Raw genomic sequence first — 56637 nt, 5'->3', positions numbered from 1 at the left:
GGCGCGCGTTGCCGAATGAGGAGGTTGACCTGAGCGGTCCCGTTCCACCGTCGCAGCCACACGAAAGCTACGGAGGGCCCAATCCGGTCGGCCCCCCGACGCCGTCCGACCAGGCCGCCGAACGCGTTCCGCAGTGGCGGCCGCCGCCCCAGTTCGTGCCAGGGCCGCCGGGGCAGGGGGCTCCCGGACAGTTCGGCGCACCGACGCCGGGGTGGCCCGCTGCGCCGGCTCAGCCGCCGATGCAATTGCAGTACCAGCCGCCGCGGTCGCCGAAGAAGCCACTGATCATCGCGCTCGTGGTGGTCGTCGTGATCGCTGCCGTCGTCGGGGCGGTGATCTTTGCGCTGCGGTCCTCGCCGGAATCGCCAGAGGCCGCCGGCTCCGCCGCCGACGTGGTGACCGGCTACCTGCAGGCACTGGCGCGCGGCGACGCGGACAAGGCGCTGTCCTACGGCGCCGATCAGCCGGGCTCCAAGCAGTTCCTCACCGACGACATCCTCAAGAAGCAGCTCCAAAAGGCGCCGATCACCAACATCAGAATCCTCAGCGACTCGACGCAGGGCAGCGACACCCCGATCGGCATGGTGCACGTGGCCGCGACTTTCGGCGACACCGTCTCCGACGAGACGTTGTGGCTGGACCGCAAGGACGGCAGGTGGAAGCTGCGGCAAGTGGCCGTGAAGATCGACCTCAACCAGCCGCTTGTGTCGCTCGACCGCGCCGCATTGAAGACGCTCACGATTCTCGGCCAGCCGGTGACCAAATCCGGCGTGGCGTACGTGTTCCCCGGCTGGGTGGATTTCGGCACCACCAATCCCAACATCATCGTCAGCGGGCCGCCGCTTCTGCTGAACTCGATGACCGGCATCCTCGACACCGTCCTGACGAACTTCAAGTTCGACATCAGCGACGCCGGCCGCACCGCGACACTGCAAGCCGTCAAGAACGCTCTGGCATCGTGTGCGAAATCGAAATCCCTTGAGCCGCAAGGTTGTCCGCAAGAGGTCTTCGATCCGCGATTGGCCGACGGCACCGCACAGTGGAGCGAACCCGACAGCAGCCCGATCTCGGTGGGCTACTTCGACGCCGAGGAGATGACAGTCAGCTTCTCTGGCGACGTGCAGTTCGGCTTGACCGCGCAAACCCGATCGGGCGAGACAGTGACGACCACGGTCGATGCCGCTGTCTACGGCGACGCTGACCTCAGCCAGAACCCCCCCACTGTGAAGATGAGAACGCACTGAGCGCAACGGAGTGACATTCGTGACCTACCCAGGACCGCCGTGGGGCGGGCAGCCAGACGACGGTTCTCCCGGCCGATATGGCGGGCCGAATCCGGTCGGTGGCGCCACGCCGGCCGGCCCGCCACCACACCCGGGCCCTGTGCCCACCGGCGTACCGCCTCAAGGGTGGGGCTCGGCTCAACCGCCGATGCCGCCGGGTGCACAGGTTCCGCCGGGTGCACAGGTTCCGCCGGGTGCGCCGCTGCCGCCGGGTGGGCCGACGCCGCCGCACCCGCCGATTCCGCCGTTCGGTCAGCCCGCGCAACCATGGATGGGCGGTGCAATGCCGCCGCCTCCACGCAAACGCAGGGCACTGGGCGTCACGCTGTTCACCGCGGCGGTGGTGCTCGTCGTCGCGGTCGTGGTGGCCGCAATCGTGTTGACCACCGGGGGCAACAGCAAGTCGGGCGGCGGATCTGCCAAAGACGCCGTGCAGGCGTACATGGACGCCCTCGCCCACGGAGACGCCGACGCGGCACTGGCTCTGGGCAGATCCACCCCCGGGTCGAAGCAGTTCCTCACCGACGAGATCCTGAAGAAGCAGATCGAGAAGGCGCCGATCACCGACATCGTCGTCACCGGCGACGACAACAAGAACGAACTCGGCAGCGCCAAAGTCGAAGTCTCCGCGAGCTTCGGTGGTACCGATTCACGAACTGAACTGTGGGTCAAGCAGTTTCGCGACGAATGGAAGCTCGACACCGCTGCGATCAAGTTGACCATCAGCCCTCCCAGTGTCGAGAATGCAGCGCTGAAGACCGTCACGATCTTCGGCGTTCCCACCAACGGCGCCGACAACGTGTATGTGTTCCCGGGTGCGCTGGACATCAAGTCGTCGAATCCGTACATCGACATCAAGGCCGAACCGGTGTTCTTGGAAGCGCTGAGCGGCGGTGACGCCGGGACCGGGCTGAACACCAAGGTGACGTTGAATGGCCAAGGTCGCAAGGCCATCGCCGCTTCCGTCGAAGGTTGGCTGCGCAGCTGCTTCTCGGCCACCCCGGCCGCAGGTTGCGAGAACTACACCTATCCGGCCGGCGTGGATCCCCGCTCGGTGAGCTACAAGTCGGCCGAAGGCCTGGACAAGCTCAACATCTTCGTCAACGAGTACACGATGCAGGCGCAAGTGATGGGATCGACGCGGGCCATCCTCGCCGCCAACGGCCGCAACGGGCCAACCGAGCTCGAATCGAAGGATTTCATCAATGGAACCGTCGACCTCACCAAGAACCCGCTCGCCTTCACACCAGCCTGAAAGGTGTCCATGACCGCAACGCGCGTCCAGCCCAACCGTGACGAGATGGAGTTCGCGTACCGCATCATCGGCGCAGTTTCACAAGCCTTTTCGGCGAAGGTGGTCGGGCAGTCCGGCTTGCAGGAGTCACTGCTGATCGGCCTGCTGACCGGCGGCCACGTCCTCGTGGAAGGCGTGCCCGGGCTGGCCAAGACCACCGCGGCACGGGTGATGGCAAACGCGATTCACGGCACCTTCCGCCGCATCCAGTGCACACCGGACCTGTTGCCCAGCGACATCCTGGGCACTCAGGTCTACGACGCGACCACCAATTCGTTCACCACACAACTAGGCCCGGTGCACGCCAATATCGTGCTGCTCGACGAGATCAACCGGTCAAGCGCAAAAACGCAGAGCGCGATGCTGGAAGCCATGGAGGAGCGCCAAACCACCATCGCCGGTGAGGTGCACAAGATTCCCGAACCATTCCTCGTCGTCGCCACTCAGAACCCTGTCGACCAGGAAGGCACCTATCCGCTCTCCGAGGCGCAGTCGGACCGGTTCTTGCTCAAGCACCTGCTGGCCTACCCGTCGCCCCAGGAGGAAGCCGAAGTCGTGTTCCGCATCGACGCGGGGGTGTACGACGGCGACGGCTCTACCGCGCCGGTGATCAGCCTTGACCAAGTGCGCCAGCTGCAGCATGTTGTCCGCAGCATCCACATGGATCCCGTTCTGGTGCATTACGTTACGCAGCTCGTCGACGTCACCCGTAACCCGTCGCGCTACCTCAGCCCGCAACTGGCCAGGCTCATCGAATACGGCGCCAGCCCGCGCGCCACGATCGCGTTCGCCAAGGCGTCGCGTGCGGTCGCGCTGCTGTCCGGCCGCAACCACGTCGTGCCCGACGACATCAAAAAAGTCGCGCACCGCGTGTTGCGGCACCGGCTGATCCTCGGGTTCGAGGCCGGAGCCGAGGGTGTGACCCCGGACGTGATCGTCGACAACGTCCTGCGCGCCGTGCGGGTGCCCTAGCCCGAATGACCAAGCTGCTCAACCGCGCTCGAACCCATTTCGGCACGGACACCAAAGGCCTGCTGGAAGGCGGACACTACGCGCTGCTGCACACCCGCAGCCTGGAATTCGACGAGCTGCGCCCCTACGTCGCCGGCGACGACGTGCGTGACATCGACTGGAAGGCGTCGGCGCGGTCGCGCTCCGTGCTGGTCAAGCGGTTCGTCACCGAACGCCACCACAAGATGGTGCTGGTCGCGGACGCCGGACACAACATGTCGGCGCTCGCGCCCAGCGGTGAGGTCAAGCGCGATGTCGCCGCCAACGTGATGGGCGCTATCGGGCTGATCGGGATCAGCCGGCACGACGAGATCGGCATGGTGGTCGGGGACGCCCGCGGCTCGGCGCGAATTCCGAACCGGCGCGGCGAAACTCACGTGGAAAGCATGCTGGCGCGATTCGTCGGCCTCACCGCCTCGCCGTCGGCCGGCAGCGACGTCATCGAGCAATTGACCTACGTACGCAACAACTTTCGTAAGCGGCTGGTGCTGGTCGTGGTGTCGGACGAACCGGAGATCTCCGACCGGCTGGCGGCGGTTCTATCCGACCTCGCCAGTCGCCACGACGTCTATTGGGCACTGATCGCCGACATGCCGGCGGTCGGCACCCCCGCGGACGAGCACGACGGATACGACGTGGCCAGCGGCCGATACGTACTCAACGGTGCCACGCTGGGTCCGCGCGTGGTGCACGCCTACCATGCCGCCGAAGAAGCACGGATGGCTGCACTGGACGGTTTCCTGTCCGGGCATCGCATCCGGCACGCCAGGATCACCGGCAGCGGCGGCATCCGTCGCGGCGTCGTCACACTGACTGCGGGGAACCGCCGTGCCGACTGACCGCGATTTGCTGCGTTACATCGGCGCTCCGCTGCCGTACTCCCCGTGGTGGTGTGTCGCGGCAGGGTTGGTCGTCGCCGCAGTGCTGCTGTGGTGGTCGGTGATTTATGTCTGGACACTGCCGCCGGCTACGCTGCGGCAGCTTCCTGTCTTGCGTGCCATCCACGGCCGGGTGCTGCGCCGCAAGTTCGTCTCGGCCATCGGGCGCATCCGCGCCGATCACCGCGCCGGGCGTATCGCCACGCGGGAAGCCTGCGCAGCGATCAGCCGCACGCTGCGCAGCTTTCTATCCGCCGCAACGGGTGTTCGGGCCCAGTACCTGACGCTCGACGAGATCAGCGCCGGGCCGCTGGCGTCCGCTGCGCCGGTGATGGCGGTGCTGGTCGACGGCCAGTACGTCGCCGACGCGGCCGTCGACGTCGACGCGGTCGGGCGCTCGGCCGAGCAGGTGATCTCAGCGTGGACCTGAGGTGGTGGCCGCTGCTGGCCGTCGGCGTCGTCGTTCTGGCCGGATGCGTCGTGGCGGCTGCCATGAGCCCGATGACCAAGGTTCAGCGGTGGCTGCGACCGCTGGCCAACGTCGAACGCCTGACTCGGCTGCCGGCATACCGTCGCGTGTATCGCACGTACTTCCTGTCGGTACTCGTCACCGGCGTGCTGCTCGTCACGTTGTTTGCGGCCGCGCTGCTGGCGGCGTCGCGGCCACAGGGCTATTCGGCGACCGTGCGGGAATTCGACGCCCTTTTCCCTGAGGACATCATGCTGTGTGTCGGCCAACCCGTCACCGACCCGGCGACGGCTGATTTTCTGCAGTACTTCGCCCGTGCCTCAAAGGGATTCACCGACCAACGGCTGGGCGTGACGTCGCCGACACTGCGGGTGCTGCCGCTCACCCGTGACCACGACTTCGTGTCCCGCCGGCTCGACGAGTTCGCGAAACTGCCTGCGCTGCAAGCCGATTACCAGGCCCACCGGCCGATGTCGGATGCCGACGTGCAGGCGCTCGATGCCGGCATCACGCGATTCTCCAGAACAGTGACCTACGTCGACTACGCCCGCAGCGTCGAAGACGTTCTCGCCCTGTGCATGACGGGTTTCCCGCGGCCTGAGGACAAGGGCACTCACCGCCGCTCGATCGTCTACCTCGGATACAGCGCGTTCCACGGCTCCGACGAGCGCAGGCCGTCGCTGTACACCGCCGAGCAGGTCACCGAGATGGCCGCCCGACAAGGCGTCCAGGTCAACGCGATCGCACGCGCCGACGCGCCGAACCTGCCGTCAGGCGCCGACGACACCCTGAAGGGCATCACTGCGGGTACCGGCGGAAAGTTTTTCTCGTACAACCCTGTTGGCACGCAGGGTAGTGCCGGAACGGCGAACGGGTCGCCGCTGGCGGGATATCTCGACGAGATCCGCAGTCACCCGCCGGAGGCGGTCACTCCCGGCGGCAAGACGATCTCTGCGCGCAGCTGGGACGCACCGAACACGGTGCTGCTGATCACGGTGGTGTGCGGGGCGCTGCTGGCGACCTCGTTGGCGGTGTTGCGCCGATGACGTTCCTTCCCATCGTGCGCCCGGAGCTGCTGTTGGCGCTGACCGGTCTGGTGCTGGTGATCCGGATGGTCGCCCTGTACCGGGTGCTGGTGCGCACCGGACGCGGCGGGTACCGGCGTGTCGTATTGCGTTGGAGCGGGCTGACTTTGGCGCTTCTATTGGTGTTCATCGCGGCGTTCCGCCCGGGTCTGGAACCTGGCGAACGGGGCCCGCAGACGCGACAGAACGCCGTCGCCGATCCGGACGTCAACGTCTTCTTGGTGATCGACCGGTCGGTCGATTCGCGGGTCGAGGACTACGCGCCCGAGCAATCGAGGATGTCCGCGATCCGGGCCGACGCGCTCGCGCTGGCTGACGAGTTCCCGCGTGCGCGGTTCGCGGTCATCGGGTTCTCGGCCAAGGCTGCGCTGGAATGGCCGCTCTCCGACGATGTGTGGAGCCTGCGGTCCATGCTCAAAGGCCTCTCGCCCTACATCGTCGTTCCGCGCGACGCCGTCCACCGGGTCAATTCGGGCGCCGCCGCGCAAGAGCTCTCCAGTCAGCTCGAGCTGGCCCACAAGCTCTACCCGGGTTCGCACAACGTGGTGTTCTACTTCGGCGAAGGTGCCGGCGGCTCGGACGCGAGCCAGACCGCGTTCACTCCGCCCGACGGTGCAATCGCCGGTGGCGCAGTGCTCGGATACGGAACCGAGGCCGGCGGCCTCATCCCGGTGGGCATCGGCGCGAATGGAGCGCTCTACGCCGTCGACGAACAGACACGGCAGCCGGTGGTGTCGGCGATCGACGAGACGCGGCTCAAGACCGTCGCCACTCACCTCGGTGTGCCGTACTTCCACAGGTCGCCCCAGAACAACATCGCGATGGTGGTTCCGTCGTTGCCGCCGACCGCCGGCGATGCCTCAGCTCAGGTATCCCAGCGCATCCGGGTCATCGAACGCACCGAGCTCTACTGGGTATTCACCCTGCTGGCATGCGCGTTGCTTCTCGTCGAGGTCGTTGCCACTGTGCGCGAATTCCGCCGCAACCGGTTGAGTCACACCCTCTCAGCGAAAGTGACGCGATGATATTGCGCAGAGCCGACGGGTCGCCGCTGTCCCGCATCGGGCTGTGGTTTCAGTCGGGGCCGTCGCGGCGCAGGCTGCGTCGGCGTCTGTTCCTGTACTCCGCACCCGTGGTGGTCGTGATGCTCGCCGCAACGGGTGTGATGATCACCCTGGTGATCAAAAGCAACTCTGCGCGTAGCGATTTCGCGCAGCACAACCTCGACGCGTTGCGCTCGGACGTCTCCTTGTTGCAGACCTTCGCGATCATCGAACCCGCCAAAGCCGGCTTCGCCGACGGGGACCTCGAGCTTCTCGAGGGCCGGTTGACCGACGCGGAGAAGTCGTTCGCCCGCGCGCTGCCCCGCGTGACCGGGCAGCAGTCGTGCCCAATCCGTATCAACCTGGTGCTGGTGCGAGAAACGTTGGGGGACAGAGCCGTCGGGGACCGCGATACCAAAGCCGCAGTGGCTTGGTACGAACAGGCACGCGCGGTGGTTGCCGACGCTCCTGCGGGCTGCTTTCGCGACAGCACCGATCCCAACATCGAACGTCGCGCCGTCCTGACCGACACCCCGGACCGACTGGACCGCAAGATCGCCGCTTTGACGACGCCACCACCACCCGCCGCGCCGCCTCAGCCGCCGCAAGCGCTTCCGCCGCAGCCGCCACCTACGTCGCTGACTCCCACGTCTGCGCCGATTCCCGAACCACCGAGTGCACCAACGTCGCCGCCGACTTCGCCGCCCGCCGCGGCGCCCCAGCCGCCGCCTCCAACACCTGGATCGAACGGGCCGCCCGTGCCGGTGATCGGCCCCAGCGACTCGGCACCCGACCCGCAGGGGCCGAGCGCGCTCAACGGCGTCTCGCCGGATCGCTTACCGCTTGTCGACGGACAGTCGCCGGCCGCCAACAAACTCGAGCCGGGCAGCGGCGACCCACTCGACAAGCTACGGGTGCTGCTCGACGACGCCAACGCGTCCGGCGACAACAGCGAGTGACGGGCTAGCGCAGGATCGTCGCGACGATGCCGGCCAGATAACCCAGCCGGGCCACCTCCGACGGCCGGAAATCCGGACCGCCCGGACGGCCCAGCAGCACCGCGCAGTTCGGATCGCCCAGCGGCGCAGCTGCCAACGTGGTGTCCATGTCACGCCATACGCGCGGCACCCAGTCGGCGGTGCCGTCCAGCGCGGCCGGGTGGTCGAGCGGCAGCCACGGCGCCTCCTCGGCGACCGTCTCAGGAGAGCTCGGACTGCCGACGATCCGCTCGAAGCCGTGGTCGTGCAACCGCACCACCGTGCACCAGCCGACGCGCAGCACTCGCGGCGCCTCGTCGGCGAGGATCTGCAACTTGCTGCGCCGGTCCCGTCCCGCCGCGACGTGATCGATCAGCTCCAGTTCGCGGTGTGCCTCCAGCAGCCCAGTGTGCGGCCGGATGCTGTCCACGCGAACGCCGTTGAGCGCTTCTGCCGCGGTGATCAGCGTGTCGGGCATTGCGCCGGGCGGTAGGTCGACGACGAGGTCGTCGATGGCCAGGCCGGAGAGTCGCTCGACCACGTCGAGGGAGAGGATGTCGGCGCCCACCGAGCCGAGCGCCACAGCCAGGGAGCCGAGGCTGCCCGGTCGGTCGACCAGCGAAACTCGCAGCAGATAGGAAGGCACGGCCAACACTGTCGCACAGCAGCCTCGGCCAGGCAGGCCGGGTGAGGGGCGCCTGACTAGGCTGTCCGAACGTGGCTCAACAGATTTCTCGCGACGAGGTGGCCCGTCTGGCCAAACTGGCGCGCCTTGCGCTGACCGACACCGAGCTCGACAGCTTCGCCGGGCAGCTCGACGCGATCTTGGGCTACGTCAGCCAGGTGCAAAGCGTCGACGTCACCGACGTCAAACCCACCGGCAACCCGCTCAAGGACGTCAACGTCACTCGCCCCGACGTCGTCGAGCCGTGCCTCACTCAGGAGCAGGCGCTGGCCGAGGCGCCCGAGGCTGTCGACGGGCGGTTCGCGGTGCCGCGAATCCTGGGGGAGCCGCAGTGACCGAGCTGATTCGTCTGGATGCTGCGACGCTGGCCGAAAAGATCGCGAGCGGTGAGGTGTCGTCGGTCGAGGTGACGCAGGCCTGCCTCGACCAGATCGAGGCCACCGACGACCGCTACCACGCGTTTTTGCACGTTGCTGCCGACGCGGCGCTGGCCGCAGCCGCCCGCGTGGACGCCGCGGTGGCCGCAGGCGAGGCGCTGCCGTCGGCGCTGGCCGGAGTGCCGCTGGCGCTCAAGGACGTGTTCACCACCACCGACATGCCAACGACATGCGGCTCGAAGATCCTCGAGGGCTGGCGCTCGCCATACGACGCGACGGTCACGCAGCGGCTGCGTGCGGCGGGCATTCCGATCCTCGGCAAGACCAACATGGACGAATTCGCAATGGGCAGTTCGACCGAGAACTCCGCGTTCGGTCCCACACGCAACCCGTGGGACGTCCAACGCGTGCCGGGCGGCTCGGGCGGTGGCAGTGCCGCGGCGCTGGCGGCGTTCCAGGCGCCATTGGCGATCGGCACCGACACCGGTGGCTCCATCCGCCAGCCGGCGGCGCTGACCGCGACCGTCGGCGCCAAGCCCACCTACGGCACGGTGTCGCGCTACGGATTGGTGGCGTGCGCGTCGTCGCTGGATCAGGGCGGTCCGTGCGCGCGCACCGTGCTGGACACCGCGCTGCTGCACGCGGTGATCGCCGGGCATGACCACAAAGATTCGACGTCGGTAGAAGCCGAAGTGCCCGACGTCGTCGCCGCGGCGCGAGCAGGCGCGGCAGGCGATCTGACCGGCGTGCGCATCGGCGTGGTGAGCCAACTGCGTGGTGACGGCTACCAACCGGGCGTGCTGGAGTCGTTCAACGCGGCGGTCGAGCAGCTGACGAAGCTCGGCGCGGAGGTCAGCGAGGTGTCGTGCCCGCATTTCGAGCACGCGCTCGCGGCGTACTACCTGATCCTGCCGTCGGAGGTGTCGTCGAACCTCGCCCGCTTCGACGCCATGCGCTACGGCTTGCGCGTCGGCGACGACGGCACGCGCAGCGCCGAAGAGGTGATGGCGCTGACACGCGCGGCAGGCTTCGGCCCAGAAGTCAAGCGGCGCATCATGATCGGCACCTACGCGCTGTCGGCCGGCTATTACGACGCGTACTACAACCAGGCGCAGAAGGTGCGCACGCTGATCGCGCGCGACTTGGATGCGGCGTACCACAACGTCGACGTGCTGGTGTCGCCGACCACGCCCACCACGGCCTTCCGGCTGGGGGAGAAGGTCGACGATCCGTTGGCGATGTACCTGTTCGACCTCTGCACGCTGCCGCTGAACCTGGCCGGACACGCGGGGATGTCGGTGCCGTCGGGCTTGTCGCCCGACGACGGGCTCCCGGTGGGACTTCAGATCATGGCGCCGGCGTTGGCCGACGACCGGCTGTACCGGGTCGCAGCCGCCTACGAGGCCGCCCGTGGCCCGCTGCCGACCGCGATCTGACGCTCGGCGAGCAGACACCAAATCACATAATCCCGCGCTCGGTAGTGCGATTCTGCGTCTGCTCGCGCAGGCCCGGGGCAGGTAGCAAGATGGGCCACATGCGCATTGGAATCCTCACCGGCGGCGGTGACTGTCCGGGCCTGAACGCGGTGATCCGCGCAGTGGTACGCACGTGCGACTCCCGCTACGGCTCCTCGGTGGTCGGCTTCCTGGACGGGTGGCGCGGGCTGCTCGAGGACCGCAGAGTCCAGCTGCACAACGACGACCGCAACGACCGGCTGCTGGCCAAGGGCGGCACCATGCTGGGGACCGCGCGGGTGCATCCGGACAAGCTGCGCGCCGGGCTCGACCAGATCAAGCAGACGCTCGACGACAACGGCATCGACGTGTTGATCCCGATCGGCGGTGAAGGCACACTGACCGCCGCCCACTGGCTGTCCGAAGAGAACGTGCCCGTCGTCGGCGTGCCCAAGACCATCGACAACGACATCGACTGCACCGACGTGACATTCGGCCACGACACCGCCTTGACCGTCGCCACCGAGGCCATCGACCGCCTGCATTCCACCGCCGAGTCACATCAACGGGTCATGCTCGTCGAGGTGATGGGCCGTCACGCCGGCTGGATCGCGCTGAATGCCGGGCTGGCGTCGGGTGCACACATGACGCTGATCCCTGAGCAGCCGTTCGACGTCGAAGAGGTGTGCCGGCTGGTCAAGCGGCGCTTCCAGCGCGGCCAGTCGCATTTCATCTGTGTGGTCGCCGAGGGCGCCAAGCCGGCTGCGGGCTCGATGAAGTTGGCGGAGGGCGGCATCGACGAGTTCGGCCACGAGAAGTTCACCGGGGTGGCCGCGCAGCTGGCCGTCGAGGTGAACAAGCGCATCAACAAGGAAGTCCGGGTGACTGTTCTCGGCCACGTGCAGCGCGGCGGCACACCCACCGCGTACGACCGCGTGCTGGCCACCCGCTTCGGTGTCAACGCCGCCGACGCCGCGCACGCCGGCGAGTACGGGATGATGGTGTCGCTGCGCGGGCAGGACATCGGGCGGGTGCCGTTGGCCGATGCGACACGGCAGCTCAAGCTGGTGCCGCAGAGCCGCTACGACGATGCGGCGGCGTTCTTCGGCTAGGTTCTCAGCTTGCGCGTCGAGGTCACTCGCGCTTGAAGGCTTCGCGGCGGATCATCTGCCAAATTGTCGGGGTGCCTTCGGTGGTCGAAATGATCACGGCCTTGCCAACCGTGCCGGCATCGCCTGCCAGCCTGGCCATGTAGTCGGCGAGGTCGATGCGGGCGGTGAAGCCGCCAACCGGTTCCCGTTCGCCGGCAATGTATTTCGTCGGCACATTGGTGTCGAACAGGCCCGATGGCCGCACGATCGTCCAGTCCAGGCCGCTCCCGCGGACGATCTCTTCCATGCGGCGCTGATCGTCGTAGGTGGTCTGGCCGATGGTGCGCTTGATGATCGGCTCGACAATGCGCAATGCGAACGGGGTGTCGATGCGGTTCGGATAATGGTGCGCGCCTGTCGAACTCACCACGACGAGTCGTCGCGGTCCGTTCTGCTTCATGGCGGCGATGATGTTGCGCGCGCCCACCGAATACGTGTCTATGGGACGCGTGCTGAACGGCACGCCCAAGGTCGACAACACAGCGTCGGCGCCATCGATCACCTCGACGATCGAGGCGGTGTCGCGCACGTCGGCGGCCGCGACGGTCAGCGCGGCGTCGGTGATCGGAAAGTCGTCCGGGTGACGGGTCACTGCCACGGCCGCGAGCTGCACCAGCGGATCCCGTTCCTGCTCTCACAGCTCGGCGTCTACCTCGCCGAAGACTTCGCCCGCAGACTGGAACCGTTCAGGGTCCGGCCGCGCACCTACGCGGTGCTGATGTCACTGAATGCCGACGACGGACAGTCGCAGCGCGAGCTGTCGACCCGGCTCGGCATCCATCGCAACGTCATGGTGAGCATCATCGACGAGCTGGAGGGTCAAGGGCTGGTCAAGCGCATGCCCCATCCGGCGGATCGGCGGGCATTCGCCGTCACCCTGACCGGCAAGGCCCGCGAGCTGCTGCCTTCGCTCGATGCGCAGGGGCGCGCGCAGGAGGACGAGATCACTGCGACGCTGACCGCCGCAGAACGCAAGACCGTGCTGCGTCACCTGCAAAAAATGTCGGCCGCGGCCGGACTCATCCCGGGTGTGCACCCCAAACTCGGGTGAGCGCACCCAACTAGACTCGGGCACATGACTGTCGCCGCTCCCGACCTGCTCGACTATGACGAGGTCGTGGCGCGCTACGAGCCGGTGCTCGGACTCGAGGTGCACGTCGAGCTGTCCACCGTCACCAAGATGTTCTGCGGCTGCCCCACCGCGTTCGGCGCGGAACCCAACACTCAGGTGTGCCCGGTGTGCCTCGGCATGCCTGGCGCGCTGCCGGTGCTCAACGAGGCGGCGGTGGAATCGGCGATCCGGATCGGCCTTGCGCTGAACTGCCACATCGTGGATTGGTGCCGCTTCGCGCGGAAGAACTACTTCTATCCGGACATGCCGAAGAATTACCAGATCTCCCAGTACGACGAGCCGATCGCGGTCGACGGCTATCTCGACGTGCCGCTGGACGACGGCACCACCTTCCGGGTCGGCATCGAACGCGCGCACATGGAAGAAGACACCGGCAAGCTGACCCATCTGGGCAGCGAGACTGGACGCATCGCCGGCGCCACGCAGTCGCTGCTGGACTTCAACCGTGCCGGTGTGCCGCTGATCGAGATCGTCACCAAGCCGATCGTCGGCGCCGGTGAGCGGGCACCGGAGATCGCGCGGGCCTACGTCACGGCCCTGCGAGATTTGTTGCGCGCGTTAGGCGTTTCCGATGTGCGGATGGACCAGGGCTCGCTGCGCTGCGATGCCAACGTCTCCTTGATGCCACGGGGCGCAGCAGAATTCGGTACTCGCACCGAAACGAAGAACGTCAATTCGCTCAAGAGCGTCGAAGTGGCGGTTCGCTACGAGATGCGCCGGCAGGCCGCGATCCTGACCGCCGGCGGACGCGTGCACCAGGAGACACGGCACTTCCACGAAGACGGCTACACCTCACCGGGCCGCAGCAAGGAATCCGCTGAGGACTACCGGTATTTCCCGGAGCCGGACCTCGAGCCGGTCGCACCCAGCGCAGAACTGGTGGCGAAGCTGAGGGATACGCTGCCCGAGCTTCCGTGGCTGCGGCGCAAGCGGATTCAGCAGGAGTGGGGTATCTCCGACGAGGTGATGCGTGACCTGGTCAACGCCGGCGCCGTCGAGCTCGTCGCCGCAACGGTCGAGCACGGCGCGTCCAGCGAGTCGGCCCGGGCGTGGTGGGGCAACTTCCTGGTGCAGAAGGCCAACGAGGCGAACATTCCGCTCGACGCGTTGCCGATCACGCCGGCGCAGGTGGCCGACGTGGTGAAGCTCGTCGACGACGGCAAGCTGTCGAACAAGCTGGCCCGTCAGGTGGTCGAAGGTGTGCTGGCGGGCGAGGGCGAACCCGAGCAGGTGATGAAAGCGCGCGGGCTGGAGGTGGTGCGCGACGACTCGGCGCTGCAGGCCGCGGTCGACGAGGCGCTGGCCGCCAACCCTGACGTGGTCGAGAAGATTCGCGGCGGCAAGGTGCAAGCGGCCGGCGCGATCGTCGGTGCGGTGATGAAGGCCACGAAAGGCCAGGCCGACGCGGCCCGGGTGCGCGAGCTGGTGCTCGCCGCCTGCAGCTAGACCAGGTCGTCCTTCGGCCGCGGGAAGCCGCCGCCTGTCTTGAACAACGGGAACACCACGTCGTCGAGCTTCATCGCGTCGCCGAACGTCTTGTTCACGGTCGCACCCCAGATGTTGCCGTCCGGCGACACGGCCAGCGCCCAGGCGTGCCCGTGCTCGTCTTGGCGCAATACCTCCGGCTCACCGGTGACCGCACCGGATTCGGGCGCCATCCGCACCGCGACGGTCTGTTTGGTGTTGACGAGGTTCACCAGGATCGTGCCCGCAAGTGCCGCACACCCCGCCACGCCCGGCTTGTCAGGCCACGTCCACACCGTCGACGTCTTCGAGTCGGCCGTGATGCGCTGCAACCGGTCTGCGGTCGGCGTGCGGTCGGTGACGTAGAGCGACCCGTCGGTCGGGTCGGTGCAGAGTCCGCCGGCCGACCCCATGTTGGACATCGCGGTGGTGATCGGAGCCTGGTTGACGGTGGTCGGCTGCTCGATCCGAATCAGCTTGCCCGCAAGCGAATTCGCATCGGCGGCCAGTGCCGGATTGCCGGCATCACCGGTGAGCACCACCAGCGTCGTGGGGCTGGTGAAGATCAGCGCACCGGTGTTTCCGCTGGCGCCCTTGGGAATTCCGGTGAGGATGTCCTTGGGCACGTCACCGTCGGCGATCCGGATGACGCGGTTGTCGGTGGGGGTGCTGACGTACGCGTACATCAGTCGGTCTTGTGCGTAGGTCGGCGACAACACGATGTCCATCAGGCCGCCGTCACCGGATCCGTCGACCGGGAGCACGACTTTGACCTTGGGCTCGGCGTTCACGGACACCTCTTTGACCGCGCCGGTGGTGCGCTCGGCCACCAGCGCCGACTTGCTGTCCGGCAACATGATCAGCCCGCTGGTGGATTCCAGGCAGCCCTGCATGACGCCGGGCGCGGGGCACTGCTTGGGGAACGGGTTGTCCGGCAGCGGGGGAGGCGGCGGCGGGCTGCTGGTGGGCGGCGCCACCAACTTGGGTTCGGTGGTGAACGGCTGCGACGCGGCGTCGTCGAACCGGGCGCAACCGCTGACTACCAGCGCGGCGGCAAGCGTCGTCGCCAGTACCGCTCGCACCGGTCCGCGCATCCGCATGCTCGCCAGGTTACGGACAGCTGGGTCGGGCCCGCCACGCCGACACCCTTCCCGCGGAACCCTCGCAGGCATCGGACTGGTAAAGGTGCGGTGACGGCCCGGCACCAATCCACGGATCGGCGGTTACTTGCCCTTACCCTGGCCCAATGCACCCGCATGACTCGCGCGCATGGCAACGGCCGGACAATGCGTCGCAGGCTTCCGCTCTTCGCGCAAGCGGCTCGTCGCAGCCCTCGCGCCCCGCTTCGGCACGCTTGGTCGACCCCGAGGACGACCTGCCGTCAGCCACATACGGTGGCGACTTCGAAACCACCACGATCCCGCACTACAACTCCGTCGATTCGGTTCCGTCCGGACTTCAGCTGCTCGCCGACCCGGAACCGTTGCCGTACGTCGACCCTGACGGGTCAGGCCGGCACGGTGTGGTGCCGTCGGCAACGGAGTTCGACGACGACGTCGACCCGCGCGTGGCGGCGGCGGGCCGGCGCGGCACCCAAGACCTGGGCCTGCTGCTGTTGCGGGCAGCGATCGGGGCGATCCTGATCGCGCACGGACTGCAGAAAGCGTTCGGTCTGTGGGGCGGTCAGGGCCTCGACGGCTTCAGGAACTCGCTGAGCGACATGGGATACCAGCACGCCGGTCTGCTCACGTACCTGGCGGCGGGCACGCAGTTGACCGCGGGGATGCTGCTGATTCTCGGCTTGTTCACCCCGTTGGCCGGAGCTGCCGCACTGGCGTATCTGGTCAACGGACTAGCGGCCAGCGTCGCGATGCAGTACGACGCCGGCTACATCGGGTTCTTCCTGCCCGACGGCAACGAGTATCAGCTGCTTCTCATCGCGACGACGGCGGCGGTCATCCTGGCCGGTCCGGGCCGTTACGGACTGGATGCCAGCCGTGGCTGGGCGCGCCGGCCGTTCCTCGGGTCACTGGGGGCGCTGATCCTCGGGATCGGCGTGGGAGTGGGCACCTGGATCCTGCTCAACGGCAGCAACCCGCTCACCTGACCCGCTCTGTCAGCCCGCGACTGGCCCGTACGGGTTCGGCACCCGCCCGCCGCTGACCTGCGCTAGCAGCGGCAGCGTGGAGAACGTGACGGCGGGCAGCCGCAACTGCTCGCCCGAGGTCAGCTCGGCCCGTGCCCAGGCGCCCTTGACGAAGCGCAGTCCCTTGACGTCCGACCACGACACGGTGCGCGAGCCCACAAGCGTGCGGGCCGTGACCGTCTGTGCATCGGCCACCGTGCGCAGCCGCACGATCATCACCGACGCGAGCACCGGGAGGGCCAGCAGCGGCGCGGTCAGCGGCACGGCGAGCACCACGGCCAGCAAGCCCACCGCGGCGAAAGCAGAGGCCACATGTGCCATCGGCGAAAGCCGCAGCACGACGGGGGCGCGGTGGTCAGGGTCGTCGGTGCTCATTGCGCCATCATCGCACCAGCGGTGGAATTTGACGGTTGACCAGTGCGGAAGCTAACGTCAGAGGCTATGCAGGCCCATGGATTGCTCGTAGTAATTGGTCGGCGCGTCTGTGCATAGCCGGTTATAGCGAGCATCCACCGACGCGCAACCCTCGCAGCAGCTGACGCTGACGGGGGTTTTTTCTTGCCCATCGTCGAATTCAACAGACTGAAGAGGACATCGTGAGCGCACCCACCACGCGACCGCAGCAGTGGTCCGCGGCCGAGCATCCGCCCAACGGCGGGGCTGACACGGCGGGCCATCGTGCCGCCACTACGAATAGAGTTGAGCCGCAACAACTCACGGGAGCCCAAGCGGTTGTGCGCTCTCTCGAGGAGCTGGGCGTCGACGTGATCTTCGGAATCCCCGGCGGCGCAGTGCTTCCCGTGTACGACCCACTGTTCGATTCGCGCAAGCTGCGCCACGTGCTGGTGCGCCACGAGCAGGGTGCCGGCCACGCCGCCAGCGGCTATGCCCACGCGACCGGACGTGTCGGTGTGTGCATGGCCACCTCCGGCCCTGGCGCCACCAACCTGGTCACGCCGATCGCCGACGCGCAGATGGACTCCATTCCCGTCGTGGCGATCACCGGTCAGGTCGGGCGGTCGATGATCGGCACGGACGCCTTCCAGGAGGCGGACATCTCGGGCATCACGATGCCGATCACCAAGCACAACTACCTGGTCAACAATGGCGACGACATCCCGCGCGTGATCGCCGAGGCGTTCCACATCGCGTCGTCGGGCCGTCCGGGCGTGGTGCTTGTCGACATCCCGAAAGACGTACTGCAGGGCCAGTGCACGTTCAGCTGGCCGCCGGCGATGGAGCTGCCCGGCTACAGGCCGACCACCAGACCGCACGCCAAGCAGATTCGGCAGGCGGCCAAGCTGATAGCGGCTGCTCGCAAACCGGTCCTGTACGTCGGCGGCGGTGTGATCCGCGGCGACGCCAGCGCCGAGCTGCGGGAGCTGGCGGAGCTGACCGGCATCCCGGTGGTCACCACGCTGATGGCGCGTGGCGCGTTCCCGGACAGCCATCCTCAGCACCTGGGCATGCCGGGTATGCACGGCACCGTGGCCGCAGTGGCGGGTCTGCAGCGCAGTGACCTGATCATCGGGCTCGGCGCCCGCTTCGACGACCGCGTCACCGGCAAGCTGTCGTCGTTCGCGCCGGAGGCCAAGGTGATACACGCTGACATCGACCCGGCCGAGATCGGCAAGAACCGCAACGCCGACGTGCCGATCGTCGGTGACGTCAAGGCGGTCATCATCGAGCTCACCGAGGCGTTGCGCAAGCTGGGCCACCGCGGCGATATCCACGATTGGTGGACGTATCTGCAGGGTGTGCAACGCACGTATCCGCTCAGCTACGGTCCGCAGAGCGACGGCAGCCTGAGCCCCGAATACGTGATCCAAACGCTGGGCAAGATCGCCGGACCCGACGCCGTGTACGTGGCCGGCGTGGGGCAGCACCAGATGTGGGCCGCTCAGTTCATCTCTTATGAGAAGCCGCGCACCTGGATCAACTCCGGTGGCCTCGGCACCATGGGCTACGCCATCCCCGCGGCGATGGGCGCCAAGCTGGCACGCCCGGACGCCGAGGTCTGGGCGATCGACGGCGACGGATGCTTCCAGATGACCAATCAGGAGCTGGCCACCTGTGCTATCGAAGGCGCGCCGATCAAGGTCGCCATCATCAACAACGGCAACCTGGGCATGGTGCGCCAGTGGCAGACGCTGTTCTACGACGAGCGTTACAGCCAAACGGATTTGGCCACCCACTCGCACCGCATCCCCGATTTCGTGAAGCTGGCCGAGGCACTGGGTTGTGTCGGATTGCGGTGCGAGCGTGAAGAAGACGTGGCCGACGTGATCCAGCAGGCGCGTGCGATCAACGACCGGCCGGTGGTGATCGACTTCATCGTCGGTGCCGACGCCCAGGTGTGGCCGATGGTCGCGGCCGGCACCAGCAACGACGAAATCCAAGCGGCGCGCGGGATCAGGCCGCTGTTCGACGAGGAGGATCTGGTCTAGTGGCCATCTCCACGCACACGCTGAGCGTGCTCGTCGAAGACAAACCCGGCGTTCTGGCGCGCGTCGCATCGCTGTTTTCGCGGCGTGGCTTCAACATTCAGTCGCTGGCCGTCGGCGCCACCGAGCAGAAGAACCTGTCGCGGATGACGATCGTCGTGGCCGTCGAGGACATGACGATCGAGCAGGTGAGCAAGCAGGTTCACAAGCTGATCAACGTCATCAAGGTGGTCGAGCAGGATCCCGCGAACTCGGTCGACCGCGAGCTGGCCATGATCAAGGTGCGCGCCGATGCGGGCACGCGTAGTCAGGTCATCGAGGCGGTGAACCTGTTCCGCGCCAAGGTGATCGACGTATCGACCGAGTCGTTGATCATCGAATGCACCGGCACGCAGGAAAAGCTCGACGCGCTGCTGCGCGTGCTCGAGCCGTACGGCATCCGGGAGATCGTCCAGTCCGGTGTGGTCTCCATGACCCGTGGTCCGCGCAGCATCACCCAGCGGTAAGCAGAAAACAGAAAGAGAAATTGCACTGATGGCAGTTGAGATGTTCTACGACGACGACGCCGACCTGTCGATCATCCAGGGCCGCAAGGTTGGCGTCATCGGCTATGGCAGCCAGGGACACGCGCACTCGCTGAGCCTGCGCGATTCGGGCGTCGAGGTGAAAGTCGGTCTGCGCGAAGGCTCTAAGTCGCGAGAGAAGGTGGCCGAGCATGGTCTGGAGGTCGGCTCGCCGGCTGAGGTGGCCAAGTGGGCCGACGTGATCATGCTGTTGGCGCCCGACACCGCTCAGGCGGACATCTTCTCCAGCGACATCGAGCCACATCTCGAAGACGGCAATGCGCTGTTCTTCGGGCACGGTCTGAACATCCACTTCGGGCTGATCAAGCCGCCCGCGAACGTGACCGTCGGCATGGTGGCGCCCAAGGGGCCGGGCCACCTGGTGCGCCGCCAGTTCGTCGACGGCAAAGGTGTGCCGTGTTTGGTTGCGGTGGAACAGGATCCGAAGGGCGAAGGTCTGGCTCTTGCGCTGTCGTACGCGAAAGGCATCGGCGGTACCCGCGCGGGCGTCATCAAGACGACGTTCAAGGACGAGACCGAGACCGACCTGTTCGGTGAGCAGGCGGTGTTGTGCGGCGGCACCGAGGAACTGGTGAAGACCGGCTTCGACGTGATGGTCGAGGCGGGGTATGCACCCGAGTTGGCGTACTTCGAGGTGCTGCACGAGCTGAAGCTGATCGTCGACCTGATGTACGAGGGCGGTATCGCGCGGATGAACTACTCGGTGTCCGACACCGCCGAATTCGGCGGGTACCTGTCGGGCCCGCGGATCATCGACGCGGCCACCAAGGAGCGAATGAAGCAGATACTGGCCGAGATTCAGGACGGCACGTTCGTCAAGAAGCTGGTCGCCAACGTCGAGGGCGGCAACAAGGAGCTCGAGGAACTGCGCAAGCGCAATGCCGAGCACCCCATCGAGGTCACGGGTAAGAAGCTGCGCGCGCTGATGAGCTGGGTGGACCGGCCGCTGACGGACACCGCATAGGCGGTGTGCGTTGTGGATTTCGGTGCGCTAGCGTGCGTTGAGCGCCGGTAAGCGCACCGAAATCGCCTTGATGCCGAACTCGCGGCGCAGCGCCGTGCGGGCCGCGTAATAGCCTGACATCCCGTGCACCCCCGCGCCCGGCGGCGTCGCCGAGGAGCACAGGTACACACCGGGAAGCGGTGTGGCCCAAGGGTTCAGCCGCGCCACCGGCCCGGCGAGCGCCCGCCACGCGTCATTACCGCCGACGGCGATGTCGCCGCCGACGTAGTTCGCGTTGTGGGCGACCATCCGCGCGGCAGGGACGCTGCGGGCGGTGACGACGACGTCGCGGAACCCTGGTGCGAAACTCTCGACGACCGCGGTGACGGCCTCGGTTTGGTCCACCGTCGAGCCTGCCGGCACATGCGCGTAGGTCCAGAACGGCCGTCGGCCGGCGTCGTCGATGCGCGACGGATCGACCACGTGCGGTAGCGCTGCGAGCACCATCGGCCGCTCGGCATGCCGGCCCGCGGCCACTTGCGCCTCGGCGTAGGCCATGTCGGCGCGGTCGCCGCCGAGGTGAAAGGTGACCGCCGATGCCAGCCTCGGGTCCGACCACGGCACGTCGTCGGACAGGACGAAGTCGACCTTGGCCACACCCGACCCGAAACGGTACTGCCGCAAGCTCTTTGCGTACCGCGACGGCAGCCGCGAACCGTAGATTCTCAGCAGCGCAGTGGGTGCAGTGTCGAACAGCACCACGCCCTCTGGCGGCTCGGTCACCTCGGTATCGGTCGTCAGCACCCCGCCGTGCTCCCGCAGATCAGCGATCAACGCGTCGGCGATCGCTTGGCTGCCGCCGACCGGTATCGGCCAGCCCACCGAGTGGCCGAGGCTGGCGAGCAGCATCCCGGCGGCCGCCGATGTGATCGACGGCAGAGGGGAAATCGTATGTGCGGCAACGCCAGTGAACAACGCCTCGGCATCGCGGCCGGCGAAGGTAGCGTTCCATGCGGAAGTACCTTGCCACGCCATTCGCAGCCCGAGCCGCAGCAGCGTCAGCGGATCCGCGGGCAGCGACCGCTTGTCGCCGAGCAGCAACTCGACCACGCTGTCGGCTCGGCGCACCAGCGGTTCCAGGAGCCGCCGCCACGACTTGCCGTCGTCGAGCCCCTCGGCGGTGCGGTCGAGATCGCGGTAGGCGATCGCAGCGGGCCGGCCGACGAACGGGTTCGCGTACGAGATTTCCGGCACTTCCAGCTTCACGCCCCGAGCGGTCAGGTCGAATTGCGCGAAGAACGGTGACCCCAGCGCCAGCGGATGCACCGCCGAGCAGACGTCGTGGGAGACGCCAGGGTAGTCGGGGTCGACGAGCGTGCGGGCGCCGCCTCCGAGTGTCGGTTGCGCCTCCAGTACCTGCACCGACAGACCAGCGCGTGCACAGACGACAGCTGCTGCCAACCCATTGGGGCCACTGCCCACCACGGTGACGTCCACCCGCCAAGTAGACCCTATTAGGCTGGCCGAGTGAGCCTGCCTGTTGTGTTGATCGCCGACAAACTCGCCGAATCGACTGTCGCCGCGCTGGGCGACGAGGTCGAGGTCCGCTGGGTCGACGGACCCAACCGGGAGAAGCTGCTGGCCGCCATCCCCGAGGCCGACGCACTGCTGGTGCGTTCGGCCACCACGGTCGACGCCGAGGTACTCAATGCCGGCACCAAGCTCAAGATCGTCGCGCGTGCCGGAGTCGGCCTGGACAACGTCGACGTCGAAGCCGCCACCGCGCGCGGCATCCTCGTCGTCAACGCGCCGACGTCGAACATCCACAGCGCCGCCGAGCATGCGATCGCGCTGCTGCTGGCGGCCGCCCGGCAGATCCCGGCAGCCGACGCCTCGCTGCGCGAACACACCTGGAAGCGCTCGTCGTTCAACGGCACGGAGGTCTTCGGTAAGACGGTCGGCGTGGTGGGACTCGGCCGCATCGGCCAGCTCGTCGCTCAGCGCCTCGCAGCGTTCGGCACCAAGGTGGTGGCCTACGACCCGTACGTGTCGCACGCGCTGGCCGCTCAGCTGGGTATCGACTTGTTGACCCTCGACGAGCTGTTGGGGGTGGCGGACTTCATTTCGGTGCATCTTCCGAAAACCCCTGAGACGGCGGGGCTCATCGGTAAGGAGGCGCTGGCGAAGACGAAGCCGGGCGTGATCATCGTCAACGCCGCGCGCGGTGGGCTGGTCGACGAACAGGCATTGGCCGAAGCCATCGCGAGCGGACATGTTCGCGGCGCCGGGCTCGACGTCTTCGCGAAAGAGCCGTGCACCGACAGCCCGCTGTTCGAGCTGCCGCAGGTCGTCGTCACGCCCCACCTCGGTGCGTCGACGGTCGAGGCGCAGGACCGCGCCGGCACCGACGTCGCCAGGAGCGTGAAGCTCGCGCTTGCAGGCGAATTCGTGCCCGATGCCGTGAACATCGGCGGCGGCGTGGTCAGCGACGAAGTCGCGCCGTGGCTGGACCTGGTGCGCAAGCTGGGACTGCTGGTCGCGGCGTTGTCGCCCGAACTGCCGGCGTCGGTATCGGTTCAGGTGCGCGGTGAGCTCGCCTCCGAAGATGTTGGGGTGCTTCGGCTTTCGGCATTGCGCGGCCTCTTCTCCGCGGTGATCGAGGATCCGGTGACGTTCGTGAACGCCCCGGCGCTGGCGGCCGAGCGCGGCGTGGAAGCAAGCATCAGCACCGCACCGGAAAGCCCCAACCACCGCAGCGTCGTGGACGTGCGTGCGGTCACCGCCGACGGTTCTGTGGTCAACGTCGCCGGAACCCTGTCGGGTCCGCAGCTGGTGGAGAAGATCGTCCAGATCAACGGCCGCAACTTCGATCTGCGGGCAGAGGGCGTGAACTTGATCATCAACTACATCGACCGGCCCGGAGCGCTGGGGCGGATCGGCACGCTGCTGGGTGAGGCGAACGTCAACATCCAGGCGGCGCAGCTGTCGGAAGACGCAGAAGGTCCGGGCGCGACGATCCTGCTGCGCCTCGACCGGCGGCCGCCCGACGAGGTGCTGTCGTCGATCGCGCCGGCCGTCGGCGCGAATCTGCTTGAGGTGGTGGACCTTTCGTGAGGCTGGCGATCATTGCCGGCGACGGGATCGGGCCGGAGGTCATTGGCGAGGCCGTCAAAGTGCTCGACGCCGTGGTTCCCGATGTCGAGAAAACGCACTACGACCTCGGCGCTCGGCGATACCACGAAACAGGTGAGGTGCTGCCGGAATCGGTGCTCGACGAATTGCGCGGTCACGACGCAATCCTGTTGGGCGCCATCGGCGATCCGTCGGTGCCCAGCGGTGTGCTCGAACGGGGGCTGCTGCTCAAGATCCGCTTCGCCCTGGACCACCACATCAATCTGCGCCCCGCACGGCTGTACCCCGGTGTGAGCAGTCCGCTGGCCAGCAAGCCGGACATCGATTTCGTGGTGGTCCGCGAGGGTACCGAAGGGCCCTACACCGGCACGGGCGGGGCGATTCGGGTCGGGACCCCGCACGAGATCGCCACGGAGGTGAGCGTCAACACCGCTTACGGTGTGCGCAGGGTGGTGCAGGACGCTTTTGCGCGGGCCGCGGGCCGCCGCAAACAACTCACTCTGGTGCACAAGAACAACGTGCTGACGTTCGCCGGTGATTTGTGGTGGCGGACGGTGCAGGAGATCGGGCAGGAGTATCCCGACGTCGAAGTGGCCTATCAGCACGTCGATTCCGCGACGATCCACCTCGTCACCGATCCCGGTCGGTTCGACGTGATCGTCACCGACAACCTGTTCGGCGACATCATCACTGATTTGGCGGCCGCTGTGTGTGGCGGCATCGGTCTAGCGGCCAGTGGCAACATCGACGCCACGCGCAAGAACCCGTCGATGTTCGAACCGGTGCACGGCAGCGCCCCCGACATCGCCGGCAAGGGGCTCGCCGACCCGACCGCCGCAGTGATGTCGATCGCGCTGCTACTCGACCACGTCGGCGAACCGGATGCTGCTGCGCGCGTGGACAAAGCGGTCGAGGGGCATTTGGCCAGCCGCGGCGACGCGACGTTCTCCACGACGGAGATCGGCGAGCGCATTCTGGCGCTGCTCTAGGAGGGTCAGCCGTTGGCTTCGGGCAGTGCCGTCGACGCCGTCTTCACCGGAACCAGGGGCAGCGCAATCAACGGAAAGATCGCGCACACTGCGAAGGCAAGGGGATAGCCGGCAGCGCTGATCAGGCCGCCGAACAGAGGTGGCGCGATGCCTGCCGTCAGCAACTGGCTGGTGTTCTGGGTGCCGAGCGCGCGGCCGCTCCAAAACGGACCGGCAATCTCGGCGATCGCGGTGAACGCCAGGCCGTTGTCGCTGACCGTGATCACCGAGGCGACGATCATCACGGCGACCGCTAGCGGAGATCTCAGGTGGTCGGTGAGGGCCAACGCCGCCATCGCGGCCGCCGCGCCGACAGCGATCGAGCGGATGGGCCGAAGCCGCGATCCCACTCGGTCCGACCAGCGGCCCGCCGCGATCCGGCCAGCAGCGCCGAGCACCTGCGCGACCGTGACCAGCACGCCTGCCGCGCCCGCCGACCAGCCACGGTCGGTCATCAGCCACACCAGCGTGAAGGTCCACACCACCACCTGCGGCACCACAAGAAGCACCGAGACCGCGTGGATGCGCCACAGGACCGAGGAGTCCCGGTAGGGGTTGGCCAGGTCGCGCTGGGCCGCGTCCTCGCGCGGGGGGCGCGGTGGGTCCAGCACGCCCACGGCGCTGACCACCGCCGAGAGCGCGCACACGACCGCGGGAAAAAGCAGGGCCGCACCGATGCCGTGGCCATGCGCAAGCCGTGGAATCACCAGTGCACCCAAGGCAACACCGAGCGGCTGTGCGGTTTGCCGGATGCCCATGGCCAGGCCGCGCTGCTCAGCGGGGAACCAGCCGACCACCAGTCGGCCACTGGCAGAGTTGCTACTCGCCGCCGCCATTCCGCCTAGCAACAGGAAAACGCCCGTGAGTACCAGCCCGTGCGATGCGGCTGCGGCGAACGAGGCGGCGGCCGTCAAGGCCGAACCGACTGTAAGGACCAGTCGCTCACCGAGGCGGTCGACCGCGTACCCCCACGCGATCAGCGTGACCACCATGCCGATGCTGGGCATCGCGGACAGCAATCCGGCGTCGGCGAGGTCGAGTCCGCGACGTTCGTGCAACGTCGGGATGAGGAATGCGACGCCGTTGATGAACACGTTGGCGAACATGGTCGACGACAACGCGATTGCGAGCATCGTCCAGCGTCGTGCGGTGCCGATCGAGTGGGTGCTCACCGGCCTATCGTCCCACCGATGTCCCATGATGTTGAATTATCTTCTTACTATGTGGGAACCAGAGGCCTGCGCAGCGCATGCTCACCCGCCGTTAGGCTGTTCGGAATGCGCCTTGGTCGAATAGCCAGCTCGGACGGCGTCGCGTTCGTCGCGATCGAAGGGCACGACGACGACGCGGTTGCACGTGAAATCGCCGAGCACCCGTTCGGCACGCCGACGTTCACGGGCCGTCAGTGGCCGCTGGCGGACGTGCGACTGCTGGCGCCGATCTTGGCCAGCAAGGTGGTCTGCATCGGGAAGAACTATGCGGCGCATATCGAGGAGATGGGCGGCGGGCAGGTCGACGACCCGATCATCTTCATGAAGCCCAATACGGCGATCATCGGACCGAATGTGCCGATCCAGCTGCCGGCGAACGCGGATCCGGTGCACTTCGAAGGTGAGCTGGCCGCCGTGATCGGGCGCCCGTGCAAGGACGTTCCCGCCGCTCGGGCCGCCGAGAACATCCTCGGGTACACCGTCGCCAACGACGTGACTGCGCGCGACCAACAACGCAAAGACGGACAGTGGACGCGCGCCAAAGGCCATGACACGTTTTGTCCCGTCGGGCCGTGGATCGCTACGGATGTCGACCCGTCAGATCTGGCGATCCGTACCGAGGTGAACGGTGAGGTCCGCCAAGACAGCCGCACGTCGTTGATGATTCACGACGTCGGGGCGATCATCGAATGGGTGTCGGCAGTGATGACTTTGCTGCCCGGTGACCTGATTTTGACCGGAACGCCCGACGGTGTGGGGCCGATCGAACACGGCGACACGGTCAGCGTGACAGTCGAAAGCATCGGGACATTGACGAATCCCGTTGTGCGCAAGGGGAAGTCATGAGCGACATGGATGCTCTTCGCGCAAGCGGTTCATCGACCCGGGTGCGTTTCTGTCCGTCGCCAACCGGGGTGCCGCATGTGGGGCTTATCCGCACCGCACTGTTCAACTGGGCTTATGCGCGCCACTGCGGCGGGGTGTTCGTGTTTCGCATCGAGGACACCGATGCCCAGCGCGACAGCGAGGAGAGTTACCTGGCGCTGCTCGAGGCGCTGCGGTGGCTTGGTTTGGATTGGGACGAAGGGCCGGAAGTTGGCGGCCCGTATGGCCCGTACCGGCAGTCCGAGCGGCTCGAGGTCTACCGCGACGTCCTGCACCGGCTGCTCGAGACGGGGGAGGCATACGAGGCTTTCTCGACCCCCGAGGAGGTCGAGGCGCGACATGTGGCTGCTGGGCGCAATCCCAAACTGGGATACGACAATTACGACCGCGACTTGACGGAGGCCCAGCGCGCGGCGTACCGCGCAGAGGGTCGGCGCCCGGTGGTGCGGTTGCGCATGCCCGACACCGAGCTCGGCTGGCACGACCTGGTGCGCGGTGAAATGTCCTATGCCGCAGGAAGTATCCCGGACTTCGCGTTGACCCGGGGCAACGGAGAACCGCTGTACACGCTGGTCAATCCGGTCGACGACGCACTGATGAAGATCACCCATGTACTGCGGGGGGAGGACCTGATGCCGTCCACCCCGCGCCAGATTGCGTTGTACCAGGCGCTGATGCGGATCGGCGTCGCAGATCGTCTGCCCGAATTCGGTCACCTGCCAACGGTTCTCGGCGAGGGCACGAAGAAGTTGTCCAAGCGCGACCCGCAGTCCAACCTGTTCGCGCACCGCGAGCGTGGCTTCATTCCGGAAGGCCTGCTGAATTACCTTGCGCTGCTGGGCTGGTCGATTGCGCCGGACCGCGACGTGTTCACGCTCGCCGAGATGGTGTCCGCGTTCGACGTCGCCGACGTCAACGCTAACCCTGCCCGGTTCGACCAGAAGAAGGCCGACGCGATCAACGCTGAGCACATCCGGCTGCTCGATCCGGATGATTTCACAGCGCAGCTGCGCCGTTTCTTCGCCGAGCGCGGATACGCACTCGGGCTGACCGACGAGCAGTTCGGTGAGGCAGCGCGACTGGTGCAGACCCGCATTGTCGTGCTGGGGGACGCGTGGGGATTGCTGAAGTTCTTGAACGACGACGCCTACGTCATCGACGAGAAGGCGGCTGCCAAGGAGCTCGGCCCGCAGGCGGGCCCGGTGCTGGACGCGGCGGTGCCTGCGCTCGATGCGGTCGGGGAGTGGTCGGTGGACGCCGTCGAGGCCGCGCTGAAGGGCGCGCTGATCGACGGCCTGGGCCTCAAGCCGCGGAAGGCGTTCGGGCCGATCAGGGTGGCGGTGACCGGCTCGACGATCAGCCCGCCGCTGTTCGAGTCGCTGGTGCTGTTAGGGCGTGAGCGCAGCCTCGAGCGGTTGCGCGACGCCCGGGGCCTCGTGGCCAGTGCCGGGGAATGAGAGGGCGAGCTCAGATGTTTGATAACCTGCACGTCGGCCCGTAATTGCCGGTCGGCTTCGTCTATTAGGGCGCTGACCAGCGATAATGGCCACCATTGGGGTATGGTGTAATTGGCAACACAGCTGATTCTGGTTCAGCCGTTCTAGGTTCGAGTCCTGGTACCCCAGCTCGTCGCGGATTAGTGTCCGCGTCGGTGCGTCGGTTATGCTGGCAACCCGGTTTGTTCACGGCCCCGTCGTCTAGCGGCCTAGGACGCCGCCCTCTCACGGCGGTAGCGTGGGTTCGAATCCCATCGGGGCTACAAATGCGGTGTTGCCGTCAGCGGCCATAGCATGACCGTCTGACATTTCCGCTGCTCCGAATCGTCCTTCACCGCAGGTCATTTCGGCTGTGGACAAGTAGCTGCTGCTGTCGGACTGAAGCGATAACATTCGCTCATGTGTTCGAATACGGTGGTTGCGGTGTTGGACCGGCTGGAAGCCGCGGCCGACGCATTGGCGGGGCTGTCGTTCGACGCGTTGCGGAGCTCGACTGTGTGGCGGTCATAGAGCGGCTCACGACAATCATCCGCAAGTGCTCGGCACCTCAGTACGAACTGATCAACCAGCTGCTGAGCGCGCTGTGCCGTCCGATATCGGCGGGCCGCTGGCGCGGGTGCTGGCTGACCGGCTCAGAATCCGGCCCTCGGCGGCGCGGCGGATGATCGCCGAAGCCGCACGGGTGGAGCATCGGCGCACGATCACCGGTGAGCGGCTCGCGCCGCGCTGGCCCACCACCGCAGGCCAGGTGCGGGCAGGGACGATCGGTCAAGAGCATCTGGCGGTGATCCGTCAGTTCTTTCACGAGTTGCCGGGCGCCTATCCGGCCGAGGCGCGAGAACATGACGAGGCCATGTTGGGGGCGATGGACGCCGACTTGCGGCCCGATCAGTTGCAGAAGGCAGCGGAGCGGGTGGCGGCGCTGATAAACCCCGACGGCCATTTCTCCGAAGCCGACCGCGCCCGCAAGCGCGGCTTCCGGTGGGGGCCACAACGATGCGACGGGATGACCAAGGGCACGCTCGTCGCTGATCCGCAACTGCGTGCAACGTTGGATGCGGTGATCGCCAAGCTCGGCGCACACACCGACCACAGGCTCCACGACGAAGGCTGGAGCGCCCACCTCAACGACAACGGCATCGTCGAATGGACGCCCCCGCCACACCTGCGCCGAAAACCCGTCACCAACAATTACTTTCATCCCCTTCGCTATCTCGAAGGAGAAAACGATGACGATCCGTAGGCGTGAAATCGCGATCCGAGATCAGAGCCGACGATTGACTGCTACGCGTTCGGTGCCGTCGATCCGGCCAGCGGCATTGGAGGCATCCCCAGCTTCCGGTGATCCCATGAGCGAACGCGCTTGACAGCCAACCGAATTGCGATTCGCTTGTTCATCATCATGTCCACCGCCGGCTTCACCTCGTCGGTGTACGGGCCGGTGTAGCGTTCCCAGACACTGACGCCGACGCGGAAGATCGCGTCCGGATCGTCGACGATTTCGCCGGTGCCTTCGAACGACACGCCACGCAGCGTGTCGTACGTGTCGCCGTCCTCCAACAGAAACGTGATGCGGGGATCGCGGCGCACATTGACAGCCTTCTGCGACTTGGCTTTCGTCTCGAACCAGATCTCGCCGTCGACGACGCCGTACCACATCGCCGTCAGGTGCGGTTGTCCGTCGCGTCCGATGGTGGCCAGCGTTCCACTACGGCTCTTGGCGACGAACTCGTCGATCTCGGCCTGCGACATCACAATCTGCGCCCGTTGGTTAGTGCCCATGGCGGTCAGTCTGTCAGGCGATCAGAGCCGCCGCGTCAGCGCCTCGGAGGCGGCCAGAAGATCGGCGGCCCAGCGTGCGCCGGGCCGCCGCCCCATTCGGTCGATCGGGCCGGACACCGACACAGCAGCAATGACGTTGCCCCGGCCGTCGCGCACGGGTGCCGAAACACTGGCCACCCCCGGCTCGCGTTCGGCCACACTTTGCGCCCACCCGCGGCGGCGGACCTCAGCCAGGGTCCGCTCGGTGAACTTCGCCGACGGCAGCACCGCCTGCTGGGTGGCCGCATCGCTGTATGCCAACAAGACCTTCGCCCCGGAGCCTGCGGTCATGGGCAGCCGTGTGCCCACCGGAACCGTGTCGCGCAGCCCCGCAGGCGGTTCCATCGCGGCGACGCACACCCGCCAGGTTCCCTCGCGCCGGTACAGCTGCACGCTCTCGCCGGTGAGCTCGCGCAGCCGCGGCAGCACTGCCGCACCAGCGGCGACAAGCGGATCCGCCGCCTGCCCTGCCAACTCGCTCAGCGCGGGGCCCAGTCGCCACCGGCCCTGGCCATCGCGGGCAAGCAGCCGATGCTTTTCCAAGCCGGCGGCCAGTCGGTGAGCTGTCGCGCGCGGCAGCCCGGTGCGTTCGCACAACTCCGCCAGCCCGCACGGGGCATCCGCCACGGTGTGCAAGACCCCCACCGCTTTGTCGAGCACTCCGATGCCGCTATCCTGTCTCATATTGAGATACTAACGTCCCAGATTGTGAGATAGCTAGTCATGAGCCCTGATCGCCCGCGCACGATGGCAGAGAAGGTGTGGGACGCGCACGTCGTCGCCCGTGGATCGGGCAGTGGCGCCTCGCGCGAGCCCGACCTGATCTACATCGACATGCATTTCATCCACGAGGTCACCAGCCCGCAGGCTTTCGACGGGCTACGTCTTGCCGGACGAAAGGTGCGGCGGCCGGATCTGACGATCGCGACCGAGGACCACAATGTGCCGACGGTCGACATCGACAAGCCGATTGCCGACCCCGTCTCGCGCACTCAAGTGGAGACGTTGCGCCGCAACTGCGCTGAATTCGGCATCCGCCTGCATCCGATGGGAGATGCCGAGCAAGGCATCGTCCACGTCATCGGTCCGCAACTCGGTCTCACGCAGCCCGGCATGACGATCGTCTGCGGCGACAGCCACACGTCCACGCACGGCGCCTTCGGCGCGTTGGCCATGGGCATCGGCACATCGGAAGTCGAACACGTTCTGGCTACGCAGACTTTGCCGTTGCGGCCGTTCAAGACAATGGCGGTGAATGTCGACGGCCAGCTGCCGCCCGGTGTTTCCGCCAAAGACATCATCTTGGCGGTGATCGCCAAGATCGGAACGGGTGGCGGCCAGGGATACGTCATCGAATACCGGGGCAGCACCATCGAATCGCTGTCGATGGAAGCCCGGATGACCATCTGCAACATGAGCATCGAGGCCGGCGCACGCGCAGGCATGGTGGCACCCGACCAGACGACCTACGACTATCTGCGCGGCCGCCCGCATGCGCCGTCTGGCGACCAGTGGGATCTCGCGGTCGCCGAATGGGACCGGCTGCGCACCGACGACGGCGCCGAGTTCGACACCGAGGTGTACATCGACGCTTCCACGTTGAGCCCGTTTGTCACCTGGGGTACCAATCCCGGCCAAGGCGTTCCCCTGTCGGAGGCAGTGCCCGACCCGGAGTTGATGACCGACGAGGACCAGCGCCGCGACGCGGAAAAAGCGTTGACGTACATGGACCTTCGCCCCGGTACGCCAATGCGCGACATCGCCGTCGACGCGGTGTTCGTCGGGTCCTGCACGAACGGGCGAATCGAAGATCTGCGCGTGGTCGCCGACGTGTTGCGCGGCCGGAAAGTCGCCGACGGCGTTCGGATGCTCGTGGTGCCAGGTTCCATGCGGGTGCGCGCGCAAGCCGAATCCGAAGGACTGCACGAGATATTCACCGCTGCCGGAGCGGAGTGGCGTCAGGCCGGCTGCTCGATGTGTCTGGGCATGAACCCGGATCAGCTCGGGCCCGGCGAGCGGTGCGCGTCGACGTCGAACCGCAATTTCGAGGGCCGCCAAGGCAAGGGTGGCCGGACACATTTGGTCTCACCGGCGGTTGCCGCCGCAACCGCCGTCCGCGGCAGATTGTCCGCCCCCGCGGACCTGAACTGAATTCTGAGGAGATCAGCCAATGAAAGCGTTTCGTACCCACACCGGGATCGGAGTTCCGCTGCGGCGGTCCAACGTTGACACCGACCAGATCATCCCCGCGGTGTATCTGAAACGAGTCACCCGAACCGGATTCGACGACGGCTTGTTCGCCGCCTGGCGCAACGATCCCAATTTCGTATTGAACATCGCACCGTTCGACAAGGGGTCGGTGTTGGTGGCCGGCCCCGACTTCGGCACGGGTTCGTCCCGCGAGCATGCGGTGTGGGCTCTGATGGACTACGGCTTCCGGGTGGTGATCTCGTCGCGATTCGCCGATATTTTCCGCGGCAATGCGGGTAAGGCTGGCTTGCTGGCAGCCGAAGTCGCCCAGCCGGATGTCGAACTGCTCTGGAAGCTGATCGAGCAGAATCCGGGCTTGGAAATCACTGTCAATCTTCAAGATCGGACAGTGGCAGCAGCAACCGTGGTGGTGCCGTTCACGATTGACGACTACACCGCCTGGCGGCTGCTCGAAGGACTCGACGATATAGGCCTTACGCTGCGGAAAGTCGATCAGATCGAAGCCTTCGAAGCGGCTCGGCCGGCGTGGAAACCAACCACGTCGGCGGCGATCTGAGCGATCAAGATCGGCCAAATCGGCGGCGTCGCCCGCCGTTTCGGCGCCTTCCGACCACCTGCCAAGCGCGGCAAGCGGATTGCGGATAATTCGTCCGAATTTGCCTGAAATTGCGCGTGGCTCTTGGAAATCAGCAGGTCGAGGGTTTACCGTGTCCTCTAGTCGGTCCAGATTGGGACCGCTGGCTTCGGAGGGTATGCATGAACAAGGCAGAGCTCATCGACGAACTGACAAAGAAATTGAGCTCGGATCGTCGCCACGCGACAGAGGCCGTGGAAGGTGTCGTCGACAGCATCGTGCGCGCGGTGCAGAAGGGCGAAAGCGTCACCATTACCGGTTTCGGTGTATTCGAACAGCGTCGCCGCGCGGCGCGCGTCGCGCGCAATCCGCGCACCGGTGAAACGGTCAAAGTGAAGCCGACTTCTGTTCCGGCTTTCCGTCCCGGCGCACAGTTCAAGGCGATTGTGTCTGGCGCACAGCGACTCCCGGCCGAAGGTCCGGCGGTGAAGCGCGGATCGAGTGGAGGCGGTCGCTCGGGCAGGAAGGCTGCCGCGTCGAAGGCAACCAAGCGTGCGCCAGCCAAGAAGGCCACGGCGAAGAAGGCGGCCAAGAAGGCGCCGGCCAAGAAGGCCGCAACCAAGCGGACCGCTACTAAGTCGGCCGCCAAGAAGACCACCGCGACGAAGGCGGGGACCAAGCGGACGGCCACCAAGTCGGCCGCCAAGAAGAGCCCCGCAAAGAAGACTGCTGCGAAGTCAACCGCGCGCAAGGCCACCACCAAGCGGGCGGCCACCAAGGCGCCGGCCAAGAAGACTGCGGCCAAGAAGGCTCCGGCCAAGCGCGGCCGCAAGTAAATTCACCGACGCTGACCGCCGCGGGTGCGAAACACCCGCGGCGGTTTTGCGTTGCCGGCAGCTGCGTGCCGTCAGTGCGGCGCTGGGCTCGGGATGTGGTCAGCGGCGACGAGCTTGCCGCCGTGCAGCGACAGCACCCACGTACTGCCCTTGGCGTTTCGGCTCTTGGCCGGCCGGATCCCGTCGCGCTCACACCACCACTGGATGAGGTCCGGAATGACCTTTCCTTGACTGCAAATCACCGGAGTGCCGTCCTGCTCGACGATTTCCAGTACGCGCCGACGCGCTTTGTCGCGATCATGCCAATAGGCTTCTTCGGTCAGCGTGGGCTCTGCGGCGATTTCGGTGTGCAGCTCGTCGGCAAGGGGTGCAACGGTCTGGATGCATCGAGCACGATCCGCGGCGTACACCGAGGTGGGGCCGAACGCGAGCAGCTGGCCTACCAGTAATTCGGCTTGCGCGCGACCGTGCTTGTCCAGCGGCCGCTTTCGGTCGTCACCCTTGTACCGCTTTTTGCTGCCCGCTGTGCCGTGGCGGACAATCAGCACTGTCTTCGTGTCCGGGGGCCGCTCGCCGAAGCGCCGCAGAATTTTCCGGTCATGGGGATAGGACACCTTGCCCATCGCGTCGGTCGCCGACAGCCACACGAGGTCGTCGACTTCGCCGTTGGGCGTGAAGTGCCCGCCCAGACCACGCGCGGCCCAGTACCGCACGCGTTTGATGCCCTGGTCGATCGGATAGCGCACCGTGCCCAGTGCGCGCCCCAGATGAGCGAGTTGGCCCGTCTCCTCGAAGACTTCGCGCACCGCTGCCGCCGGTTCGGTCTCACCCGGATCCAATTTGCCCTTGGGCAGGGACCAGTCGTCATAGCGGGGCCGGTGGATCAATGCCACTTCGATGTCCGCAGAGCCGTCGACAAAACGCCACAGCACCGCACCGGCTGCACGAATCGGTTTTGCCATCAGGGATGCCGGTGCCGCTCCATCAGCGAGACCTGGTGATCACGCACGCTATGACCTGCCTGAGGTGCCGCAGTCCATTGACCGTCGGATCCGAGTTCCCAGCAGCGCGTCGACGGATCCAGCGCCGAGGTGAAGATGTCGTTGAGTTGGGCGGTCAACTTGGGGTCCTTGACCTGAGCCAGCACCTCGATGCGCCGGTCGAGATTGCGGTGCATCATGTCGGCGCTGCCGATCCAGTACTCGTCGATTGCATTGAAGTGGAAGATACGTGAGTGTTCGAGGAAGCGGCCCAGAATTGAACGCACGCTGATGTTTTCGGAGTAACCGGCAGCCCCTGGCCGCAATGCGCAAATGCCGCGGACCACCACCTCGACGCGCACGCCGGCCCGCGATGCCCGGTACAGCGCATCGATCACCTGCTCGTCGACAAGCGCATTGGCTTTGAGCCGGATTCGGCCCTGCGCACCCGCGCGCATGGCGTCGACTTCACGCTCGATCCGCTCGATGATCCCTTTTCGCACCCCATATGGCGCGACCAAGAGGTTGCGGTACGACACCTTGCGCGAGTATCCGGTCAGCGAGTTGAACAGGTCGGTCAAGTCTGCGCCGATGTCGGGTGCGGCAGTGAGCAGACCGATGTCCTCATACAGCCGTGCGGTTTTCGGGTTGTAGTTGCCGGTGCCGACGTGACAGTAGCGCCGGATGACCGATCCCTCGCGGCGCACTACGAGGCAGGTCTTGCAGTGCGTCTTCAATCCGATGAGTCCGTACACCACGTGCACGCCCGCCTGCTCCAGCGTGCGGGCCCATTTGATGTTGGCCTGCTCGTCGAACCTGGCTTTCAGCTCGACCAGCGCCACCACCTGCTTGCCGGCTTCCGCGGCATCGATCAACGCGTTGACTATCGGTGAATCACCTGACGTGCGGTACAGAGTTTGCTTGATGGCCAACACATTCGGATCCGCGGCCGCCTGTTCGATGAAGCGCTGCACGCTGGTGGAAAACGAGTCGTACGGGTGATGCACCAGCACGTCGCCGTCGCGCAGAGTGGAGAAAATGCTCTTGGGTGTTTCGCGTTCACCGAACGCCGGGTGCGTCGCCGGGACGAACGGAGGGTCTTTGAGCGCCGGGCGATCGACGCCGTAGATCTGCCACAGCGACGACAAATCCAGCAGGCCTGGAACTTCGATCACGTCGCCCGGGTCGACTTCGAGCTCACGCAATAGCAACTCGAGCATGTGCTCGGTCATGTCGTCCGAGACTTCCAACCGCACCGGGGAACCGAACCGCCGCCGGGCCAGCTCGCGCTCGAGGGCCTGCAGCAGGTCTTCGTCGCGGTCCTCTTCGACCTCGAAATCAGCGTTGCGAGTGATGCGGAACGCGTGGTGCTCGACGATTTCCATGCCTGGGAACAGCACAGTCAGGAATGCCGCGATCAGCTCTTCCATCGGCAGGAAACGCACGGCGCCGTCGACGCCGCGGCGGCTGCCCAATTCGACGAACCGGTCGACGTTGTCGGGCACTTTGACTCGCGCGAAGTGTTGGCCGCCGTCCTCGGGATGCTTGACAGTGATCGCCAAGTTGAGGCTTAGGCCGCTGACGAACGGGAAGGGGTGTGCGGGGTCGACCGCCAGCGGCGTCAGCACCGGGAAGACTTGTTCGTGGAAGTAGGTGGACAACTCGGCGCGCTCGACGTCGTCGAGGTCGTCCCACGTGACGATGACGATGCCCTCTTCGGCGAGCGCCGGGCGGACCGAGTCCAAGAACACTCTGGCGTGACGGATCGCGAGTTGCTGGGTGCGTTCGCCGATCCGTCGCAGCTGTTCCCGCGGCGACAGCCCGTCGGCCGAGCGAACGGACAGTCCCATTTCGTCGCGGCGTTTGAGCCCGGCCACTCGCACCATGTAGAACTCGTCGAGGTTGGACGCGAAGATCGCCAGGAACTTGGCGCGTTCGAGCAGGGGCAGCGACGTGTCGTCGGCCAACGCGAGGACACGGCCGTTGAAGTCCAGCCAGCTCAGTTCTCGGTTGAGGTACCGGTCGTCGGGCAGGGCATCGACGACCTCTTCCGCGGTGGCCGCCGGCGGCGCCTCCGGGGCTGAGTCAACCGCGCCAGGCCTGGCAGCGGAGCGCCACTGTGTTTCTGGCGCACTGACGTCGGCTTCGGTTTCAGTCACCCTGTCGATCATTCCTCATCGGCGGCCGGACGGGCTACTCACCGCCGAAGAAGTGACGATCGGCAACTCGCTGTCCTATTTCCGTTCACCTGCACAGTGCGATCGCTCGAGCGGTGGCCGGACCCACCCCGAGTCGACGGGCCGCTTGTAAGTCGTCGGGAGTGTCGATGTCGCAGCGCAATCCGGGCCATGCGCCGGTCAGCTCGATTGCACCCGAATCACGGTGCCGCCGAGCCGAATCCGCGCCGAAGGCCGGTTTCAGCGCGGTGCCGAAGGCAAACAGCGCCACCGTTCCGCTGCCGTGCCGGTCGGCGACGAAGCTTCGTCGATGTGCGCGTGCCGCGGCGATCGCCTGGCCGAGCTCCTGGGTTTGCAGCGCGGGCAAATCCCCTTGCAACACAACCTTGTTCGGCGGCGGAGTCGATGAGTCCGCGATCACCGATTCGGCGGCGAGGATCGCGTTGTTGAGCGGGTCCGGGTGGCCGGGCGGTGTGGGATCGGCCAGAGTGTGTGCGCCGAGCTGCCGCGCCGCCTCCGCGACCACGTCATCCGGCGTCACCACCGTCAAGGTCGCCAGCGAAGGCTCCTTCGCCGCCGCGGTGATGGTATCGAGCAGCATTGCCAGCACCACCCGCTCGCGGGTCTGCGCCGAGAAGACCGGTGCCAGCCGGGTCTTGGCCACCGCGAGCCGCTTGACGGCGATGATCAGACCGACGTCACCGCCCATAGTGGTCATCCTGCCAGCCGGGGATGTGCGGTTAGGGTAAGGCGGTGGGGACGGAGCGACCGACTTGTGACGTCGCGGTGATGGGGGCGGGTGCTTGGGGCAGCGCGCTGGCGCAAGTGCTCGCCGATGCCGGCAATTCGGTGACGGTGTGGGCACGACGCCCCGACATCGCCGACGAGATCAACTCCGAACATCGCAACCGCCGCTACCTGGGCAACGCGAAGTTGCCGACGGATGTGCGGGCGACCGCCGATCCGGCCAAGGCGCTGACCGGTGCGACGACTGTGCTGCTGGCGGTGCCGGCACAGGTGTTGCGTGCCAACTTGTCGGAATGGACGGGTCTGATCGAAGCAGACGCGACACTTGTCAGCCTGGCCAAGGGCATCGAGATGGACACCTTGATGCGGATGAGTCAGGTTGTGGTGCAGGTGACGGGCGCAGACCCGTCGCGTGTCGCGGTGCTGTCGGGACCGAACCTGGCCAGCGAGATCGTCGAGCGCCAACCTGCGGCGACCGTGATCGCATGCAGCGATTCCGGCCGCGCGGTGGCAGTGCAGCGAATGCTGAGCGCCGGCTATTTCCGGCCGTACACCAACGCCGACGTGATAGGCGTCGAGATCGGTGGTGCGTGCAAGAACGTCATCGCGCTTGCGTGCGGTATGGCGGCCGGGGTGGGGTTGGGCGAGAACACGGCCGCGGCGATCATCACTCGCGGCCTGGCCGAGATCATGCGCTTGGGCATCGCGGTCGGCGCGAAGCCGGCGACTTTGGCGGGCCTGGCCGGTGTGGGTGATCTGGTGGCTACCTGTACGTCGCCGTACTCGCGCAACCGCACCTTCGGCGAGCGGCTGGGTCGCGGCGGCACCATGGAGTCGGCCATGGAGGCGGCCGCCGGGCACGTCGCCGAGGGCGTGACATCGTGCCAATCGGTGTTGGCGCTGGCGTCGAGCTATGACGTCGAAATGCCGTTGACCGACGCGGTGAATCAGGTGTGCCACCACGGTCTTTCTGTGCACGACGCGATGGCGCTGTTGCTCGGGCGGCGCACCCGGCCGGAGTGAGCGACGGTGTCGGCCTCGTACGGTGACTCCACTCGCTGTGTGAAAGCCGTTGAAGCACAGTCGGTTCCAGGCCAGCCGCTGGGACCGGCGCCGGTGCCGGCATCTGCGTATCACCTTTCACCAGACGAATCAGACGAGTTCGACACTTACGGTCGCGCGTCCAATCCCACGTGGCGGCAACTGGAGTCAGCGATCGCGCGGCTTGAAGGTGCGGCGCAGGCGTTGGTATTCGGCTCGGGCATGGCGGCGATCACCGCGGTGCTGCGCGTATTGGCACGGCCCGGCGAGGTGCTCGTGGTGCCCGCCGACGGCTACTATCAGGTGCGCCGATATGCGGCGGAATACCTTGCCACACAAGGTGTCACGGTACGCCAAGCGGCGTCGGATCAGATGCACGACGCGGCCGTCGACGCCGACGTGGTGCTGGCCGAGTCGCCGGTCAATCCGCTTCTCGATGTCGTGGACCTGCACCGGTTGGCGACGATCTGCCGGGGCCGCGGTGCGACGCTGGTCGTCGACAACACCACCGCGACACCTTTGGGTCAGCAGCCGCTGGCGCTGGGCGCAGATGTGGTGGTGGCCAGCGCGACGAAGTCTCTGGCCGGACACAGCGACGTTGTCGCCGGATATGTGGCGGGCAGCCGGCCGGAGATTCTTGCGGCGGTGGCCGGAGAGCGTCTGCTGAGCGGGCCGATTCTCGGTGCGTTCGACGCCTGGCTGGTGTTGCGCAGTCTGGGCACCGCCGGTCTGCGGTTCGAACGCCAGTGCCGCAACGCCGAAGCGCTGGCCGCTGCGCTGCGATCTCACCCCGCAGTCCGCTCGGTGCGGTACCCCGGCCTTTCCGACGATCCCGCCTATCCGACTGCCTCCCGGCAGATGCGCCGCTTCGGCGGGGTCCTTGCGTTCGAACTGGCCGACGCCGCCGCGGTGCACCGGCTGGTGTCGCGCAGTGATCTGCTGGTTGCCGCGACGAGCTTCGGCGGCATCCACACATCGGTCGACCGACGCGCGCGCTGGGGCGACCCGGTGCCCGACGGATTCGTGCGGCTGTCGGCGGGCATCGAGGACACCGACGACCTGGTGGCCGACGTGGAAGGCGCGCTGTGAGCGGCTGCCGGCCGTGCGACCGGTAGCCTCTCTAGCTTGTGACTGCCAGCAAGGGCCGCCGCGTGCGCGTCGCCGTGATCTACGGCGGACGCAGCAACGAGCATCAAATCTCGTGCGTGTCGGCCGGCAGCATCCTGCGCCACCTCGACCCGGGCAGGTTCGACATCGTGCCGGTCGGTATCACACGTGACGGCACGTGGCTGCTGACCGGCGCGGATCCCGACCGCCTGGTGATCAAGGACCGCCAGCTTCCCGAGGTCACGGCGTCGTCGGGAGTCAAGGTCGCGTTCGGCGAGGCGCTGACGTCCGTCGACGTCGTCTTTCCGGTCCTGCACGGCCCGTACGGGGAGGACGGCACCATCCAAGGGCTGCTGGAGCTGGCCGGTGTGCCCTACGTCGGGGCGGGCGTGTTCGCCAGCGCGGCCGGCATGGACAAGGAATTCACCAAGAAACTGTTGGCCGCCGACGGATTGCCCATCGGCGACTATGCGGTGCTGCGGGCACGGCACAGCTCGTTGACCGAGCAGGACAAGGAGCGGCTGGGTCTGCCTGTGTTCGTCAAACCGGCCCGCGCCGGCTCTTCGCTCGGCGTGAGCCGGGTGACGAGCTGGGACCAACTGCCCGCAGCCATTGCCGAGGCCCGTCGGCACGACCCAAAAGTGTTGGTGGAGAAGGCAATTGTGGGTCGCGAGTTGGAATGCGGCGTGCTCGAGTGGCCGGACGGCACGGTCGGTGCCAGCGCGGTGGGGGAGATCCGCGTTCAGGGGGTACGCGACCGCGAGGACGGCTTCTACGATTTCGTCACCAAATACCTCGACGACGTCGCCGAACTCGACGTCCCCGCGAAGATCGACGACCACGTCGCCGATCAGGTTCGGGTGCTCGCCCGTCGGGCATTCGACGCAATCGACTGCCAGGGTCTGGCTCGTGTCGACTTCTTCCTGACCGAGACGGGGCCGCTGGTCAACGAGCTCAACACGATGCCGGGTTTCACGACGATCTCGATGTATCCGCTGATGTGGGCGGCCGCCGGGGTCGACTATCCGACGCTGTTGTCCGCGATGGTCGACACCGCGCTGGCCCGCGGTGTCGGCTTGCGTTGACTGTCGCTGCGCCCCGTCTACCGCGGCGGCCCTGGACGGATCGGCACGGCGGGCAGTTTGGCGGCAATTACGTCGGACATCTCTTGGATCGGTGTGGCGCCGGTGCCCTCTGGGACGGTGAGGGCGACATAGACGGGGCGATCGACCACGAACCACGTGCTGCGGCCGGTGCCCGGTTCGGCCACCCGGAACCATTGCACGGTGTTGACGGTGTTGATGGTCGCACCGACGACGAAGTCCGCGGGCTGGCCGACCCCGCAGCGCAACAGGATCGGCTCGGCGTCGGATTCCGAACGCCACGCCGCGGTGGCCGGCGGCACGGGGTTGGCCGGGGTGGTCCGCTGGTAGTCGCCGAGTCGCTGGGGCAGCGCGTTCATCAATGTCGCGCATTCGGGACTGTTCGCCTGGGGAACCGGGACGGCGGGAATCAGCAGCGGTCGCGGCTGCGCTGTGCGCGCCTGCCAGACCGCGATCACCAGCACCGCGACCGCGGCTGCCACGGCCACACCGACCGCTGCCAGCAGCCATGCCCGCGGCGGCCCGTCCCTCAGGTGGGCCAACTTAGCGTGAACGCTTCGACCACCCGCGACTCTCCTCTTCGTCGGCCGCATCTGCGCAATACACTGGCCGGTGCCCCGGGCCCGGCAGAGGTCAAAGCTACCGCAGGCAAGGCCGGCGTTCAGCGGATGGAGAGTGCGACGTGAGCGACGATCCGACGCTGGCCGACCTGGGGGAGTTCTCGGTGATCGACCGCCTGCTCGTCGGTCGCGGACAGCTTCCACACACGCTGCTGGGGCCCGGCGACGACGCGGCAGTGCTGGCCGCCCCAGACGGCCGGGTGGTGGTCTCCACCGACATGCTCGTCGAGTCGAGGCACTTTCGTCGCGACTGGTCGAGTCCGCGTGACATCGGCCGAAAAGCGATCGCCCAAAACGCTTCTGACATCGAGGCCATGGGTGCCGCCGTAACCGGGTTCGTGGTGGCGTTCGGCGCGCCGGCCCACACGTCGGCAGCTGCGGTCGCTGAGCTCGCCGACGGCATGAGGGAGGAAGCCCGCCGCGTCGGAGCCGGCATTGTGGGCGGCGATCTCGTGAGCGCCCCGCAGTGGGTGGTGTCCGTGACCGTGCTCGGCGATCTTCGCGGCCGCCCGCCGGTGACCCGCAGTGGCGCGGCGGCCGGTTCGGTGGTCGGGGTGTGCGGCGAGCTGGGCCGTTCGGCCGCAGGATTTGCGTTGTGCGAGTTGAACTTTCCCGGCTTTCACGAGTTGCGGCGCCGGCATCTGGTGCCCCAGCCGCCCTACGGTCAAGGCCTGGTTGCGGCAAAAGCCGGCGCCTCGGCGATGACCGACGTATCAGACGGGCTCGTCGCCGATCTGCGTCACGTCGCACATGCGTCCGGAGTCGGCATCGAGTTGTCGACGACTGCGCTGGCATCCGACTACGACGCGCTACTGGAGGCCGCCCAGGTGGTCGGCGCCGATGTGTGGTCGTGGGTGCTCGGCGGCGGGGAGGACCACGCATTGGTCGCGGTGTTCGACGGCCGTGTCCCGGACGGATGGCGGGTGATCGGCACCGTGGTCGACGGGCCGCCCCGGGTTCTGGTCGACGGTGCCGATTGGCGCGGACACGCGGGCTGGCAATCGTTTCAATAGCCATCGGGAGCCATCGGGAGCCATCGGGCCGTCTACCGTGACGCCGTGACCGTGTTCGCCATTGCTGCACTGAAGATCACCGATCGCACCGCCTACGACCGGTATCAAGCAAGGTTCATGGAGGTCTTCCGCCGTCATCCTGGAACCCTGCTGGCTGCCGACGAGTCGCCGCGTCTGGTCGAGGGCACCGCGGACTGCGACAAGGTGGTGCTGATGTCGTTCCCCGACGAGACGGACTTCCGGGCATGGGCCGAATCGCCGGAATACGTCGAGATCTCGCAGGATCGCCACGCTGGCGCCGACACGGTGGTCCTTCTGGTAAAAGGGCTGGCGTAACTTTGACGGCCGTGACGGCACGCCCGCTGAAGGAACTCGTCGACGAGGGCTGGGCGCAGGCGCTCGAGCCGGTGGCGGATCAAGTGGCGGCGATGGGCGAGTTCCTGCGCGCTGAGCTGGCGGCCGGTCGACGTTACCTGCCCGCTGGGCGAAATGTGTTGCGGGCCTTTACTTTTCCCTTCGAAAAGGTCCGTGTACTGATCGTCGGGCAGGATCCGTATCCGACGCCTGGGCATGCTGTCGGCTTGAGCTTCTCCGTGGCTGCGGAGGTCCGACCGCTACCGCGCAGTCTGGAGAACATCTTCGCCGAGTACAGCGCCGATCTGGGCTATCCGGCGCCGTCGAACGGCGATTTGACGCCGTGGGCCGAGCGCGGAGTGTTGCTGCTGAACAGGGTGCTGACGGTGCGGCCGGGAAACCCGGCATCGCATCGCGGCAAGGGTTGGGAAGTGGTCACCGAATGCGCGATCCGGGCGCTGGCGGCGCGCCCGCAGCCGCTGGTGGCGATCTTGTGGGGTCGAGACGCGGCGACACTGAAGCCGATGCTGGCCGAAGGTGGATCCCGGGTGGCGACCATCGACTCGGCCCATCCGTCGCCGCTGTCGGCGCATCGAGGATTTCTGGGCTCGCGACCGTTCAGCCGAGCGAACGCCCTGTTGGCCGAACTGGGCGGCGAACCCGTGGACTGGCGACTGCCGTGAGCGTCAGGCGCAGACGACTGTTGTAAGCGTCAGCCGCGGACGACCTTGCCGGCCTTCAGACAGGACGTGCACACGTTCAGCCGCTGCTTGTTGCCACCGGGGCGGTCAACGGCGCGCACGGTCTGGATGTTGGGATTCCAGCGACGGCTGGTCCGGCGGTGCGAGTGCGACACCGACTTGCCGAAGCCCGGACGCTTCCCGCAGATATCGCAGACGGCAGCCATAGCAGAAACTCCATTCGGATCGTTACGTCTGTGTCGTCGCGCTGGCCAGCAACTGCAGAGCAGGTGACGTCGACAACCGCACCAGGATACCGGCCACCCCGATGATCACCAAAAACGCGGCAGGCGCAACCGTCGCGGGCCTGTCGGCCCGACTGGCTAGGCTCGCAACGAGTGCGCCGCGCGAGGAGGTGTGATGTCGGGTCGGCGGTTGGATGCATCCGGCCTGCTCGACTGGGCACACGCGGCGGTCGGCGGTCTGGTGGTGCACGCCGAGGAGATCAACCGGCTCAACGTGTTCCCGGTCGCGGATGCCGACACCGGGACGAACATGCTGTTCACCATGCGTGCCGCGCTGGCTGAAGCCGAGCGGCACGCGAAGAGGTCCGGCGACGTGAGCCAGGTTGCGGCGGCCTTGGCCCGCGGCGCACTGCATGGCGCCCGCGGCAACTCGGGGGTCATCCTGTCCCAGATCCTGCGGGCACTGGCCGACGTCACGGCGTCTGCGGCGGCCGACACGGAAAATCAGCTCGCGGACGTCAGCCCGGCGCTCTTCGGCGCGGTCCTGCGCCACGCCGTCGTGCTGGTCGTCGGATCGATGGGCGAGGAGGTGCAGGGCACCATCGTTTCGGTGCTGCAGGCGGCTGCTGCCCGGGCCGAACACTGCGCCGCCGACGGCGACGACCTGCCCGGCACTGTGCTCGCCGCGGCGGATGCGGCCGTCGTCGCGCTCGAGAAGACCCCTGAACAGCTCGGCGTGCTCGCCCAGTGCGGAGTCGTGGACGCCGGCGGGCGCGGGCTGCTGGTGCTGCTCGATGCGTTGGCCGCGGTGCTCACCGGGCAGACGCCGTCTCGCGGCGAGTACGTTCCGTCGCCGCCGGCAGAGCGGGCCACCGTGGAACCGAATGCCGACGCGCGCCCGCCTCACTACGAGGTGATGTATCACATCGACGCCAGCGCCGAGCGAATCGACGGGCTGCGCAAACGGCTGGAACAGCTGGGTGATTCGGTGGCCATCGCGGGCGACGGGGGCGACCGCTACTCGGTGCACCTCCACGCCGACGACGCTGGGGCGGCGGTCGAGGCCGGGCTTGCGGTCGGCACGCCGCGTGAGATCCAGATCTCCACGCTGCGCGGGGGCGCCGCGCCCAGCCGGTGGGTGCGGCGTCGGGCGGTGCTCGCGGTCGTCGACGGTGACGGTGCCGCGCAGCTGTTCGCCGACGAAGGCGCCCACGTGCTTCGGTGCGCCGACGACAAGAAGGACCCGTCGGCGTCGATCAGCGCCACCGAGCTGCTGCGCGCGGTCGTCGACACCGGCGCCGGCCAGATCATGGTGCTGCCCAACGGTTTCGTCGCCGCCGAGGAACTTGTCGCCGGCTGCACCGCGGCCACCGGCTGGGGTCTCGACGTGGTCCCGTTGCCCACGGCGTCGATGGTGCAGGGACTGGCCGCGCTCGCCGTGCACGAACCGGGCCGCGCCGCCGTCGACGACGGGTATGCGATGGCGCAGGCCGCTGCGGCCACTCGCTACGCATCGGTGCGCGTCGCCACCGAAGAGGCGCTCACGTTCGCCGGGCCGTGCGAACCCGGTGACGGGCTCGGCATCGCCGGCGACGAGGTGCTGGTGGTGCGCCACGACATCGCGTCGACGGCCCGCCGGCTGCTCGACCTTCTGCTTGGCACGGGCGGTGAGCTGGTGACGGTGCTGATCGGGGCGGATGTCGACGACTGCGTGGGCGCCGACCTCCAAGCGCACGTGCATCGTCATCACCCCGGCACGGAGTTGGTGACCTATCACACCGGTCACCGCGGGGATGCGCTGCTGATCGGGGTCGAGTAGCGATGGCCACGCTCGACGACCGGCTCGACTACGTCCTCGGCCGCAACACCGCCAGAAAGCTCGAAGAACACTTCGGAATGCGAACGGTCAACGACTTGCTCCGGCACTACCCCCGCAAGTACAGCGAGGGAATGTCGGTGCGCGGCGAGGACGACGAATTCGACCTGGAAGAAGGCGAACACGTCACGTTCGTCGACGAGATCACCGAAACGAAGTCGGACTGGATGAAACCGAAGCCGGGCAAGCGCAGGCGCAAGTGGTTGCAAGTGACGCTGGGGACACATCGGCCGAGGGTCACCGCCACGTTCTTCAACGCGGACTGGATGCTCGACAAGCTGGTCAAAGGCACCCGGGTCATGCTGTCCGGTGAGGTCGAACACTACCGGGGCACAATGAAATTGAGCCATCCGGCGTTCTTGGTGCTCAGCTCGCCTACGGGAAAGACCGCCGGAACCAAGTCACTGAAAACCATCGCCGATGCCGCGAGGGCCACCGGTGAGGAGCAGCTGCTCGCGGCGTTCGAGCGGGAATTCTTCCCCATCTACCCGGCCAACGCCAAAGTGCAGAGCTGGGATATCTACGCCTGCGTGCGCCAAGTGCTCGACGTGCTGGACCCGATCGAGGAACCGTTGCCCGAAGACGTTGTGCGCCAACGCCTTCTGATGTCAGAAGACCAGGCGTTGCGGGCCATCCACCTGGCCACCAACTCGGTGGAACGGGACCGTGCCGCCGAGCGGCTCACCTTCGACGAGGCGGTCGGGCTGCAGTGGGCTCTGGTGGCCCGGCGACACGGCGAACGCAGCGACAGCGGGCCACCGGCACCACGAAGGGACGACGGACTGGTCGCGGCGATGCTGGGGCAGTTGCCGTTCGAATTGACTCAGGGCCAGCGCGACGTGCTCGACGTGCTGTCCGCCGAATTGGCCGGCAGCCGACCGATGAACAGGATGCTGCAAGGGGAAGTCGGCTCCGGCAAGACCGTCGTCTCGGTGCTGGCCATGCTGCAGATGGTCGACGCCGGATATCAATGCGCGATGCTGGCACCCACGGAAGTGCTTGCGGCTCAGCACGCCCGCTCGATCCGCGACATCCTCGGCCCGTTGGCGATGGCGGGTCAACTCGGCGGCGCGGACGACGGCACCCGGGTGGCGCTGCTGACCGGATCCATGTCGCCGCAGCAGAAGCGGCAGGTGCGTGAGGAGGTCGCGTCCGGTCAGGCCGGCATCGTGATCGGAACCCACGCGCTGCTGCAGGACGCTGTCGAGTTCAAAAGCCTCGGCATGGTCGTCGTCGACGAGCAACACCGGTTCGGGGTCGAGCAACGGGATCGCCTGCGCGCCAAGGCTCCCGAGGGCCTGACCCCGCATCTGTTGGTGATGACCGCCACGCCCATTCCGCGCACGGTCGCGCTGACCGTCTACGGCGACCTCGAGATGTCGACACTGCGCGAGTTGCCGCGCGGACGCCAACCCACCACCACCACCACGATCTTCGTCAACGACAAGCCGAAGTGGCTCGACCGCGCGTGGCAGCGCATCACCGAAGAAGTCAGGGCCGGGCGGCAGGCCTACGTGGTGGCGTCGCGCATCGACGAGAGCGACAACCCCAGCACCGGGGGACCGCCGGCGACCACGGTCCTCGAGCTGTACACGTCTTTGCGGCGCGGGGCTCTGTCTGGTCTGCGGCTGGGCCTGATGCACGGCCGGCTGTCGGCTGACGAGAAGGACGCCGTGATGGCCGGTTTCCGCAACGGACAGATCGACGTACTGGTGTGCACCACGGTGATCGAGGTGGGCGTCGACGTCCCCAACGCGACGGTGATGTTGGTGATGGACGCCGACCGGTTCGGGATCAGCCAACTGCATCAACTGCGCGGCCGCATCGGCCGCGGCCGGCATCCGAGCCTGTGTCTGCTCGCCACCCGGCTCCCGGAGGGATCCTCGGCCGGGCGCCGACTAAAGGCTGTCGCCGGCACGCTGGACGGCTTCGAGCTCGCCGACCTCGACCTGGAGGAGCGCCGCGAAGGAGATGTGCTGGGCCACAGCCAATCCGGGCGTCCCATCACGCTGAGGTTTCTGTCGCTGTCGAAACACCGGGAGATCATCGAAGCCGCCCGGGCAATGTGTGAGTCGCTTTATCCAGAGCACCCGCACCATCGTGGAATGGCAATGCTCGCAGCGCAATTCATCGAATCCGACCGCGTCGAATTCCTGGACAAGGCATGAGCCGACGCACCTGGGCGCTGTTGGCCGCCGCCGTGATGGTCGCCCTTTTCGTCGCCTTGCAGGCCGGCACCACCGCATGGCGGCATCGCTCCGAGGCGTTCACCGCCCAGGCGGACGTGCCCACCGTCGCCCCCGGCACCGACGTGCTCGCCGGCATCGCGATCATCCCAATTCGGGTGCGCAGCAACGACTATCGCCGTGCGGCGTTCGGCGAGAATTGGACCGACGACAACGACGCGCCGCTGGGTCACAACGGCTGCGACACCCGCAACGACATCCTGGACCGCGACCTCGTCGACAAGACCTACGTTTCGATCAAGCGCTGCCCGCACGCGGTGGCCACCGGCATGCTTCACGACCCGTACACCAATGCCACGGTTGCATTCGTGCGCGGCGAGCAGACCGGCGCGGCGGTGCAGATCGACCACATCGTGCCTTTGGCGCTGGCATGGGATCTGGGCGCTCGGGCATGGTCCGACGACATGCGGGTGCGGTTCGCCAACGACCCCGCGAACCTGATCGCGGTCGCCGGGCAGGCGAACCAGGACAAGGGGGACCAGGCACCGTCCACCTGGATGCCGCCCAACAAGGCGTTCTGGTGCCAGTATTCGGTGCAGTTCGTGAACGTGCTGCGCGGCTACGGGCTGCCGATCGACGAGTCGTCGGCCGGCGTTTTGCGAGAGGGCGCGAGCACCTGTCCGACGGGTTGACCTGGTTGCTCAGGTGCCGGTGTAGGTGGCGGGGTCGGGGCGGAACCGGGTGCCGTCGTGGAGCGCGTTGATGGAGTCCATCTGCTCGTCGGTCAGCTCGAAGTCGAAGACGTCGATGTTCTCTTTGATCCGCTCCGGGTTGCCCGACCGCGGGATCACGACGTTGCCGAGCTGAATGCTCCAGCGGATCGCCACTTGCGCGGGCGTCTTCCCGTGCGCCTGCGCGATCGACACCAGCGTCGGGTTGTCCAGCAGCTTGCCCACCCCCAGCGGGCTGTAAGCCTCGGTGACGATGCCGCGATCGGCGTGCAGCGCGCGCAGCTCCGCCTGGTTGAGCAGCGGGTGCAGCTCGATCTGGTTGACCGCCGGGTGGGTGTAGGTGATGTCGGCGATCGAGGTCAGCTGCTCCTCGAGGAAGTTGCAGACGCCGATCGAGCGCACCTTGCCTTCCTGCTGCAGAATCTGCATAGCGCCGTAGGTGTCCAGGTACGTGCCCAATTGCGCTGCGGGCCAATGGATCAGGTAGAGGTCGATGTAGTCCAGGCCCAGTCGCTCGAGACTTGCGGCGCAGGCCTCTTTGGTGCTGCCGTAGCCCTGGTCTTGGGTGGCGACCTTGGTGGTGACGATCACCTCTTCGCGCGGGATGCCGGACGCCGCGATCGCGCGGCCGACGGCGGCCTCGTTGCCGTACGCCGACGCGGTGTCGATCAGCCGGTAGCCGGCCTCCAAGGCCGCGTTGACCGCCCGCTCGGTGTCGTCTTCCGACAGCTCTGCCACGCCGAGGCCGACAACCGGAATGACGTTGTCGTCGTTGAGGGTGATGGTCGGCGTCATCTCACCTGCCCGTGGAGTTGAAGGTGCGTGGATCGGGACCTAGCCGGGTGCCGTTGTCGAGCGAGGAGATCGAGGTGACGTCTTCCTCACTCAATTCGAAGTCGAACACGTCGAAGTTGCTCGCAATCCGCTCAGGGTTCACCGACTTGGGGATGACGATGTTACCGATCTGCAAATGCCAGCGGATGATCGCCTGCGCGGGAGTCTTGCCGTACCGCTCGGCGATCTCGGTGACGGTGGGATGCTCGAGCAGCCGGCCCCGGCCGAGCGGGCTCCACGCCTCCGTCGCGATTCCCAGCTGCGCGTGCACTTCACGCAGCTCCACCTGCGTCAACAGCGGATGCAGCTCGATCTGGTTGACGACCGGCACGATGCCGGTGGCGTCGATCAACGTGCTCAGATGTTCCGGCGCGAAATTGGAGACGCCGATCGAGCGGATCCGGCCGAGGTCGCGCAGCGCGGCGAACGCCCGCCAGGTGTCGACGAACCGGCCGATCGCCGGCACCGGCCAGTGGATCAGGTACAGGTCCAGATAGCCGCCCTCCAAGCCGAGCAGCTTCATGCTCTTCTCGAAGGCTTTCATCGTCCGGTCGTATCCCTGGTCGGAATTCCACAGCTTCGTGACGACGAAGATCTCCTCGCGCGGGATGCCGGACTTGGCGACCGCGCGGCCGACTTCGCGCTCGTTGCCGTACATCGACGCCGTGTCGATGTGCCGGTAGCCGGCCTCGAGCGCAGCACGGACCGCCTTTTCCGTCTCCTTCGGTGGTGTCTTGAACACGCCGAGACCCACGCTGGGAATGGCGTTGCCGTCATTGAGCGTGATCAGCGGAGCAGTCATTCCGACCAGTCTGCCAGCGCAACCTCGAAGCGATTACCGTCCATGGATGTGACCGACACCCCAACGCGTTCCACATCGCACGGTTCGCCATCGGCAAGAAACCACCACCGCCTCACCCAGGCCCGCGTCGCGGCGGCGCTCTTCGCCAACAAGGTCGGCGCAGGTGTGCTGCCCGCGATTCCCGACGCCGCGAAACGGTTGATGGCGCGGGCCGTCACGATCGACGGCAACACCCTCGACCCGACCCTGCAGTTGGCCCTGGTGTCGCTGAAGCTCTCCGGGGAAGAAGGCCTGACCGCGCGCGACGACGTGGCTTACTCCCGCGAGCGGGTGCGCCGCACCACCCACGCCATCGACCGTAACCCGGTTCCGCTCGCCTCGGTCACCGAGCTGTCTGTTCCCGGACCCGCCGGCCCGATCCCGGCCCGGCACTACCGCCCTGACAGCGGCGGCGCCAATCCGCTGCTGCTCTATTTCCACGGCGGCGGCTGGGTGCTCGGCGATCTGGACACCCACGACAACGTGTGCCGCTTGATCTGCCGGGACGCCGGCATCGACGTGCTGTCGGTGGCGTACCGCCTCGCACCCGAGCATCCGGCGCCCGCCGGACTCGAGGACGCCTATGCCGCCTACCGGTGGGCGGTGCAGCACGGCCACGAGCTCGGCACCCGGCGCGGAGTCGTGGCCGTCGGCGGCGACAGTGCCGGCGGCAACCTCGCGGCCGTGATCGCGCGGTGGGGGCGTAACGACGGCGTGCCGCCGGCGCTGCAGCTGCTGCTGTATCCGGTGACCGATTTGCGGGGCGGCACCCGCTCGCGGGCGTTGTTCGCCAACGGGTTCTTTCTGACGGCACACGACATGAAGTGGTGTGGGCAGCAGTACCTCGACGGATCGGGACTGGACGTCACCGACCCGCGGGTGTCGCCGCTGCTTGCCGACGACCTCGCCGGCCTGCCGCCGGCGATCGTGATCACCGCGGGCTTCGACCCGCTGCGCGACGAAGGCGAGGCCTACGTCGAGCGCCTGCGAGAAGCCGGGGTGACGGTCGACTGCCGGCGGATGTCCTCGCTGATCCACGCGTTCTGCAACTTCTGGCCGCTGGGCGGCGGGAGTCAGCTGGCGATGGCCGAGATCACCTCGGCGTTGCGAGCGCACCTGACCCACGTTTGAGCAGGACGCGCTGAGGGCCGCCGGTAGTCTGAGCGCTGTGGCGAACAAATCCAAGCGCTATGACCTGAAGGCGGCCGACCGCAAGCGTGAACTGTTGGTGCGCGGCGGGCTCACCGCGCTGGTCATCATTTTCGCGGTCGCTCTGGTCGGCTGGATCATGCTGCACAAGAAGGACAACGGCCCGGCCGCCGCGCACAGCGGACGGGCGATCACGGTTGCCGCACAAGACAGGCTCGTGAAAAACGACGCCGGCCAGGCCAAGGCCGTGCTGTCCATCTACGAGGACTTCCTGTGCCCCGCCTGCGGCGGTTTCGAAGAGCAGTTCGGCCCCACGGTCAGCCAGCTGATCGACAGCGGTGCCATCCAGGTCGACTACCGGATGGTGGCGATCCTCGACAACAGGCCGGGCAGCAACAACTATTCGTCACGCGCCGGCGCGGCGGCTTACTGCGTGGCCGACGAGTCGATCCCCGCGTTCCGCAAGTTCCACTCGATGCTGTATCAACGCGGCGTCCAGCCCGACGAGGTCGCCGGTCCGTTCCACGACAACGCCTGGTTGATCGAGCAGGCCCAGCAAGCCGGCGCCAGCCCCAAGGTTGCTGACTGCATCAACAGCGGCAAGTACCTCGACGTGGTGAAGGGCATGGCCAAAGACGCCAAGATCACCGGCACCCCCACGATCCTGCTGAACGGCAAGGAATTCCCGATCACCCGCACCACCACGCCGCAGACGCTGACCGATCAGGTCAAAGGCATTCTCGGGGCCCTGCCGCCGGCGCCGCCACCGGCGAGCCCCGCCCCGGCGCAATGACCGTCGCCGCGCCCGACCAGTCCCCGTCGGCCGACAACGCGGTGGACCAGGCGCCCAGTCGTGCTGGGGTGGGCATCGCTCGCGCCAGCGCCTGGTACGTGCTGATCGCCGGGGTGATCGGGCTGGCGGCGTCGTTCACGCTGACGGTCGAGCGGATCGAGCTACTGAAGAACCCGTCGTACCGCCCGTCGTGCAGCATCAACCCGGTGTTGTCCTGCGGGTCGGTGATGGTGACGCCGCAGGCCGCGCTCTTCGGTTTCCCCAATCCGCTTCTGGGCATCGTCGCGTTCACCGTCGTGGTGGTCACCGGCGTGCTCGCGGTCGGTCGGGTGGGCCTGCCGCGCTGGTATTGGCTCGGGCTCGCGGCTGGCACGCTGCTGGGGGCGGTGTTCGTGCACTGGCTGATCTTCCAGAGCCTGTACCGGATCAACGCCCTGTGCCCGTACTGCATGGTGGTGTGGGCGGTGACCATCCCGCTGCTGGTCGTCGTCTCGTCGGTGGCGCTGGCGCCGCTGGGCCGGCACGCCGCCGGCCGCCTGCTCTACACATGGCGCTGGCCGCTGGTCGCCCTGTGGGTTACCGCGGTGATTCTGCTGATCGTCGTGCAGTTCTGGGATTACTGGTCGACGCTGATCTCGTGATCCAGAAGGTTCTTGTCGCCAATCGAGGCGAAATCGCGATCCGCGCGTTCCGCGCCGCCTATGAACTCGGCATCGCCACCGTCGCGGTGTATCCATACGAGGACCGCAACTCTGTGCACCGGCTCAAGGCCGACGAGTCGTATCAGATCGGTGAGGTGGGCCATCCGGTGCGGGCGTATCTCTCGGTCGACGAGATCGTCGGCACCGCGCTGCGTGCCGGAGCCGACGCCGTCTACCCCGGTTACGGCTTCTTGTCGGAGAACCCAGAGCTGGCCGCAGCCTGCGTCGACGCCGGCATCACCTTCATCGGACCCAACGCGGACATCCTCGAGCTGACCGGCAACAAGTCCCGCGCGATCGAGGCCGCGCGCGCCGCAGGTCTTCCGGTGCTGACGTCCTCGGCGCCGTCGACGTCGGTGGACGAGCTGGTGGCCGCCGCACGGAACATGGAGTTTCCGCTGTTCGTCAAGGCGGTCTCCGGTGGCGGTGGCCGCGGCATGCGGCGGGTGACCGATCCAGAAGCGCTACCCGAGGCGATCGAAGCCGCCAGCCGGGAAGCCGAGTCGGCCTTCGGCGACCCGGCCGTGTACCTGGAACAGGCGGTGATCAACCCGCGTCACATCGAGGTGCAGATCCTCGCCGACACGCAGGGCAACGTCATCCACCTGTTCGAGCGGGACTGCAGCGTGCAGCGTCGCCACCAAAAGGTCATCGAGCTCGCTCCGGCGCCGAACCTGCCCGACGAGCTGCGTGCGCGGATCTGCGCCGACGCGGTGGCGTTCGCGCGTCACATCGATTACGCCTATGCGGGCACGGTCGAGTTCCTGCTCGACGAGCGCGGACATTACGTGTTCATCGAAATGAATCCGCGCATCCAGGTGGAGCACACGGTCACCGAGGAGATCACCGACGTCGACCTGGTGGGCAGCCAGATGCGCATCGCCGACGGGGAGTCACTCGAAGACCTTGGGCTGCACCAGGATTCGATTCGCATCCGCGGCGCTGCGATGCAGTGCCGCATCACCACCGAGGATCCGGCCAACGGCTTTCGTCCCGACACCGGCCGCATCACCGGCTATCGCTCCACCGGCGGTGCCGGCGTCCGGCTCGACGGCGCCACCAATCTGGGCGCCGAGGTCAACGCGCACTTCGACTCCATGCTGGTCAAACTCACCTGCCGCGGACGCGACTTCTCCACGGCGGTCGCCCGTGCGCGCCGCGCGCTCGCCGAATTCCGCATCCGCGGGGTGGCGACGAACATCCCGTTTCTGCTTGCGGTGGTGGCGGATTCCGATTTCCGCGCCGGACGAGTCACCACCTCGTTCATCGAAGAGCGGCCATGGCTGCTGACCGCGCGGACTCCGGCCGACCGCGGCACCAAGATCCTCAACTACCTCGCCGACGTCACTGTCAACCAGCCACACGGTCCGCGGCCGTCGACGGTGTATCCGCATGACAAGTTGCCGTCGGTCGATCTGTCGGTGCCGCCACCGCAGGGGTCCAAGCAACGGTTGACGGCACTGGGCCCGGAAGGGTTCGCCCGGTGGCTGAAAGAGTCTGTGCCCGTGGGGCTTACCGAGACGACGTTTCGCGACGCGCACCAATCGCTGTTGGCCACCCGGTTGCGCACGAACGGCTTGCTGATGGTGGCGCCGTACGTCGCCCGGATGACCCCGCAGCTGCTGTCCATCGAATGCTGGGGCGGTGCGACATACGATGTGGCGCTTCGTTTTCTGAAGGAAGACCCGTGGGAACGGCTGGCGGCGCTGCGCGAAGCGGTTCCCAACATCTGCCTGCAGATGTTGCTGCGCGGTCGCAACACCGTCGGCTACACGCCGTATCCCGAATCCGTCACCCACGCCTTCGTCGAGGAGGCGACCGCCACCGGCATCGACATCTACCGCATCTTCGACGCGCTCAACAACGTCGAGTCGATGCGGCCCGCGATCGATGCGGTCCGCGAAACCGGTACGGCCGTCGCCGAAGTCGCGATGAGCTACACCGGTGACCTGTCCGACCCCGGCGAAACGCTCTACACCCTGGACTACTACCTGAAGCTGGCGGAGCAGATCGTGGACGCCGGTGCACACATCCTCGCGATCAAAGACATGGCGGGGCTGCTGCGGCCCCAAGCGGCGACGGCGTTGGTGAGCGCGCTGCGCAGCCGCTTCGACCTGCCGGTGCACGTCCACACCCACGACACACCGGGCGGCCAACTCGCCACCTACCTGGCGGCCATCCACGCCGGGGCAAGCGCGGTTGACGGCGCCGCCGCGCCGCTGGCCGGCACCACCAGCCAGCCTGCGCTGTCGGCGATCGTCGCCGCCACCGCACACACCGAGTACGACAGCGGGCTGTCGCTGTCGGCGGTGTGCGACCTGGAGCCCTACTGGGAGGCGCTGCGAAAGGTCTACGCGCCGTTCGATGTCGCAGCGTCCGGACCCGTATTCCCCACGGGCCGGGTGTACCGCCACGAAATTCCCGGCGGTCAGCTGTCCAACCTTCGTCAGCAGGCCATCGCGCTGGGCTTCGGCGACCGCTTCGAAGAGATCGAGGCCAATTACGCTGCGGCAGATCGGATTCTGGGTCGGCTGGTCAAGGTGACCCCGTCGTCGAAAGTGGTCGGCGACCTGGCGCTGGCGCTGCTGGGGGCGGGCATCACCGCCGACGAGTTCGCTGCCGACCCTTCGCGCCTGGACATCCCCGACTCGGTGGTCGGGTTCTTCCGCGGCGAGCTCGGCGATCCGCCCGGCGGCTGGCCCGAGCCGCTGCGGACCAAGGCGCTCGCCGACCGCGCGCCCGCCAAGCCGCAGCAGGACCTGACCGCCGACGACGAGAACGCGTTGAAAAGCCCTGGGCCGCAACGTCAAGCAACACTCAACCGATTGCTGTTCCCCGGTCCGACGAAGGATTTCGAGGAGCACCGCGAACTGTACGGCGACACGTCGCGGCTGTCGGCCAACCAGTTCTTCTACGGCCTCCGCCACGGCGAGGAACACCGCGTGCAGCTGGAACGCGGCGTCGAGCTGCTGATCGGGCTGGAGGCGATCTCCGACCCCGACGAGCGCGGCATGCGCACCGTGATGTGCATCCTCAACGGCCAGCTGCGGCCGGTGCTGGTGCGCGACCGCAGCGTCGCCACGGCCGTGCCGGCCGCCGAGAAAGCCGACCGGACCAACCCCGACCACATCGCCGCGCCGTTCGCGGGCGTCGTGACGGTGGCGGTCAGCGAAGGCGACGAGGTGACGGCGGGCCAGACCGTCGCCACCATCGAGGCCATGAAAATGGAAGCGGCCATCACCGCGTCCAAGGCGGGATCGGTGAGCCGGATTGCCGTGTCCCAGACCGCACAGGTGGAGGGCGGCGATCTGCTGATGGTGATCAGCTGACCCGCATCATCGCCGGGCGCGCCGGCGGACGCCGGATCGCGGTCCCGCCGAGAGGCACCCGGCCCACCAGTGACCGGGTCCGCGAGGCGCTGTTCAACGTGCTGGCCGCCAGACTGGACTTCGAGGACATCGCGGTGCTCGATCTGTACGCCGGTTCGGGCGCGCTGGGGCTGGAGGCGCTGTCACGCGGCGCGGCGCGCGCGACGTTCGTGGAGGCCAACGCGCGCACCGCGGCCGTGATCGAACGCAACGCCAGCACGCTCGAATTGCCGGGGGCGACGGTGATCGCGCGGCCGGTGGCGGCGGTGCTCGGCGCCGGCGCATCGCAACCTGCGGATCTGGTCTTCGCCGACCCGCCCTATGACATGGGGTCCGGCGACGTCACGGCAATGCTGACCGCGCTGAGCCTGGGCGGGTGGACCGCCGACGGGACCGTCGTCGTGGTGGAGCGTCGGGCGTCGTCGCCGCCGCTGGTGTGGCCGGACGGCTGGACGGTGTGGCTACAGCGCCGCTACG

General features: G+C 67.1%; 54 protein-coding genes and 2 tRNA genes (2 of these 56 running past the window's edge). 41 read left to right on the top strand and 15 right to left on the bottom strand.

All coding sequences use genetic code 11. The features are described from left to right. The 8 genes in view from AC5Y4N_RS11120 to AC5Y4N_RS11085 are tightly spaced (at most 19 nt apart) and all read left to right on the top strand, a layout consistent with a single transcriptional unit that may run on beyond the window. A protein-coding gene (locus AC5Y4N_RS11120; protein WP_499907984.1) for an Rv0361 family membrane protein crosses the window boundary here: on the top strand, positions 1-1244 show its 3' portion. It extends 37 nt beyond the left edge of the window; 1244 of the gene's 1281 nt are visible here — the last part of the coding sequence; its start codon lies beyond the left edge, outside the window; it ends in the stop codon at positions 1242-1244. A gap of 19 nt (positions 1245-1263) precedes the next feature. After that, a complete protein-coding gene (locus AC5Y4N_RS11115) occupies positions 1264-2538 on the top strand; it encodes a hypothetical protein (protein WP_499907985.1) in 1275 nt (424 codons plus the stop codon). 9 nt (positions 2539-2547) lie between these two features. Beyond that, positions 2548-3549, top strand: a complete 1002-nt coding sequence (locus AC5Y4N_RS11110; protein ID WP_499907986.1) for an AAA family ATPase — start codon at positions 2548-2550, stop codon at positions 3547-3549. 5 nt (positions 3550-3554) lie between these two features. After that, a complete protein-coding gene (locus tag AC5Y4N_RS11105) occupies positions 3555-4427 on the top strand; it encodes a DUF58 domain-containing protein (protein WP_499907987.1) in 873 nt (290 codons plus the stop codon). Next, a complete protein-coding gene (locus tag AC5Y4N_RS11100; protein ID WP_499907988.1) occupies positions 4417-4896 on the top strand; it encodes a hypothetical protein in 480 nt (159 codons plus the stop codon). Before AC5Y4N_RS11105 ends, AC5Y4N_RS11100 begins: the two co-directional genes overlap by 11 nt. Next, a complete protein-coding gene (locus AC5Y4N_RS11095) occupies positions 4887-5981 on the top strand; it encodes a vWA domain-containing protein (RefSeq protein ID WP_499907989.1) in 1095 nt (364 codons plus the stop codon). The genes AC5Y4N_RS11100 and AC5Y4N_RS11095 overlap by 10 nt, the downstream gene beginning before the upstream one ends. Continuing rightward, positions 5978-7045 carry a vWA domain-containing protein gene (locus tag AC5Y4N_RS11090; protein WP_499907990.1) on the top strand — a complete coding sequence of 356 codons (1068 nt, stop codon included), beginning with the start codon at positions 5978-5980 and terminating at the stop codon, positions 7043-7045. The genes AC5Y4N_RS11095 and AC5Y4N_RS11090 overlap by 4 nt, the downstream gene beginning before the upstream one ends. Then, positions 7042-8022, top strand: coding sequence for a hypothetical protein (locus tag AC5Y4N_RS11085; protein WP_499907991.1), 981 nt, complete (start codon positions 7042-7044; stop codon positions 8020-8022). Before AC5Y4N_RS11090 ends, AC5Y4N_RS11085 begins: the two co-directional genes overlap by 4 nt. Before the next feature lie 4 nt (positions 8023-8026). Here AC5Y4N_RS11085 and AC5Y4N_RS11080 read toward each other — a convergent pair whose 3' ends face one another. Beyond that, positions 8027-8686: an ACT domain-containing protein gene (locus AC5Y4N_RS11080; protein WP_499907992.1), complete on the bottom strand. Its 660-nt coding sequence runs from the start codon at positions 8684-8686 to the stop codon at positions 8027-8029. A 71-nt stretch (positions 8687-8757) separates the two neighbouring features. On the opposite strand from AC5Y4N_RS11080, the gene gatC reads away from it, so the two are divergent. The 3 genes from gatC to AC5Y4N_RS11065 all read left to right on the top strand — a co-directional run bounded on the left by gatC (position 8758) and on the right by AC5Y4N_RS11065 (position 11668). Beyond that, the gene (gene gatC, locus AC5Y4N_RS11075) at positions 8758-9060 is read left to right on the top strand and encodes an Asp-tRNA(Asn)/Glu-tRNA(Gln) amidotransferase subunit GatC (RefSeq protein ID WP_499907993.1); all 303 of its coding nucleotides are present in this window, start codon (positions 8758-8760) and stop codon (positions 9058-9060) included. Next, entirely contained in the window at positions 9057-10538 is a 1482-nt protein-coding gene (gene gatA / locus AC5Y4N_RS11070) for an Asp-tRNA(Asn)/Glu-tRNA(Gln) amidotransferase subunit GatA (RefSeq protein WP_499907994.1), read from the top strand. The genes gatC and gatA overlap by 4 nt, the downstream gene beginning before the upstream one ends. A 98-nt stretch (positions 10539-10636) precedes the next feature. Next, a complete protein-coding gene (locus AC5Y4N_RS11065; RefSeq protein ID WP_499907995.1) occupies positions 10637-11668 on the top strand; it encodes an ATP-dependent 6-phosphofructokinase in 1032 nt (343 codons plus the stop codon). Between the two features lie 22 nt (positions 11669-11690). Here AC5Y4N_RS11065 and AC5Y4N_RS11060 read toward each other — a convergent pair whose 3' ends face one another. Continuing rightward, on the bottom strand, positions 11691-12320 hold the full coding sequence (locus tag AC5Y4N_RS11060; protein WP_499907996.1) for an NAD(P)-dependent oxidoreductase: 630 nt from the start codon (positions 12318-12320) through the stop codon (positions 11691-11693). Here AC5Y4N_RS11060 and AC5Y4N_RS11055 point away from each other — a divergent pair. Next, complete coding sequence (locus AC5Y4N_RS11055) at positions 12288-12758, top strand: MarR family winged helix-turn-helix transcriptional regulator (protein ID WP_499907997.1); 471 nt, start codon at positions 12288-12290, stop codon at positions 12756-12758. The two genes, AC5Y4N_RS11060 and AC5Y4N_RS11055, sit on opposite strands and share 33 nt — an antisense overlap. Before the next feature lie 24 nt (positions 12759-12782). After that, positions 12783-14285 (top strand): Asp-tRNA(Asn)/Glu-tRNA(Gln) amidotransferase subunit GatB, encoded by a 1503-nt coding sequence (gene gatB / locus AC5Y4N_RS11050; protein ID WP_499907998.1) that lies wholly within the window; start codon positions 12783-12785, stop codon positions 14283-14285. Here the strand turns inward: gatB and AC5Y4N_RS11045 are convergent. After that, complete coding sequence (locus AC5Y4N_RS11045) at positions 14282-15403, bottom strand: PQQ-dependent sugar dehydrogenase (protein WP_499907999.1); 1122 nt, start codon at positions 15401-15403, stop codon at positions 14282-14284. The two genes, gatB and AC5Y4N_RS11045, sit on opposite strands and share 4 nt — an antisense overlap. A gap of 146 nt (positions 15404-15549) precedes the next feature. Here AC5Y4N_RS11045 and AC5Y4N_RS11040 point away from each other — a divergent pair, with 146 nt between their 5' ends. After that, positions 15550-16410 carry a DoxX family protein gene (locus AC5Y4N_RS11040; protein WP_499908000.1) on the top strand — a complete coding sequence of 287 codons (861 nt, stop codon included), beginning with the start codon at positions 15550-15552 and terminating at the stop codon, positions 16408-16410. Positions 16411-16419: 9 nt separating this feature from the next. Here AC5Y4N_RS11040 and AC5Y4N_RS11035 read toward each other — a convergent pair whose 3' ends face one another. Beyond that, a complete protein-coding gene (locus AC5Y4N_RS11035) occupies positions 16420-16824 on the bottom strand; it encodes a PH domain-containing protein (RefSeq protein WP_499908001.1) in 405 nt (134 codons plus the stop codon). Positions 16825-17045: 221 nt separating this feature from the next. Here AC5Y4N_RS11035 and AC5Y4N_RS11030 point away from each other — a divergent pair, with 221 nt between their 5' ends. Genes AC5Y4N_RS11030 through ilvC form a run of 3 tightly spaced genes read left to right on the top strand, consistent with a single transcriptional unit; the run spans position 17046 to position 20441 of the window. Then, on the top strand, positions 17046-18896 hold the full coding sequence (locus tag AC5Y4N_RS11030) for an acetolactate synthase large subunit (RefSeq protein ID WP_499908002.1): 1851 nt from the start codon (positions 17046-17048) through the stop codon (positions 18894-18896). Then, on the top strand, positions 18896-19399 hold the full coding sequence (gene ilvN / locus AC5Y4N_RS11025) for an acetolactate synthase small subunit (RefSeq protein ID WP_499908003.1): 504 nt from the start codon (positions 18896-18898) through the stop codon (positions 19397-19399). Before AC5Y4N_RS11030 ends, ilvN begins: the two co-directional genes overlap by 1 nt. Positions 19400-19439: 40 nt before the next feature. Further along, a complete protein-coding gene (ilvC, locus tag AC5Y4N_RS11020; protein WP_499908081.1) occupies positions 19440-20441 on the top strand; it encodes a ketol-acid reductoisomerase in 1002 nt (333 codons plus the stop codon). Between the two features lie 27 nt (positions 20442-20468). On the opposite strand, the gene AC5Y4N_RS11015 is transcribed toward ilvC, so the two are convergent. Further along, positions 20469-21917 carry a phytoene desaturase family protein gene (locus AC5Y4N_RS11015; protein WP_499908004.1) on the bottom strand — a complete coding sequence of 483 codons (1449 nt, stop codon included), beginning with the start codon at positions 21915-21917 and terminating at the stop codon, positions 20469-20471. A gap of 30 nt (positions 21918-21947) precedes the next feature. Between AC5Y4N_RS11015 and serA the strand changes: the two genes are divergently transcribed. Both serA and AC5Y4N_RS11005 read left to right on the top strand, forming a co-directional pair. After that, on the top strand, positions 21948-23534 hold the full coding sequence (gene serA, locus AC5Y4N_RS11010) for a phosphoglycerate dehydrogenase (RefSeq protein ID WP_499908005.1): 1587 nt from the start codon (positions 21948-21950) through the stop codon (positions 23532-23534). Further along, positions 23531-24541, top strand: coding sequence for a 3-isopropylmalate dehydrogenase (locus AC5Y4N_RS11005; protein WP_499908006.1), 1011 nt, complete (start codon positions 23531-23533; stop codon positions 24539-24541). Before serA ends, AC5Y4N_RS11005 begins: the two co-directional genes overlap by 4 nt. Before the next feature lie 5 nt (positions 24542-24546). On the opposite strand, the gene AC5Y4N_RS11000 is transcribed toward AC5Y4N_RS11005, so the two are convergent. After that, positions 24547-25779, bottom strand: a complete 1233-nt coding sequence (locus AC5Y4N_RS11000; protein WP_499908007.1) for an MFS transporter — start codon at positions 25777-25779, stop codon at positions 24547-24549. Between the two features lie 78 nt (positions 25780-25857). Here AC5Y4N_RS11000 and AC5Y4N_RS10995 point away from each other — a divergent pair, with 78 nt between their 5' ends. The 5 genes from AC5Y4N_RS10995 to AC5Y4N_RS10975 all read left to right on the top strand — a co-directional run bounded on the left by AC5Y4N_RS10995 (position 25858) and on the right by AC5Y4N_RS10975 (position 29415). Beyond that, positions 25858-26637: a fumarylacetoacetate hydrolase family protein gene (locus tag AC5Y4N_RS10995; protein WP_499908008.1), complete on the top strand. Its 780-nt coding sequence runs from the start codon at positions 25858-25860 to the stop codon at positions 26635-26637. Between the two features lie 5 nt (positions 26638-26642). Further along, complete coding sequence (gltX, locus tag AC5Y4N_RS10990) at positions 26643-28133, top strand: glutamate--tRNA ligase (protein ID WP_499908082.1); 1491 nt, start codon at positions 26643-26645, stop codon at positions 28131-28133. 96 nt (positions 28134-28229) lie between these two features. Continuing rightward, a tRNA-Gln gene (locus AC5Y4N_RS10985) sits at positions 28230-28301 on the top strand. Between the two features lie 61 nt (positions 28302-28362). Further along, a tRNA-Glu gene (locus tag AC5Y4N_RS10980) sits at positions 28363-28435 on the top strand. Positions 28436-28755: 320 nt separating this feature from the next. Continuing rightward, positions 28756-29415: a DUF222 domain-containing protein gene (locus AC5Y4N_RS10975; RefSeq protein ID WP_499908009.1), complete on the top strand. Its 660-nt coding sequence runs from the start codon at positions 28756-28758 to the stop codon at positions 29413-29415. Positions 29416-29456: 41 nt separating this feature from the next. On the opposite strand, the gene AC5Y4N_RS10970 is transcribed toward AC5Y4N_RS10975, so the two are convergent. Beyond that, positions 29457-29954: a PPOX class F420-dependent oxidoreductase gene (locus AC5Y4N_RS10970; RefSeq protein WP_499908010.1), complete on the bottom strand. Its 498-nt coding sequence runs from the start codon at positions 29952-29954 to the stop codon at positions 29457-29459. 21 nt (positions 29955-29975) lie between these two features. Next, a complete protein-coding gene (locus AC5Y4N_RS10965; protein ID WP_499908011.1) occupies positions 29976-30677 on the bottom strand; it encodes an IclR family transcriptional regulator in 702 nt (233 codons plus the stop codon). Positions 30678-30716: 39 nt separating this feature from the next. On the opposite strand from AC5Y4N_RS10965, the gene leuC reads away from it, so the two are divergent. The 3 genes from leuC to AC5Y4N_RS10950 all read left to right on the top strand — a co-directional run bounded on the left by leuC (position 30717) and on the right by AC5Y4N_RS10950 (position 33614). After that, complete coding sequence (gene leuC, locus AC5Y4N_RS10960; RefSeq protein ID WP_499908012.1) at positions 30717-32144, top strand: 3-isopropylmalate dehydratase large subunit; 1428 nt, start codon at positions 30717-30719, stop codon at positions 32142-32144. Between the two features lie 19 nt (positions 32145-32163). Then, positions 32164-32760, top strand: coding sequence for a 3-isopropylmalate dehydratase small subunit (gene leuD / locus AC5Y4N_RS10955; protein WP_499908013.1), 597 nt, complete (start codon positions 32164-32166; stop codon positions 32758-32760). 200 nt (positions 32761-32960) lie between these two features. Next, positions 32961-33614 carry an HU family DNA-binding protein gene (locus AC5Y4N_RS10950; RefSeq protein WP_499908083.1) on the top strand — a complete coding sequence of 218 codons (654 nt, stop codon included), beginning with the start codon at positions 32961-32963 and terminating at the stop codon, positions 33612-33614. Between the two features lie 71 nt (positions 33615-33685). On the opposite strand, the gene mutT1 is transcribed toward AC5Y4N_RS10950, so the two are convergent. The 3 genes from mutT1 to cofC form a co-directional block, all read right to left on the bottom strand. Next, positions 33686-34576 carry an 8-oxo-(d)GTP phosphatase MutT1 gene (gene mutT1 / locus AC5Y4N_RS10945; protein ID WP_499908014.1) on the bottom strand — a complete coding sequence of 297 codons (891 nt, stop codon included), beginning with the start codon at positions 34574-34576 and terminating at the stop codon, positions 33686-33688. Further along, the gene (locus tag AC5Y4N_RS10940) at positions 34576-36765 is read right to left on the bottom strand and encodes an RNA degradosome polyphosphate kinase (RefSeq protein ID WP_499908015.1); all 2190 of its coding nucleotides are present in this window, start codon (positions 36763-36765) and stop codon (positions 34576-34578) included. The genes mutT1 and AC5Y4N_RS10940 overlap by 1 nt, the downstream gene beginning before the upstream one ends. A gap of 73 nt (positions 36766-36838) precedes the next feature. Continuing rightward, the gene (gene cofC / locus AC5Y4N_RS10935) at positions 36839-37480 is read right to left on the bottom strand and encodes a 2-phospho-L-lactate guanylyltransferase (protein ID WP_499908016.1); all 642 of its coding nucleotides are present in this window, start codon (positions 37478-37480) and stop codon (positions 36839-36841) included. Between the two features lie 80 nt (positions 37481-37560). On the opposite strand from cofC, the gene AC5Y4N_RS10930 reads away from it, so the two are divergent. Genes AC5Y4N_RS10930 through AC5Y4N_RS10920 form a run of 3 tightly spaced genes read left to right on the top strand, consistent with a single transcriptional unit; the run spans position 37561 to position 40751 of the window. Further along, the gene (locus tag AC5Y4N_RS10930) at positions 37561-38541 is read left to right on the top strand and encodes an NAD(P)H-dependent glycerol-3-phosphate dehydrogenase (RefSeq protein ID WP_499908084.1); all 981 of its coding nucleotides are present in this window, start codon (positions 37561-37563) and stop codon (positions 38539-38541) included. 6 nt (positions 38542-38547) lie between these two features. Then, on the top strand, positions 38548-39648 hold the full coding sequence (locus AC5Y4N_RS10925) for a cystathionine gamma-lyase (RefSeq protein ID WP_499908017.1): 1101 nt from the start codon (positions 38548-38550) through the stop codon (positions 39646-39648). Positions 39649-39686: 38 nt separating this feature from the next. After that, complete coding sequence (locus AC5Y4N_RS10920) at positions 39687-40751, top strand: D-alanine--D-alanine ligase family protein (protein ID WP_499908018.1); 1065 nt, start codon at positions 39687-39689, stop codon at positions 40749-40751. 17 nt (positions 40752-40768) lie between these two features. Here AC5Y4N_RS10920 and AC5Y4N_RS10915 read toward each other — a convergent pair whose 3' ends face one another. Next, the gene (locus AC5Y4N_RS10915) at positions 40769-41311 is read right to left on the bottom strand and encodes a DUF3515 domain-containing protein (protein WP_499908019.1); all 543 of its coding nucleotides are present in this window, start codon (positions 41309-41311) and stop codon (positions 40769-40771) included. Between the two features lie 140 nt (positions 41312-41451). Here AC5Y4N_RS10915 and AC5Y4N_RS10910 point away from each other — a divergent pair, with 140 nt between their 5' ends. Genes AC5Y4N_RS10910 through AC5Y4N_RS10900 form a run of 3 tightly spaced genes read left to right on the top strand, consistent with a single transcriptional unit; the run spans position 41452 to position 43439 of the window. Then, positions 41452-42402 (top strand): thiamine-phosphate kinase, encoded by a 951-nt coding sequence (locus tag AC5Y4N_RS10910; protein ID WP_499908020.1) that lies wholly within the window; start codon positions 41452-41454, stop codon positions 42400-42402. Between the two features lie 45 nt (positions 42403-42447). After that, entirely contained in the window at positions 42448-42738 is a 291-nt protein-coding gene (locus tag AC5Y4N_RS10905; protein ID WP_499908021.1) for a DUF1330 domain-containing protein, read from the top strand. A gap of 11 nt (positions 42739-42749) precedes the next feature. Next, positions 42750-43439, top strand: a complete 690-nt coding sequence (locus tag AC5Y4N_RS10900) for a uracil-DNA glycosylase (RefSeq protein WP_499908022.1) — start codon at positions 42750-42752, stop codon at positions 43437-43439. 29 nt (positions 43440-43468) lie between these two features. Here the strand turns inward: AC5Y4N_RS10900 and rpmB are convergent, their stop codons facing one another. Beyond that, a complete protein-coding gene (gene rpmB, locus AC5Y4N_RS10895) occupies positions 43469-43663 on the bottom strand; it encodes a 50S ribosomal protein L28 (RefSeq protein ID WP_499908023.1) in 195 nt (64 codons plus the stop codon). Positions 43664-43856: 193 nt separating this feature from the next. On the opposite strand from rpmB, the gene AC5Y4N_RS10890 reads away from it, so the two are divergent. The 3 genes from AC5Y4N_RS10890 to AC5Y4N_RS10880 are packed head-to-tail and all read left to right on the top strand — an operon-like array spanning position 43857 to position 48435. Then, on the top strand, positions 43857-45500 hold the full coding sequence (locus tag AC5Y4N_RS10890) for a DAK2 domain-containing protein (protein WP_499908024.1): 1644 nt from the start codon (positions 43857-43859) through the stop codon (positions 45498-45500). A 2-nt stretch (positions 45501-45502) separates the two neighbouring features. Next, positions 45503-47725 carry an ATP-dependent DNA helicase RecG gene (gene recG, locus AC5Y4N_RS10885; protein ID WP_499908025.1) on the top strand — a complete coding sequence of 741 codons (2223 nt, stop codon included), beginning with the start codon at positions 45503-45505 and terminating at the stop codon, positions 47723-47725. Next, the gene (locus tag AC5Y4N_RS10880) at positions 47722-48435 is read left to right on the top strand and encodes an HNH endonuclease family protein (protein ID WP_499908026.1); all 714 of its coding nucleotides are present in this window, start codon (positions 47722-47724) and stop codon (positions 48433-48435) included. Before recG ends, AC5Y4N_RS10880 begins: the two co-directional genes overlap by 4 nt. Positions 48436-48444: 9 nt before the next feature. Here AC5Y4N_RS10880 and AC5Y4N_RS10875 read toward each other — a convergent pair whose 3' ends face one another. After that, on the bottom strand, positions 48445-49269 hold the full coding sequence (locus AC5Y4N_RS10875) for an aldo/keto reductase (RefSeq protein ID WP_499908027.1): 825 nt from the start codon (positions 49267-49269) through the stop codon (positions 48445-48447). Between the two features lies 1 nt (position 49270). Continuing rightward, positions 49271-50110, bottom strand: coding sequence for an aldo/keto reductase (locus tag AC5Y4N_RS10870; protein ID WP_499908028.1), 840 nt, complete (start codon positions 50108-50110; stop codon positions 49271-49273). A gap of 42 nt (positions 50111-50152) precedes the next feature. On the opposite strand from AC5Y4N_RS10870, the gene AC5Y4N_RS10865 reads away from it, so the two are divergent. The 5 genes in view from AC5Y4N_RS10865 to rsmD are tightly spaced (at most 37 nt apart) and all read left to right on the top strand, a layout consistent with a single transcriptional unit that may run on beyond the window. Next, positions 50153-51280 carry an alpha/beta hydrolase gene (locus AC5Y4N_RS10865; RefSeq protein WP_499908029.1) on the top strand — a complete coding sequence of 376 codons (1128 nt, stop codon included), beginning with the start codon at positions 50153-50155 and terminating at the stop codon, positions 51278-51280. A gap of 37 nt (positions 51281-51317) precedes the next feature. Further along, positions 51318-52091 (top strand): DsbA family protein, encoded by a 774-nt coding sequence (locus tag AC5Y4N_RS10860; RefSeq protein ID WP_499908030.1) that lies wholly within the window; start codon positions 51318-51320, stop codon positions 52089-52091. After that, the gene (locus tag AC5Y4N_RS10855; protein WP_499908031.1) at positions 52088-52732 is read left to right on the top strand and encodes a vitamin K epoxide reductase family protein; all 645 of its coding nucleotides are present in this window, start codon (positions 52088-52090) and stop codon (positions 52730-52732) included. Before AC5Y4N_RS10860 ends, AC5Y4N_RS10855 begins: the two co-directional genes overlap by 4 nt. Beyond that, a complete protein-coding gene (locus tag AC5Y4N_RS10850; RefSeq protein WP_499908032.1) occupies positions 52729-56121 on the top strand; it encodes a pyruvate carboxylase in 3393 nt (1130 codons plus the stop codon). Before AC5Y4N_RS10855 ends, AC5Y4N_RS10850 begins: the two co-directional genes overlap by 4 nt. After that, a protein-coding gene (gene rsmD, locus AC5Y4N_RS10845) for a 16S rRNA (guanine(966)-N(2))-methyltransferase RsmD (RefSeq protein ID WP_499908085.1) crosses the window boundary here: on the top strand, positions 56118-56637 show its 5' portion. The gene runs 38 nt beyond the window's last position; the window shows 520 of its 558 coding nt (coding positions 1-520); its start codon is at positions 56118-56120; the stop codon falls past the right edge of the window. The genes AC5Y4N_RS10850 and rsmD overlap by 4 nt, the downstream gene beginning before the upstream one ends.

Source organism: Mycobacterium sp. NGS19 (assembly GCF_059813155.1).
Note: the sequence above shows the minus strand (reverse complement) of the source record. Positions and strands in the feature narration are given on the sequence as shown.

Excerpts from the sequence above, each read along its gene's own strand:
- AC5Y4N_RS11110 (WP_499907986.1), top strand. The coding sequence starts at position 2,548 with ATGACCGCAACGCGCGTCCAGCCCAACCGTGACGAGATGGAGTTCGCG.
- AC5Y4N_RS11105 (WP_499907987.1), top strand. The coding sequence starts at position 3,555 with ATGACCAAGCTGCTCAACCGCGCTCGAACCCATTTCGGCACGGACACC.
- AC5Y4N_RS11090 (WP_499907990.1), top strand. The coding sequence starts at position 5,978 with ATGACGTTCCTTCCCATCGTGCGCCCGGAGCTGCTGTTGGCGCTGACC.
- AC5Y4N_RS11085 (WP_499907991.1), top strand. The coding sequence starts at position 7,042 with ATGATATTGCGCAGAGCCGACGGGTCGCCGCTGTCCCGCATCGGGCTG.
- AC5Y4N_RS11065 (WP_499907995.1), top strand. The coding sequence starts at position 10,637 with ATGCGCATTGGAATCCTCACCGGCGGCGGTGACTGTCCGGGCCTGAAC.
- gatB (WP_499907998.1), top strand. The coding sequence starts at position 12,783 with ATGACTGTCGCCGCTCCCGACCTGCTCGACTATGACGAGGTCGTGGCG.
- AC5Y4N_RS11045 (WP_499907999.1), bottom strand. The coding sequence starts at position 15,403 with ATGCGGATGCGCGGACCGGTGCGAGCGGTACTGGCGACGACGCTTGCC.
- AC5Y4N_RS11040 (WP_499908000.1), top strand. The coding sequence starts at position 15,550 with ATGCACCCGCATGACTCGCGCGCATGGCAACGGCCGGACAATGCGTCG.
- AC5Y4N_RS11035 (WP_499908001.1), bottom strand. The coding sequence starts at position 16,824 with ATGAGCACCGACGACCCTGACCACCGCGCCCCCGTCGTGCTGCGGCTT.
- ilvC (WP_499908081.1), top strand. The coding sequence starts at position 19,440 with ATGTTCTACGACGACGACGCCGACCTGTCGATCATCCAGGGCCGCAAG.
- AC5Y4N_RS11000 (WP_499908007.1), bottom strand. The coding sequence starts at position 25,779 with ATGGGACATCGGTGGGACGATAGGCCGGTGAGCACCCACTCGATCGGC.
- AC5Y4N_RS10995 (WP_499908008.1), top strand. The coding sequence starts at position 25,858 with ATGCGCCTTGGTCGAATAGCCAGCTCGGACGGCGTCGCGTTCGTCGCG.
- gltX (WP_499908082.1), top strand. The coding sequence starts at position 26,643 with ATGGATGCTCTTCGCGCAAGCGGTTCATCGACCCGGGTGCGTTTCTGT.
- AC5Y4N_RS10970 (WP_499908010.1), bottom strand. The coding sequence starts at position 29,954 with ATGGGCACTAACCAACGGGCGCAGATTGTGATGTCGCAGGCCGAGATC.
- AC5Y4N_RS10965 (WP_499908011.1), bottom strand. The coding sequence starts at position 30,677 with ATGAGACAGGATAGCGGCATCGGAGTGCTCGACAAAGCGGTGGGGGTC.
- leuC (WP_499908012.1), top strand. The coding sequence starts at position 30,717 with ATGAGCCCTGATCGCCCGCGCACGATGGCAGAGAAGGTGTGGGACGCG.
- leuD (WP_499908013.1), top strand. The coding sequence starts at position 32,164 with ATGAAAGCGTTTCGTACCCACACCGGGATCGGAGTTCCGCTGCGGCGG.
- AC5Y4N_RS10950 (WP_499908083.1), top strand. The coding sequence starts at position 32,961 with ATGAACAAGGCAGAGCTCATCGACGAACTGACAAAGAAATTGAGCTCG.
- mutT1 (WP_499908014.1), bottom strand. The coding sequence starts at position 34,576 with ATGGCAAAACCGATTCGTGCAGCCGGTGCGGTGCTGTGGCGTTTTGTC.
- AC5Y4N_RS10940 (WP_499908015.1), bottom strand. The coding sequence starts at position 36,765 with ATGATCGACAGGGTGACTGAAACCGAAGCCGACGTCAGTGCGCCAGAA.
- cofC (WP_499908016.1), bottom strand. The coding sequence starts at position 37,480 with ATGGGCGGTGACGTCGGTCTGATCATCGCCGTCAAGCGGCTCGCGGTG.
- AC5Y4N_RS10930 (WP_499908084.1), top strand. The coding sequence starts at position 37,561 with ATGGGGGCGGGTGCTTGGGGCAGCGCGCTGGCGCAAGTGCTCGCCGAT.
- rpmB (WP_499908023.1), bottom strand. The coding sequence starts at position 43,663 with ATGGCTGCCGTCTGCGATATCTGCGGGAAGCGTCCGGGCTTCGGCAAG.
- AC5Y4N_RS10890 (WP_499908024.1), top strand. The coding sequence starts at position 43,857 with ATGTCGGGTCGGCGGTTGGATGCATCCGGCCTGCTCGACTGGGCACAC.
- recG (WP_499908025.1), top strand. The coding sequence starts at position 45,503 with ATGGCCACGCTCGACGACCGGCTCGACTACGTCCTCGGCCGCAACACC.
- AC5Y4N_RS10880 (WP_499908026.1), top strand. The coding sequence starts at position 47,722 with ATGAGCCGACGCACCTGGGCGCTGTTGGCCGCCGCCGTGATGGTCGCC.
- AC5Y4N_RS10875 (WP_499908027.1), bottom strand. The coding sequence starts at position 49,269 with ATGACGCCGACCATCACCCTCAACGACGACAACGTCATTCCGGTTGTC.
- AC5Y4N_RS10870 (WP_499908028.1), bottom strand. The coding sequence starts at position 50,110 with ATGACTGCTCCGCTGATCACGCTCAATGACGGCAACGCCATTCCCAGC.
- AC5Y4N_RS10865 (WP_499908029.1), top strand. The coding sequence starts at position 50,153 with ATGGATGTGACCGACACCCCAACGCGTTCCACATCGCACGGTTCGCCA.
- AC5Y4N_RS10855 (WP_499908031.1), top strand. The coding sequence starts at position 52,088 with ATGACCGTCGCCGCGCCCGACCAGTCCCCGTCGGCCGACAACGCGGTG.